Annotated in this window: 37 protein-coding genes (2 of these 37 cut by a window edge); 4 read left to right on the top strand and 33 right to left on the bottom strand. The window is 48.2% G+C overall.

The genetic code is table 11. The annotated features are described in order from the left end of the window. The 27 genes from fliP to AC3WQT_RS07725 form a co-directional block, all read right to left on the bottom strand. Nucleotides 1–5, bottom strand: the 5' portion of a protein-coding gene (gene fliP, locus AC3WQT_RS07855; RefSeq protein WP_492703317.1) for a flagellar type III secretion system pore protein FliP. 811 nt of this gene lie to the left of the window's left edge; the window shows 5 of its 816 coding nt (coding positions 1–5); its start codon is at nt 3–5; its stop codon lies off the left edge, out of view. Between the two features lie 115 nt (nt 6–120). Beyond that, the gene (locus AC3WQT_RS07850) at nt 121–693 is read right to left on the bottom strand and encodes a flagellar biosynthetic protein FliO (protein WP_492703316.1); all 573 of its coding nucleotides are present in this window, start codon (nt 691–693) and stop codon (nt 121–123) included. A gap of 21 nt (nt 694–714) precedes the next feature. Beyond that, a complete protein-coding gene (locus AC3WQT_RS07845; protein ID WP_492703315.1) occupies nt 715–1,098 on the bottom strand; it encodes a FliM/FliN family flagellar motor switch protein in 384 nt (127 codons plus the stop codon). A gap of 92 nt (nt 1,099–1,190) precedes the next feature. Further along, nucleotides 1,191–2,051, bottom strand: a complete 861-nt coding sequence (locus AC3WQT_RS07840; protein ID WP_492703314.1) for a FliM/FliN family flagellar motor switch protein — start codon at nt 2,049–2,051, stop codon at nt 1,191–1,193. Nucleotides 2,052–2,062: 11 nt separating this feature from the next. Further along, nucleotides 2,063–3,244: a flagellar hook protein FlgE gene (locus AC3WQT_RS07835; protein ID WP_492703313.1), complete on the bottom strand. Its 1,182-nt coding sequence runs from the start codon at nt 3,242–3,244 to the stop codon at nt 2,063–2,065. A 63-nt stretch (nt 3,245–3,307) separates the two neighbouring features. After that, nucleotides 3,308–3,715, bottom strand: a complete 408-nt coding sequence (locus AC3WQT_RS07830; protein ID WP_162060133.1) for a flagellar hook assembly protein FlgD — start codon at nt 3,713–3,715, stop codon at nt 3,308–3,310. After that, nucleotides 3,697–4,887: a hypothetical protein gene (locus tag AC3WQT_RS07825; protein ID WP_492703312.1), complete on the bottom strand. Its 1,191-nt coding sequence runs from the start codon at nt 4,885–4,887 to the stop codon at nt 3,697–3,699. Before AC3WQT_RS07825 ends, AC3WQT_RS07830 begins: the two co-directional genes overlap by 19 nt. Then, nucleotides 4,884–5,354, bottom strand: a complete 471-nt coding sequence (locus AC3WQT_RS07820; RefSeq protein WP_492703310.1) for a hypothetical protein — start codon at nt 5,352–5,354, stop codon at nt 4,884–4,886. The genes AC3WQT_RS07825 and AC3WQT_RS07820 overlap by 4 nt, the downstream gene beginning before the upstream one ends. Before the next feature lie 8 nt (nt 5,355–5,362). Beyond that, a complete protein-coding gene (locus AC3WQT_RS07815) occupies nt 5,363–6,715 on the bottom strand; it encodes a FliI/YscN family ATPase (RefSeq protein ID WP_492703309.1) in 1,353 nt (450 codons plus the stop codon). Further along, nucleotides 6,712–7,671 carry a FliH/SctL family protein gene (locus AC3WQT_RS07810; protein WP_492703308.1) on the bottom strand — a complete coding sequence of 320 codons (960 nt, stop codon included), beginning with the start codon at nt 7,669–7,671 and terminating at the stop codon, nt 6,712–6,714. Before AC3WQT_RS07810 ends, AC3WQT_RS07815 begins: the two co-directional genes overlap by 4 nt. 2 nt (nt 7,672–7,673) lie before the next feature. Further along, a complete protein-coding gene (locus AC3WQT_RS07805) occupies nt 7,674–8,312 on the bottom strand; it encodes a hypothetical protein (protein WP_492703307.1) in 639 nt (212 codons plus the stop codon). A gap of 16 nt (nt 8,313–8,328) precedes the next feature. Beyond that, a complete protein-coding gene (fliF, locus tag AC3WQT_RS07800; protein WP_492703306.1) occupies nt 8,329–9,807 on the bottom strand; it encodes a flagellar basal-body MS-ring/collar protein FliF in 1,479 nt (492 codons plus the stop codon). A 100-nt stretch (nt 9,808–9,907) separates the two neighbouring features. Next, nucleotides 9,908–10,210 (bottom strand): flagellar hook-basal body complex protein FliE, encoded by a 303-nt coding sequence (gene fliE, locus AC3WQT_RS07795; protein ID WP_492703305.1) that lies wholly within the window; start codon nt 10,208–10,210, stop codon nt 9,908–9,910. Beyond that, nucleotides 10,210–10,659 carry a flagellar basal body rod protein FlgC gene (gene flgC / locus AC3WQT_RS07790; RefSeq protein ID WP_492703304.1) on the bottom strand — a complete coding sequence of 150 codons (450 nt, stop codon included), beginning with the start codon at nt 10,657–10,659 and terminating at the stop codon, nt 10,210–10,212. Before flgC ends, fliE begins: the two co-directional genes overlap by 1 nt. Before the next feature lie 14 nt (nt 10,660–10,673). Further along, entirely contained in the window at nt 10,674–11,057 is a 384-nt protein-coding gene (locus AC3WQT_RS07785) for a flagellar basal body rod protein FlgB (RefSeq protein ID WP_492703303.1), read from the bottom strand. Nucleotides 11,058–11,076: 19 nt separating this feature from the next. Next, nucleotides 11,077–12,222: a flagellar basal body P-ring protein FlgI gene (locus tag AC3WQT_RS07780; RefSeq protein WP_492703302.1), complete on the bottom strand. Its 1,146-nt coding sequence runs from the start codon at nt 12,220–12,222 to the stop codon at nt 11,077–11,079. A gap of 14 nt (nt 12,223–12,236) precedes the next feature. Further along, nucleotides 12,237–12,830 carry a flagellar basal body L-ring protein FlgH gene (locus AC3WQT_RS07775; RefSeq protein ID WP_492703301.1) on the bottom strand — a complete coding sequence of 198 codons (594 nt, stop codon included), beginning with the start codon at nt 12,828–12,830 and terminating at the stop codon, nt 12,237–12,239. A 17-nt stretch (nt 12,831–12,847) separates the two neighbouring features. Beyond that, the gene (gene flgA / locus AC3WQT_RS07770) at nt 12,848–13,843 is read right to left on the bottom strand and encodes a flagellar basal body P-ring formation chaperone FlgA (protein ID WP_492703300.1); all 996 of its coding nucleotides are present in this window, start codon (nt 13,841–13,843) and stop codon (nt 12,848–12,850) included. After that, entirely contained in the window at nt 13,844–14,638 is a 795-nt protein-coding gene (gene flgG, locus AC3WQT_RS07765; RefSeq protein WP_492703299.1) for a flagellar basal-body rod protein FlgG, read from the bottom strand. It lies immediately after the preceding gene. Nucleotides 14,639–14,688: 50 nt separating this feature from the next. Beyond that, a complete protein-coding gene (locus AC3WQT_RS07760; RefSeq protein ID WP_492703298.1) occupies nt 14,689–15,435 on the bottom strand; it encodes a flagellar hook-basal body protein in 747 nt (248 codons plus the stop codon). Between the two features lie 48 nt (nt 15,436–15,483). After that, a complete protein-coding gene (gene flhA / locus AC3WQT_RS07755) occupies nt 15,484–17,511 on the bottom strand; it encodes a flagellar biosynthesis protein FlhA (RefSeq protein ID WP_492703642.1) in 2,028 nt (675 codons plus the stop codon). 47 nt (nt 17,512–17,558) lie between these two features. Further along, a complete protein-coding gene (locus AC3WQT_RS07750; protein WP_492703297.1) occupies nt 17,559–18,665 on the bottom strand; it encodes an EscU/YscU/HrcU family type III secretion system export apparatus switch protein in 1,107 nt (368 codons plus the stop codon). After that, on the bottom strand, nt 18,665–19,510 hold the full coding sequence (locus AC3WQT_RS07745; protein WP_492703295.1) for a flagellar biosynthetic protein FliR: 846 nt from the start codon (nt 19,508–19,510) through the stop codon (nt 18,665–18,667). Before AC3WQT_RS07745 ends, AC3WQT_RS07750 begins: the two co-directional genes overlap by 1 nt. 3 nt (nt 19,511–19,513) lie before the next feature. Next, nucleotides 19,514–19,780, bottom strand: a complete 267-nt coding sequence (gene fliQ / locus AC3WQT_RS07740; RefSeq protein ID WP_186956848.1) for a flagellar biosynthesis protein FliQ — start codon at nt 19,778–19,780, stop codon at nt 19,514–19,516. 296 nt (nt 19,781–20,076) lie between these two features. Then, nucleotides 20,077–20,925 carry a transposase gene (locus tag AC3WQT_RS07735; RefSeq protein ID WP_492703294.1) on the bottom strand — a complete coding sequence of 283 codons (849 nt, stop codon included), beginning with the start codon at nt 20,923–20,925 and terminating at the stop codon, nt 20,077–20,079. Between the two features lie 274 nt (nt 20,926–21,199). Next, nucleotides 21,200–21,487 carry a hypothetical protein gene (locus AC3WQT_RS07730; RefSeq protein ID WP_492703292.1) on the bottom strand — a complete coding sequence of 96 codons (288 nt, stop codon included), beginning with the start codon at nt 21,485–21,487 and terminating at the stop codon, nt 21,200–21,202. A 10-nt stretch (nt 21,488–21,497) separates the two neighbouring features. Continuing rightward, complete coding sequence (locus AC3WQT_RS07725; RefSeq protein WP_492703291.1) at nt 21,498–45,134, bottom strand: DUF4214 domain-containing protein; 23,637 nt, start codon at nt 45,132–45,134, stop codon at nt 21,498–21,500. A gap of 368 nt (nt 45,135–45,502) precedes the next feature. Here AC3WQT_RS07725 and AC3WQT_RS07720 point away from each other — a divergent pair, with 368 nt between their 5' ends. Continuing rightward, nucleotides 45,503–46,126 carry a hypothetical protein gene (locus AC3WQT_RS07720; RefSeq protein ID WP_492703290.1) on the top strand — a complete coding sequence of 208 codons (624 nt, stop codon included), beginning with the start codon at nt 45,503–45,505 and terminating at the stop codon, nt 46,124–46,126. A gap of 382 nt (nt 46,127–46,508) precedes the next feature. Here AC3WQT_RS07720 and AC3WQT_RS07715 read toward each other — a convergent pair whose 3' ends face one another. The 6 genes from AC3WQT_RS07715 to AC3WQT_RS07690 form a co-directional block, all read right to left on the bottom strand. Continuing rightward, nucleotides 46,509–46,940, bottom strand: coding sequence for a hypothetical protein (locus AC3WQT_RS07715; protein WP_492703288.1), 432 nt, complete (start codon nt 46,938–46,940; stop codon nt 46,509–46,511). A 120-nt stretch (nt 46,941–47,060) separates the two neighbouring features. After that, complete coding sequence (locus AC3WQT_RS07710) at nt 47,061–49,142, bottom strand: TniQ family protein (protein WP_492703287.1); 2,082 nt, start codon at nt 49,140–49,142, stop codon at nt 47,061–47,063. Continuing rightward, on the bottom strand, nt 49,133–50,152 hold the full coding sequence (locus tag AC3WQT_RS07705) for a TniB family NTP-binding protein (protein WP_492703285.1): 1,020 nt from the start codon (nt 50,150–50,152) through the stop codon (nt 49,133–49,135). The genes AC3WQT_RS07710 and AC3WQT_RS07705 overlap by 10 nt, the downstream gene beginning before the upstream one ends. Nucleotides 50,153–50,166: 14 nt before the next feature. After that, nucleotides 50,167–52,176 (bottom strand): TnsB C-terminal domain-containing protein, encoded by a 2,010-nt coding sequence (locus AC3WQT_RS07700; RefSeq protein WP_492703284.1) that lies wholly within the window; start codon nt 52,174–52,176, stop codon nt 50,167–50,169. Continuing rightward, nucleotides 52,173–52,859, bottom strand: coding sequence for a PDDEXK family nuclease (locus AC3WQT_RS07695; protein ID WP_492703282.1), 687 nt, complete (start codon nt 52,857–52,859; stop codon nt 52,173–52,175). The genes AC3WQT_RS07700 and AC3WQT_RS07695 overlap by 4 nt, the downstream gene beginning before the upstream one ends. Nucleotides 52,860–53,159: 300 nt before the next feature. Further along, entirely contained in the window at nt 53,160–53,390 is a 231-nt protein-coding gene (locus AC3WQT_RS07690; protein ID WP_492703280.1) for a helix-turn-helix transcriptional regulator, read from the bottom strand. Nucleotides 53,391–53,455: 65 nt separating this feature from the next. On the opposite strand from AC3WQT_RS07690, the gene AC3WQT_RS07685 reads away from it, so the two are divergent. From AC3WQT_RS07685 to AC3WQT_RS07675, 3 genes are all read left to right on the top strand, one after another. Then, the gene (locus AC3WQT_RS07685) at nt 53,456–54,787 is read left to right on the top strand and encodes a hypothetical protein (protein ID WP_492703279.1); all 1,332 of its coding nucleotides are present in this window, start codon (nt 53,456–53,458) and stop codon (nt 54,785–54,787) included. A gap of 1,046 nt (nt 54,788–55,833) precedes the next feature. Then, nucleotides 55,834–56,541, top strand: a complete 708-nt coding sequence (locus AC3WQT_RS07680; RefSeq protein WP_492703278.1) for a response regulator transcription factor — start codon at nt 55,834–55,836, stop codon at nt 56,539–56,541. Nucleotides 56,542–56,677: 136 nt separating this feature from the next. Then, a protein-coding gene (locus tag AC3WQT_RS07675) for a sensor histidine kinase (RefSeq protein WP_492703276.1) crosses the window boundary here: on the top strand, nt 56,678–57,671 show its start. The gene runs 1,019 nt beyond the window's last position; the window shows 994 of its 2,013 coding nt (coding positions 1–994); its start codon is at nt 56,678–56,680; its stop codon lies beyond the right edge, outside the window.

Genomic DNA, 57,671 nt, shown 5'->3' with positions numbered 1-57,671 from the left:
GTCACAAAGCCTTCTAAAGCGGCATCTCGCGCGTGCGCTGGAGATATAAAGCTGCACCAGAAAAATAATTGCAGGCAGCAGCAAAGTAAAAAGCGGTGGATCGACATTTTATTGCTCATATTATGTCTGTCCGTTTTGTTGAGGCGAAAATTCAGCCTCTGCATTAGCGTCAGGTATGGTTGGCAAATCCATTTTCTTTTTGTCGAGTACAGTTACCTGATTATCTGAACAGGCGATGAGCAATTCGTCACCATTCCAGCTAATCAGATGGATACTGGTTTTTGCCGTTAACATGAGTTGCTTCTTTATTTTCAATTCTGAATTGGTGCTTTTCTTATCCAGCCCTGGAAGTCGCCCACCTAAATTAAATGTACCCGATTTAAATTTAATGACGACATAGGCGAAGGCGAGAATCAAGGCAAGCACAGTGATCAGCCAGGCAGATAAAATATCATCTGTTTTACCTTTGCCATTATCACGGATCACAGGGATATTCGCCGACAACTGCATTGGTGAAGCAGAGTTTGCCAATATAGCTGGCGAAGCTGATGCGATCGACGCAGCAGCTGCAATTTGCACAGCAGGCGTGCTCCCCCCCGCTGCTGTCTGCGACTTCGCGTTTACACACAACATCAAGAGGCTAAGGACGCATAGGCCGCCAACTTGACGAGAAAATTTCAAAAAGGAGTTCACGATCATTGCCTGGTACTGAGGTCAGGCTTTCAAGGGAACAGGTAATTCAGAAATCTGAATTGCGAATTGCCCGTCAACAGCGACCAGATTTCCCTTGGCAACGGTATACCCTTCCAGAACCAGGTCAATTGCCTGCTCTACATCAGTACCTAGCGTGACGATCTGATGCTGCTTCAAGGCTAATAATTCACCCACGGTCATTTCAACCTCACCGACATAGACCTGCAACCTTGCCTTCACTGTATGTAATGGATTGATTGTCGTCATTACTGGCGCAGACTTATTTGTGGCAGCCTGGTCTTGTGCCTCAAGCTCCGGCAATTTGATCATTTGAATTTCAACTGCATCTTGTGCGGCCGTTGGCGTTCCGGAACTGGATGCGGAGGTTTCAGGATGTTGGTTCATATTTCATTCATTTCTTAAATACTGCAAAACAGCAAGAGCAAGCTTGGGAATAATAACAATAGCTTTTTACACAGCCATCGAATTTACCCCTGTCAGGACTTTATCGCAGGGGATGGAGCTAAAACTTCTATCGCTTTTTTATTTGCCCTTGTCCCTAGAAATGCCAGGCAAAGCGCTTCGCCGCTGGCAAATTTGACTTGTAAAGGTTGTTCAAGGCCATGCGGCAATGGAATCACATCGCCCACTTGTATCTGCTGCAAATTACCGAGTTCAATGTCGCAAGGGCTAAGTTCGACACGAATACGTACTTTTTTTTGCTGAACAGCTTGTGCGATCGAATGCAACTTACTGGTCGGCGCGGTACGTGACAACTTGCGCTTGTTTTCGCCCTCTACCAATACATCTTGCCCCAGCAATTGCTCAACACAGGCTTGATTCAGCACCAGCACCAGCTTCACGCCGCACCATTGCATTTCCAGTTGCACAGCACCTGACCATGCCTTGAACAGATTTTCTGGCGGCGCACCGGCTGACATATCGACTTGTGCGGGCGACAGCAAGTTACTCAATTTGCCCAGATATTCTTCCCAGGCTTGGCTTGCCACACTCTTGCCAATAACGCCCTTAGGCTTGGAAGAGATAGCTGCTGACCCGCTTGCAGAGAACATGGCATCTTGCAGATGTTCAAGATGTCTTGGAGGGATTTGCATCCAGAATATTTGTGCACCCGCCCCGGATACCTGACGCCAACCAGCCAGCATCGCTTGATTTTTTGGTGATTCTGAAGCGAGCTTGGCCTGGACTGAATGGTTTTCGCCATTCGCCAGCCAGTCCTTGCTCCAGTCAGCATTGACCGCATCAATTTTTTTGCAAATCAAATCCAGCTGCCCGGCAGCCCACCAACGCATCTTGTACAGTTCGCCAGGCGTTAAGATCTGAGATTTAGCATTCACTTCAGACACTACTATTTACCCTTCATTGCAAACAGTTCTTGCAACATTTCATTCGCAGTCGTAATAATTTGCGATGAGGCTTGATAGCCGCGTTGCATGATCACGAGGTCACTGAACTCTTGTGAAAGATCAACGTTGGAAATTTCAACAACGCCTGATTTGACGCTGCCAAAGCCGTTTTCGCCAGCGCTGCCAGAATGCCAAGCAGTAGGATCCGTCGAATCGAACTGATTGCCACCTACTGCCTGGACAGCATCCACAGTATCAAAACGGCTCAATGCAAGGCGATTGCCCTTGCTGGTCTGGCCATTTGAATAAGTCATGACCAACACACCATTTGCATCAAAACTTGCACCTGTCAAATTGCCTGCAGAGAAGCCATCTTGCGTATTGAATGCCAGTGCTGTCAGATTAGGGCTGGTTGCAAAGGAGGTTACATCGGTACTGAAGTCCAGCGTTAATGGCATGCTGGTCATCCCTGCCGGTGTGTAGTTGATCGTGACTTTTGAATTGGCAAGAACGGTTTTTCCATTCAAGAATACGATAGCACCAGTGCCCACTGAAACGCCATTTTCAGAAACGTCAACAGACCAGTTATCTGTACTTGTTTTTGTCAGCTTGATCGTCAGATTATGTTCGCCACCAGCGTTATCGATGACCTTGACAGAACCGACACTGACCGTGGTGCTGTTGATGTCAACATTACCTTTAAAAGTAACGGATGTGCTTGCCTTGGAATTGGAAGAACGTGTGCCGTTGACAGTAATTTCTGCCAGTGCGCCGTTGGCATCACGCCCCATGACTTTGCTGCCGTCAAGACGGTTGACCAGTACGCCACTGGAATTAAATTCAAACTGACCAGCACGTGTGAAGTGCAGCTTGCCGTTGGCATCTTTCAGAGTGAACATGCCTTCACCATCCACTGCCAGGTCTAGAGTGTTACCAGTTTGCCTGAGCTCTCCTTGCTTGAAGTTCAGCGTAGTTCCACCAGTCACAAGGCCGTGGCCACTAGAGCCGAAAGTACCTTTTGAAGTGCCGCTCTGATCACCATTGGCATAGAACATATCGCCAAACTGTATGCTGGAGCTTTTAAATCCAGGCGTGTTGATGTTGGCCGTATTATTTGCAATCACTTTCAGACCGCGGGAGTAACCTTGCAAACCACTCATACCAATGTAGATAGAATCAAGCATAATTTTTCCTTCTTTAATTTCGAAATATTTTAAGCGCGCCAAACGTATTCAGAGCACAAGCAATCAGCGTACGTTAATGATTTGGTCCAGGCCAATATTGTCTATCTTCAATCCACCCGTGGTAGTCAAGGTCAACATCGGTGAATCACCGCTGAGTGACAATCCAGCGACAACGCCCGTCAAAGTCCCGGTTTGTGTTGCAATATCCACAGTGCGCCCAATCAAACCCACCGATTGCAAAGACGCCTGGTTATTGATCAGGTGTTCAATATTCGTATTCAATTGCTGGGTCTGCTGCAACGTGGTGAACTGCGCCATTTGCGCCATGAACTGTTGATTGTCCATGGGTTTCATTGGGTCTTGATAGTTAAGCTGAGTCAGCAAAATCTTCAAGAAATCCTGAATACCCAGATTATTCGCTTGCAGGTTATTGGTAGCAGATGATGCACTACCTACTGAACTGATGGCCATTGCATCTCCTTTGCTTGTAACTTTGCTTGTAAATAAGAATTTAAAAAATAATGCGCATCTACAACAGTTGGTCCATTTGCAACGTCACCAGCCTTGGTATTGGTGAGAGCCAATGTTGATGGTTTGCCACCGTCTTTCAGCAACTGCGCAATCACATTCTTGGGTAATTGTTCACCATTCCATATCAGAGCTAACAATTGCACATTCTGTTTGGCAACCCAGTCATGCAATTGCTTTGCGAGTTGTGCTTTATCAACGTTGGCGTTGCTGTCTATACCCAACCACAGGCGCAAACCTTCTTCACTCCATTCTGCATGGAAACGGATAGTCTGATGCTCTTCAGGGAGAGATTCTGCTTTATCCGCCACTTCAGCGCTTGAAGGCGCCTCTTTGATCTCGCTCTTTTCCAGTACAGCCGTATCGGTTAACTCTATAGACAAACTAGCGGCCAATTTGCTTACTGCCTGACTTGCCTGTCTGTCCATCTCAGTTGTTTGATTCAGTGATTCTGCAGAAACGATTCTCGCTTCAATGCCTGTCATGCCTTGTAACACCATTTTAATGGTTTGCACAGCATGTTCGTTCTGAGCAAACTCCTCTACTAATGGCATGACGCTTCCATTGGCAAGAGATGACTGCACCAAGGCACTCGAAGAGGTCAAACTATCCGCAGCAAATGCTCTCATGCCCGCTGCAGATGTCTGCTGCTTTAGCTGGAAGCTTTCATTTTTCAACTCAGCCGCCATTGAGTCAGCAGAACTTCGCTGAACTGAACTTGTAGCCGTCAAAATCTCGCTTGCTTTTACATCCCGAGTGCCAAGATCTCTTTCTTGAGCTACTTTCGTAGGTACCGCTTGCTTGTCGGTTCGATTTGACCGGGAATCCGCTGGCGTATCATTTTCTGTTTCACGGTCAGCAGTTTTCTCAGCATTGCCATGACGATGCGCTTGACTTAGCTCACGCGCATTAGATGTGCCCTCAGCTACGGGCGTGTCGTGACCACCTCTGGCAGTCAGGCCTTGCCTCAGCCACTCTTGCATTTGCGACTGTTCCATCGCCTTTAACCAGGCTTGCTGCTTCGCCATATCCGGCGCGCCACTATTGTCCGTGCGCAGGCGCAGGTTTTTGGCGGGCAAATCCTGATTCAAGCTCAAAGATGTCGTCACGCTCATACGTTTGCCTCTCTTTTCTTTGCTCTCCACATACCTCTGGCATTCCAATCCCGGTCGATTTCTGCATTTTGCTGATGCAATTGCTCAAGGATATATTCGTCTAAACATTCTTGGCGATGCGAATCAAATAATTCCATTTTTTGTTGCAAGTTAATGCATTCCTGCCGGATTAAACTGCATTTATTTTGCAAGCCAATCAGTTCTTCCTGCTTGATCAACATCTCGGCTTTGAGTGTCAATAAAAATTCCAAGGCAGATTGGTGCACCGAAACATTCATATGGCTATGCCATGATGTACGCGCCAATTGTGCCTGCTCTTGTTCACGCAGTTTCAGTTGCTCTATCAATTGTTCGCATTGCTGCATTTCGTGTTGCACACGGGCCAGATCAATCTCGAGTATATCCAGCTTCCATTGCGTCTGTTTCTGGACAGGATCCAACTGATAGGTAAAGCCACGCAAATCCACGCTGGAACTCATACGCGGCCTCTTGCCGCTTGCCTGCCTACAATATTACCCAGATTCTGTATTGCCTGATCGCGCAGGAATCCACCTTCATCCTGCTTCAGCCAATTTAACAACTGGGTTTCAATCTGCAAGGCTTGATCCAATGCCGGGTTGCTGCCTGCTTGATATGCACCTATGTCCACCATTTGACGGTTGCGTTCCAGTACGGCCATTTGTTTAACGGTTTCAATCGCCAGCATTTTTTGTTCCTGGCTGACAATATCCGGCATCACCCGGCTGACACTCTTCAAAATATCAATTGCCGGGTACTGCCCCTTATGTGCCAGTTGCCGCGCCAATACGATATGGCCGTCAAGTATCGAACGCAGGCTGTCTGAGATAGGCTCATTCAGATCATCACCCTCCACCAACACAGTCATCAGTGCTGTAATTGCACCACCGCTATCTGCAGTACCGCAGCGTTCACATAGCTCGGGCAATTCTGCAAAAACAGAAGGGGTATAACCTCGCGCTGTTGGTGGTTCACCCGCTGACAAACCGACTTCACGCCTGGCCATGGCAAAACGGGTGACCGAATCCATAGTCAGTAAAACCTGCAGGCCCTGATCCCGGAAATACTCGGCAATTGCCAAGGCAGCATAAGCTGCGCGGATACGCGCCAAAGCTGGCTGGTCGGAAGTCGCCACCACCACTACCGAGCGCTTCATTCCTTCATCCCCCAGTTGCTTGTCGATGAATTCCCGTACTTCCCTGCCACGCTCACCGATCAAGGCAATAACATTGACGTCCGCCTTGACATGACGGGCAACCATACCCAGCAGTGTGCTTTTACCGACACCGCTGCCGGCGAAAATTCCGACCCTTTGCCCCTTGCCTATCGTCAGCAAGGAGTCAATGCAGCGTATGCCGGTTTCCAGAACTTTTTCTATCCTTGGCCTTTGCATGGGATTGATAGGTGCCGCTTTTAAAGGCTTTTTCAATTGCGTCCGCACTTGTGGCAAGCCATCCAGAGCCTGCCCAAAACCATCGATAACACGACCCAGCAATTCTTGACCGACACCGATCTCTGCATAGGCACCATCGGCTACGACTTCGCAACCTGCCGCCAGCCCTTGTACCGATCCATAGGGCATCAAGGTCAGGTAACCAGCACCTATACCGATCACCTCGGCAATGATGGGCTCAGCAGCTTCATTGCCCTGATATTCACCACGCTTGGGATAGATAGAGCACAGCTCTCCCACTGTCGCATTCAAGCCAGTTACCTCGATCGACAAACCACTAAATTGACGCACTTGCCCTATCCGTTTGATGAAAACGGATTTATTCAATTGCGCGTGGTATTCGTTGAGTCTGATCACGCTGCGCCTGTCGTTGCAGTCTGATCGCTGGCAGTTGCCTCAACTACCCGAGTTTGTGCATGCTCATGCTGCAGCTTGTTTTTGCGCAGGTTTCTGGCTTGCAGCAGACCTTGCTTCAAGACCTCTATCTGGAAATCCAGTCTTGCATCCAGGCTTTGTTCACTGGACCGTATAATCAAGCCACCCAATTTGATATTGGCATCTGACACCCAGCGGAACTGATAAGGGCCGGTTATTTTTCCCACAGCAGATGCAGCACCAACTGTGGGGCCGGAGTTTGTGGCAACCATCAACGCATAGTCATCTGGATGCAGATGGACGGCAAATTCTGTATCTGTTAAATGCTGCTTGACCAGGGAGTTGATCAACTCGCGGATAGCCGTTTCAGAACTCAGGGACTCACCCAAAATTTTGGTGACGGCAGCAAAAGACAATGTCACCAGCTCATCTTCCGCATCCCGCATGTAATTATCGAGTTGCGCTGGCAAGCTGGCAAGAATTTGTTCGAACTGCGCCAGATGCTGATGCAAGTTTTCTTTCAATTCGGCAGCGTCGTTTTGCGCTAATGTCAGACCTTCTTTTTGTCCATTGGCAAATCCTTGTTGTTGGCCTAGCTTGTATGCCTCCTGAAACAACTGCTCGCGCTTGACATCCAGTTCTGCCTGTAATTTTTGCTCGACTTCGCGCACGGCCAGCGCGTGGCCTTCGATTTTACCTGCCAGATATCCCTCTTCGTAGCGGTCAACGAGCGGCAATTTGTTTTGCGTTGCTGGCAAACTAAAATTCAAGGGCGCAGGTTTGCTATCAAGTGGTCGAATATCACTCTCGATTTTATTTTTTACAGCAAAATTCTTCTCTACTGCTTTGCCAGGCCTGTGCAAAGTATGTACATGATTGTGCACCAGCACATCACGCAGAACCTGCATATTCTTTTTAATTGTCGGTTGCCCCTTCATACTCAGTATTCCTTACGCATGAAAGTGGTTTTGCTGCCAAAACCCAGGCGGCGCAACAAATGCGAAAACATGCCACCATTTTCTACTGTGTCAGCTTGTGAGGTAGCAGCACGGGGAGCAGGAACTTGCTGGATAATTTCTGCAATCAAAGCCTGTTGCAATTTTTTTGCACGTGTATCTGGTTCTGACAAATAGGGCTCTTTGATGGCAGCCCTTGCCTCTTGAATTCGGCGCGCCATGCTGGCATCAAAACATGCGAGAAATTCTTTTTCCCAGGTCCAACGGCAAATTTGCAAGAAATAAGCCAGCAACTCAGCCGACTCATCCGCTAGCACCCGGAAAATATCGCGGTAATCAGCACTATCAAGACAGGCTATTTGTTGATCCACACTTAGATCAGCTACATTTGCCGGCCATGTCATCTTCATTGAAGATACACGTACAGTTTTGTCCATGTTATTGAGGTCAGACAGCAGTTCCTGGTCTGCTGGCAAGCCTAATTCGTTCAATTCACTCAGCAATTGATTCAGTATCTGGGTATCTCTACCATCCAGATTGCCCAGTACCCATTGCTTGTCAGCTTCACTCATGGAGTGCAGCAATAAGGCAGAGCGCCGGGTATTTTCAGAAATTTGCATCATATTCTCTATGAAAAACTTAACTGCGCTGCTTAATATCAGCAACAGATTCTGCGGAAGCATTGGCTTCAGACTGGCGCATCCAGTCTTGAATCTGTTTCAAGGCATGTTCGCGTTGCTGACTGTTCATGGCGGTGGCATTGCCTTTATTTCTGGCAGACAATTGCACCAGATACATGATCAATACAATCACAGCGAGTATAGCCAACAAGCTGGTAATGATCTTGAAGGTGTCAAGTTCTGCTGCCAGCTGTCTCGCATCTTTCGGTGCTACATCTGCTTTGGTAGTAGCAGCTTGCTCAGTTGTATTGGCAAATGCATCTGTTAATTTGACATCCTGACCGGGCAAAGCACGCAGGCTTTGCACAACCACAGTGTCACCGCGCTCTGCAACCACACCAACTGCGGCAGCAACCAGGGCCTTCACTTTTTCAGTCTCTGCTTCATCCAGGGACTTGCGTACGACGGCCACCACATTGATTTTTTGTATAGAACCTGGCTGTCCAACCACCTGCTCAACTTTACGGCCAACCTGATACTCAGTTTCTCTTTGTGAACTGGCACCCCGGGCATTCTGTGGTTGCGACACGTCCGCAGGCGCACCTGATTCTTTCACTGTCTCTTTTTCGCGGATAATGATGCCAGTCGGTGTCTGTCCTGCAGTTGCAGGCGCAGCAATCACGTTTTCAGTCGTAACGCGCACCTGATCCATGTTCAGCACCACATCAACACTTGCCATTGCCTGGCCTGCACCAAAGCTATGTTCAAGTACTTCATTGACTTTATGTGCCAATAAAGTCTCGGTATCTTTTTTAAGATCGAGATTTCCTGTACTTAACTCTACTTCGCCTGGAACGGCATTATTGCGCGTCAAAGCAACACCCTGACGATCAACGATCGTGACATCCTGAATTTGTATGCCTGGTACAGCCGCAGCCACCAGTCTTTGTATGCCAGTAATTTGTTCCTGCCTCAGTTTCTTGCCGGGCTTTAAAGCGATAGTAATCGCTGCCTTGGGTTTATTATTGCTGCGTTTGAACAATGCTTCTTCAGGCAAGGCAAGATGGACGCGCACGTCCTTGACTTCATCCAGTGAAGAAATAGTACGGGTAATTTCACCTTGCAAGGCGCGCTGAAAATTAATCTTTTGCGCAAACTCAGTCATGCCAAAATCGCTGGCATTGAACAACTCAAAACCAACAGCACCATTCAGGGGAATTTCTTTTCCCATCAGTTTGAGGCGTGTTGTGTGTACGATTTCTTTGTCAACCAGAATAGCATTGCCGCCCTCACCTATCTTGTATGGGATTTTCAGGCGATCCAGTTCTGCCACCATGGCGGCACTATCCTGTGGCTTCAAGTCAGAAAAAAGCACCTGATAATCCGTGCGCAGCAACCATACCGCGCACCACGCGGTGATGACAAAAATAGCCAACAGCCCGCCTACGAATCCAACCCGGGCAGAACTGCTTAGCGTATTCCAAAAATTTTTAATCACAACCTACTCCAACCACGATTACAAAAGATGCCATGAAAGCATCCTGTCTTTCAATTCAATGCCACTACTTTAGACTCAAGCGACATCAGGCAATATCAATCTATATCTGCATCTTCATGATGTCCTGGTAGGATTCCAGCAAGCGGTTCCTGACCTGCAACATCAATTGAAATGACAAACGGCTTTCTTCCATGCGTATCATGACCTGATGCAGGTTTTGCACATCGCCGGTTGCCAGTGCTTGTAAATCAGCCTGGGAGGTTTGCAACTGCTCATTGACCTGTGCCAAACCCTGGCTCACCATATTGCCAAAACTTTGTGCTGGCGCCGCTGCATTGGCAAGCTGCTCGATTGAGGCGATGGCGCTTGGCGCTATAAATTGTGAAATGCTGGCGACTTGCATCAGTTACTTCCTCCACCGATTTCCAGCGCTTTGAGCGCCAGGTTTCTTGCTGTATTCATCGCCGCGACGTTGGCTTCATAAGCTCGCATGGCACTCATCATGGTGACCATCTCGGTTGCTGAATCAACGGCAGGATAGGCCACAAAACCCTTGGTATCTGCATAGGGGTGACCAGGTTCGTGCACCATGCGCGCTGGTTTATCAACGCCTTCGATAGAAAAGCTTCTACCGGCATTGCCTATCGTGAACAAACCGGTTTCACCAATCATGTCTGAAAAACTAGTGTTTGGCGCGGCACTTCTGGCGATCACGCGCAGTGGCTGGTAACCTGTGCCATCTGCTTCCCGCACTGTATTGGCATTGGCAAGGTTCATGGCAGCCACGTCGACCCTGGCACGCTCAAAAGACATGCCAACTGCACTGATACCGAATGATTGTCGATAATCCATTTATAGATCCTTAATTATTTTTTGCCGTCTGTGACAGCGCTGGACATAATTGCATAGTGACGGTTCAAGGCCTTGATCAAAGCCTGGTATTGCACTGTGTTATGCGCCATGGCGGCCACTTCAGTATCCAGCGATACTTTTGCAGGATTGCCGTTCACATCAAATACCGGCTCTAATTCCAGCTGGCCTATGCTGTGTTTCTGGCTGCCTTTACCCAGGGTTGGTGCGGAAAGCTGTTCCAGTTGTTCCATGTAGCTGGCGAAATTGATTTGCACAGGGACATAGCCTTCTGTATTGACATTCGCAATATTATTGGCAATTGCCTGATGCCTGAGCGTTGCAGCATCCAGCGCCAGACCAACTGTCGCTGTTGTCACTGATTGGAGATTGTGAATCATAAATAATGGGCTTATAAAATTATTGAATAATCAGTTCTGCATGCAAGGCACCAGCGGCCTTGACTGCCCTCAGTATGGAAATGATGTCGCGCGTATTGGTCTTGATGCGTACCAGTGAGCGCACCAAATCAGCGACGGTATTACCCTCGGATAAAAATGCAGACTCTTTCTTTTCATCCACGTCCAGCTTGGTATTCGTCACAATCGCAGTACGTATTGCGCTACTTGCCTGGCCAATCACAAATGGCTGTGAAGCAGTATTCTGGCTGGCTACTGAAATCTTGATATCGCCATGAGAAATCGACACTCGTGAAATCTGCACATCACCGCCTGCCACTACGACACCAGTACGTTCGTTGATGACCACTTTCGCGCGGCGGTCTGGTTCCACCAGAACGTTCTCGATGTCAGCAATAAAATCCACCAATTGGTCTTTTTGATTGTCTGCAACCTGTATCTGTATGCCCGATGCATCGCTGGCCACAGCGATAGGGCCATATTTTGCATTGATTGCCTTGGCCACACGGCTTGCTGTAGTGTAGTCAGGCTCACTCAACATAAACGTGAGCTTTTGGTCTTTGTTGAGCATTTGTGAACTGACACCCACTTCAACGATCGCCCCGTTTGGTACTGAGCCAACCGTAGGATGATTTTTCTGGATGATGTTGCCATTCGCGTCATAGCGATAACCACCAACTGACAATGCACCTTGTGCCAATGCGTACACGCGGCCATTCGGTGCTTTCAGCGGGGTACTCAAGAGGCTGCCACCCACCAGACTGCGGGCATCACCTGCAGAAGTAATGGTGACATCCAGCGTCTCGCCTTCGCGTGCAAAGGCGGGCAGCATGGCACTGACCATCACCACCGCGACGTTGCGGCTTTGTACCTGGTCCACCGGTATCGTCAGGTTGAACTGGGAATACACATTTGCCAGCACTTGTCTGGTTGTGCGGTTGGAAGAAGAGTCACCAGTCCCCGCCAGACCAGTCACGATGCCATACCCGACCAGGGCGTTTTCACGCCAGCCTTGCAGCTTTCCAATATCCTTGACCCTGACTTCTTTCAAGTCACGTACTTCAGTTGCCTTGGTCTGGTTGATTGCCTGTGCATCCTGTGCAAAAACAAAAGCAGCCAACAAGACGGCCTGCAACAAATACATCATATTCCGTAATCCCATTACAAACCCATTCCGTCGAGCAATCGACGCCACCAGCTACGGCGCTGCCTATCCGTGACTTCTCCCTCGCCCACATAGACGATTTTGGCGTCTGACAAACGAGTAGAGATCACGACGTTCTGGTCAGAGATATCCTGAGGGCGTACCCGGCCTTCCAGACTCACTCGTTGCACTTCATCATTCACCATCAGTGCCTGCTCGCCTGACACACCAAGATCACCGTTGGAATACACTTCACGCACCGCCACCGAGAGTGTCGCCAGCAGTTTGCTGCTACGCTGTGTCTTGCCGCCGCCATCAAATTCACCACCGACATTGATACCAAATTGCTTCAGGCTGCTGCCATTCTTGCTCAGCTCGGCAGAAACGCCATCTTTCCTACGTGTGCCGGTATCAGCACTGGTCGATGCCGTCGAATTCTCAAATACCTGTACAGTCAGCACATCACCCAAGCGATAAGCCTTGTTGTCTGAGGTCAGCGCACGGTAAGTTGATTCCTTGTACAAGCTATCGGCAAATGCAGGTGCAGCAGACGTACCCACCCCACAGGCAGCAATAAAGATCATGCTGACCATGCCCATCCACTTTTGCATTCTTGTTTCCAATTTCATTAACGCAACTCCACTTTTCCTGGCTCAATTATTTTCGCCGGGATTTGATCATTTGAATTACCGGGGCGCACCTTGATGATTTGTCCCACATAACCATCCTGCATCGCTTCTACCCGGCTTTCTATACTGACCAATCCATCGCGGGCCAGCATTACAACAAAATCACCACGCGCCACATCAGGCACGGTTTCTATATTCGCGCGACTTAAGATTGCACCTTTACGCAAGCCTGTTTTTGCCCTGACTGGTGCTTTGGCAAAATCGACAGGAGATACCGGCTCATTCACGTCGGTGAAGATGTCTACTTCCCTTAATTCCACATCTGCTTCTGAAACCGCGCCACCCCTGGCAATATCATGTCTGGCTATAAAGGCTTGTCTGCTGCCACTTAACTCAAACAAGACTGGCACACTTTTGACAACTTGATCTGATATCAATACATCTAGCAATACTATTAACTTTCTACGCAAGCTTAATGGCTCAGATAAATGCGATATCCTCACCCTCACTTCACCTGCTGGCGCCACAAGCGCCTGCAATTCACCCGAATCCCTGATCGCAATATTGCTGCTGCCTGCATCGCGAACGTTCAAGCTGATCCACTCCTCAAGTACGGCCCTGGCATGGCTGCGCATCCTTGCCGCATCCACGATCTGGGTCTGCAACATGATATTGACCACGTCAGCACCTGCCCAATGAATATTCCTGCTGCGTGCGCCTGTATGCTGTCTTACCCACTTCTCCAGCGACTTGCGCTGCACGACCAGATTGCCCGCTGTCAACGACATGGTCCCTATGGGCATGGCAAGCAACGATACTTCTTCTCTTTGCGTGACGGCATCTACATTCACCACATCTGCCAACACCAGCCTGGCCGACTTTACCTGCACAACACTGCGCAATTCCAACTGCACTGGCTTTGCGACAGCAGCGCCAGCCATCAGACACCATGCAAACAATATCTGCAATGCAAACTTGGCAGTATTAACAAACATTTACTTACGCAGATTGTTTACCAATCCCAGCATTTCGTCTGAAGCTTGCACGATTTTTACATTGGCTTCATAAGCACGCTGGGCGATCATCAGGTTCACCATTTCATCCAGCATCTTGACGTTGGAGGCTTCTACATATCCCTGCATGATGCTGCCAACACCGTTTTCACCCGCCACACCGGCAACGGCTTCACCAGACGACTCACTGGTCTTGTACAGATTTTCACCCAAAGTGGTCAATTGGCCGGGGCTGGCAAACCGCACTAGCTCAAGCTGGCCGACATCATTCATACCAGTTTGCCCTGCGAAGCTGACTTGTACTCTGCCGTCTGTACTGATCTGCAAATTTTTTGCGCCGTCAGGGATAGTAATGCCTGGTTTCAATGGCTGGCCGCTTTGCAAGGCAAGCTGGCCATCCTTGTTGACTTTCAGGCTGCCGCCACGACTATAGGCAATAGAATTGTCTGGCATCATGACAGAGATGAAACCATCACCCTGAATGGCGATATCAAATGCCGAATCAGACTTCTTTAACTCACCTGCATCAAACAATTTACTCATGCTGGCAATGGCAACACCCGCACCAAACTTGCCGCTTTGTGCCAAAGCACCCAGGCTATCTGCACCGCCGAATTGCGACGTCAGTCTGGTATCAGGCACCATCATGTCAGAGAAGCTGACGCGTCCCTTTTTAAAGCCGTTGGTATTGGCATTGGCAAGGTTATTGGCAATCGTATCAACATTCGTCTGTTGCGCCTGCATGCCAGTAGCGCCTATGTATAGTGCGTCAAACATTCTTTATCCTTGCTTGAAAATCATTCATTTCGTTTGCAAAACCATGTCGATCAACTGACATCGCCAAGTTTTCTGACGGCAGAACCCAGCATCTCATCATAGCCCTGGGCAATTCTTTGCATGGACTCAAAATGGCGCATGGTTTGCATCACTTGCACCATCTCTTGCATGGAATTGATATTGGCGTTTTCCAATTGTCCCTGGTGTATTTGTGCCACATTACTTTGCGAGCCCCAGACACCTTCTCTTGCCGCCAGCATGCCATCGCCCACCTTGATCAAATCACTTGCATGTTCAAATTCCATCAACTTGAACTGTCCTGCAGAGGTTGCAGGCAAATTGCCCGCCGCGGCATTGACATCTTCAATAAACAGGCCGCTAGCATCCACCACAGGTTTGGATGTGCGGACAACAATCTCGCCATTTTTTCCCATTACAGGATAACCCTGCTGATTGACAATACGGCCCTGCGCATCAATACGGAAATTACCTTGCCGTGTATAGGCAGGCCCTTGCGGTGTGGATACTTCAAAATACCCATTGCCGCTAATCGCAAAATCCAGATTCTGCCCGGTGACCTTGAAGGTACCCTGGCGCTGATCCGTCACCACTTCCAGCGCGCTCGCCTGTTGATCCACATTCATGCCAGTTTGCACCAGATCACCAAAGGTGTGCTCGATGATGACTTCCCGTTTGTAAGCAGGCGTCAGCGCATTGACCATGTTCATGCTGATACGCTCCATGCGTGCTGCATCGTTTTGCATGCTTTGCAGGGCCACACCCATAATTCCATTCATCGCTATCATCTTTCTTTTTTCTATTGAGCTGTCTCAGAACGACATCCATCACAGTTGTACAACGCCAAAAGATTTCAACTCTATGTTCTGAGGAATCTCTGACATCGACAACACACGCAAATGCGGCACAACACGCTCACTCAACGCACGTATATGACGCCGCAACTCAGGTGAACATAACAAAACTGGCAGCATATTGCTTTTCATCATACGATCAGCCTGCTGCACCAGCTTGCTCATAAACTGTTCTGCCAGTTTGGGTTCCAGCACGAACGACCGGTTGACCGGCCCGCCATCCTGGCGTGCTGACTGCAGATTCTGCATGAACTGGCTTTCAATGACAGGGTCCAGCGTCATCACCTGCAAAGCATTCGCTTCACCCATCAAGCCCTGGCAAATCGCATTACCCAGTCGCTGGCGTACCATTTCTGTCAAAAAATTGGTGTCCTTGCTGCTTCTGCCTGCATCTGCCAGGGTTTCCAGGATTGCCTCGATGTGGCGGATGGAGACTTTTTCTTTCAACAGATTTTGCAATACACGCTGCACATCACTGACGGAAATGATGGTCGGTATCAACTCATCCACCAGGCTGGATTGATTCTCGCGCACACGTGTCAGCAAACGGTCGGTCTCGCTCCTGGTCAGCAAATTAGCTGATTCCCTGCGCAAGACTTCGGTCAGATGTGTAAGGAATACTGTTTCACCATCCACCAGTGTGTATTTGTTGGCACTGGCATTGTCACGCTGACTGGCATCGATCCACAATGCTGGCAAACCATAGGTAGGGTCTTTGGTGACTTCACCCTGTATGGACTTGACGTCGCCAGTCGGATGTATCGCCAGATACTGATTCAGCCTTGCCTCACCCTTGGCCACGATCACGCCATCAATACAAATTTCATAGCGGTCAGCCAGCAACTTCTTGGTATCCTTAAAGCGCACCTTAGGCAATACCAGGCCCAGATCCATCGCATGCTGTTTGCGGAAGACAGCAATCCGGTCCATGAACAAACTACCAGATTGATTAATTAGCGGTATCCAGTTGCTGCCCACATGCACTTCTATCGGTTCGACTGGCAACATACTGTAAGGGTCATCCTTGGCAGCGACATTATCACCTTCTAAAATGTCATCTTCATTACCCTCTTTGCTGCCTTCAGCCTCTCGCGTCGTTTTGCTTCTGTATGAAAAATAAGTCACGCATAACACAAAGCTCAACAAGCCCAGTGTTGGTACTGCCGGTATGCCCGGCAAGACCAGCAAGCCACCCAATGCCACGCACACCAGCAACAGGGTTTTTGGGAAAGACAATATCTGTTGGAACACTTCCTGACTCAGATTCCCGTCAGATGCCGAACGGGTCACGATGATACCCGTGCCCAGCGCAATCACCAGTGCTGGCACCTGTGTTACGATACCGTCACCTATCGTCAGCAAAGTATAAGTCTGCAATGCCTGCGCCCATGGTATGCCGTGCTGCATGATACCGATCAGCAAGCCGCCGATAATATTGATCAGCAAAATGATGATACCGGCGATGGCATCACCCTTGACGAACTTGCTGGCACCATCCATGGCACCATAAAAGCCTGCTTCTTTTTCCAGGTTTTTGCGTTTCTTTTGTGCTTCTTCCTGGGTAATAAAACCCATGTTCAGGTCAGCATCAATACTCATTTGCTGACCTGGCATACTGTCCAGCGTAAAACGAGCGGCAACTTCAGACACCCGCTGGGCACCACTGGTAATCACCACATACTGCACAACGATCAAGATCAAAAATACGATCAGGCCAATGACATAATTACCACCCACCACATACGCACCAATTGCAGCAATCACCTTGCCTGCATCACCATGCGACAAAATCAAACGCGTTGCAGCCACATTCAATGACAGCCTGAACAAAGTCGCAATCAATAACAGGGACGGGAAAGTAGAAAACTCCACCGGACGCGCCATGTAAAACGTCAACAGCAAAATCAAAAACGCAAAACTGAAGTTAGCCAGTATCAAGAAATCCAGGACAGGGCTAGGAATGGGCGCGAACAAGACGACCAAAACCCCCAGCACCAGCATCACCAGTGCCAAATCGCTGTGTCTACCTAAAAGTTGCGTTAACTGCTTCAAACCACTTCCCCTGCTACAAGGGTTTCTTTAACAAGGGCTTCTTTATTTTTTCTCATTGCAAATACCCAAATCATGATCTTGGCCACATCCGCATATAGGTGCGTGGGCACATGCTGATCAAAATCCACTTCACGGAATAACTGACGTGCCAGCGCCTTGTTTTGCACCACCGGTATATGGTGGCGCACGGCCATTTTTCTCATCGCTTGTGCCAAAGAACCTGCACCTTTTGCCAGCAATTGTGGCGACTCCATCTTGCCATGCTCATAGCGCAAGGCAATCGCCAGGTGCGTTGGGTTGGTGATCAGCACATCCGCATTTTTTGTCTTCGCCGCAGCCAGGCTGCGCTTTAACATTTCGCGACGCAGCTCACGCAAGCGCGAACGGATGCGCGGATCACCGTCACGGTTTTTTGCCTCATCTTTCACATCGCGTTTGCTCATACGCATTTTTTTTGCAAACTCGCGATGCACAAACATCAAATCCAGAAATGCCAGTAAAGCCAACACCAGGGTCATCTTGAAACCCAGCGACACCAGATCAACCTGCATATTCTTGATCATTTCCAACGGCGGTAACATGGCAGTATGAAATAACTGCGGCCCAATCTGCTTCAATGCCAGATACGCTACCAGACTCAGCAAGATGAGTTTGAAGCAAGTCCTGAAAAGATCAAACAATGACCGCATTGAAAAAAACTTCTTGATCCCGTTCATCGGATTCAAGCGGTTAAAGTCAGGCGTCACCGGCTCGTTCGACAAAATCATACCTGTCTGCGCAACGTTGCTGATGATGGCAGTCAACATCAGGGCAACAAAAAACGGCAGCAATAAATACAATCCATCCAAAAGCACGGTGCGCAACATGCGCCAGTAATTAATTGAACCGGCATCTCCCTGCCCCAGTTGCAACAACAGGTTCAAGTCCAGCTTGAATAAATCCCGTATGCCCTCCAGGCCACGCCAGTAGAAAAAAACCACGACCACAAAAAACACCGCGACAGAAACCACATCAGGGCTTTTTGCTACCTGCCCTTTTTCTTTCGCTTTTTGCAGCTTGTAGGGGGTAGCTTTTTCAGAGCGGTCAAAATCCTGTTCAGACATCAGGTAAACCTTCCTGCTGATGGCACAAGCGCACGGGCATCCGCCACCGCAAACACCGCCCCCCAGCTCTGAAAAATAGTGCCCTGTATGCGCGTGATGGTGCTCCCCATCAACACAAACCCAAAAGACAAGGCAGCCAGACCAACGACAATCTTGATAGGCACGCCCATCACAAACATATTCATCTGCGGCAAATTACGTGCAACCACACCCAACGCCAACTCCACCAGCAATACACAAAATACGATAGGCGCAGCCAGTGCAAAACCCAGGCTGAACAAGCCACCCACCTGCTTTAATACCGGTACCGACACTGCCTCTATCGACCAAGCCTTGCCCAACGGGAAGCGCTCTATGCTGTAGGCCACCGCTCTCAACAAAGTGTGATGCCCATTAATCAAAAAAAAGTACACCACCGCGACCTGGTTAAAGGCCATCGTCAAGATAGGCAATTGCGTCCTGGTCAGCGGATCAAACACCTGGGCCATGCCAAAACCGATTTGTATATCCAGCACCCGCCCGGCAATAGAAATTGCAGCGAAGCTGATAAAAATACCCACCGCCAGCGTTGCCCCCAAAGCCAGCTCACGCGCTGCTGCCAGAATAATAAACCCGGCACCAGTCTCTACAGGTGCAGCATCAAGCAAACCGGCTGGTGCAATACCCAAAGCTAACGCCAGACTAAGGCTAAAAATCAGGATCGTGCGGTAAGTTGCTGGCAGGGTGGACGCATACAAAATAGGCGTCAGCAACAACAAAGCAGCAATGCGAACAGAAAGCAAAAACGCCTTCAGCATCACGGTGCTGCCGATAAAGTCAGCAAGAAAATTTCCCAAATCTGCCATGACTCAAAACATCTGAGGGATATTCGTCCACAGCTTGGTCGCAAATTGCGTTAACTTGCGCAACATCCATGGTCCAGCCACGACCAGAGTGATCGTCGCTGTCAACAATTTTGGAATAAAAGTGAGCGACATCTCTTGTATTTGTGTCACCACTTGGAATATACTTATGAGCAAGCCAACAAGCATGGTCAGACCAAGCACCGGCAGGCACACTAGCAAGCCTGTCCAAAACAGCTCAGCCATGAGCGATAAAGCGAAGTCTGAATGCATATCAAATGACTTTACATCAGCGGCACTTGAAGGAAATTGCTTCCTTCTCTACAGCCTTACATCCGCTAATCTACAACGTCCCAATAAATAATCCAATCTATTGTACATTAGGTAGTTACATTTCTTCACAACTTTGCTTGCGTTTCCATAAAAAAACACAAAGAATTTTCTTAAATGCAAGGAATTTTCATGGAAATAAATTCGATTTCATTAATTTATCAAATTAGTTGCAAACAAACAACATCTTGTACGCTTCTAAAGAATCCTATTAAGAAAACGTGAATCACCCACCAAGGCTAAGGCCGGGTTTTTGCTTCAAATGCACGCACTGCCCTACTGACAGTGACGTAGTGAACAGAGAAAAACACTGCGATTTCAGCCATGGAATAAGCGCCCGACCGATACGCCTGGGCCATTGCTTCATTGCGGTCAGTAAATTTTTCCTGGTAATCATGCAAAGGCAAGGAAATTGCGCGGCGATGCGCGATAGACACATCTCTGAGATCTTCTGGACGTAATTGATGTCGGTATTTTTCGACGAACTCATCATCACCCAGCAACAATTGATGTCGGGTTGCCAGCAAGGGTGACGCTAGACCCACACCGTCGAGTACGAATTTTGCGTAAGCGATTCTGGCCTGATCACGTTTAACGCCAAACTGCCCAAGCAACCAGTCGGTATCCAGCCATGGTGGTGCATGTTGGTCACGCACGCAGAAATCATAGCTACTCCAGTGCCATTGTTCTGGCAAATGCACCATCCCTGCGCGCACTGGATTAAGAACAATGTAGCGCGTTAATTCCAATAGATGAGATTCTTTTTGCACCAGGACAGCTTTGTACCTGCCCTGGAACAAATGCCCGACTTGCTTGTGGCGGCGATTAAAACGTTGTGTGTACAAGCCATTGAGCTGGCGCATGCCACGGGACAAATTGCCATCCATGGTTTCTACCAGAAGATGATAATGATTGGTCATTTCGCAGTAAGCATGCACCACCCAGTTGAAGCGGTCACTTACCTCTGCAAGTACCGTCACCCACTCCTGCCTGTCCACTTCATCCAGATAGATGTCCTCACGCCTGTCTCCACGGGAAGTGACGTGATACAAAGCTCCTGCAAACTCTAATCTTAGTGGTCTGACCATGCTTTCAGCATAGCATATTTTCAAGGGAATGTATGAATGTAAGACCTGACCCTTTTTTTGCTGGCGGAGATGCTGGCAGCTTTTGCACGGCCTCGGGGTGAGACCGTGCAGGCTGACTGAGTTTGTCTGGCTGGGCGTCGTGTCTCAAACATCTACAGGCACGGCGGTCAGGTCAGAAATGTCGTAATGTGTGACCCCGGCTTTTCGGCTTTTCGGCTTTTCGGCTTTTCGGCTTTTCGGCTTTTCGGCTTTTCGGCTTTTCGGCTTTTCCGTTTTAGCGTATACGTGAGCGTAGCCATGCAGTTTCCTTTGAATCCCTCCATGCATGCCATCCTAATGGCAAATCAGATAATTCAGATATGGCCGGATCATTTTCAACTACACTTTCTAAACTTACAAGCACAACATCACTCTCCAAAGGCTGCGATTCAGGTCCATGAAATTGCCATGCACCATCATCCTCGTCATGAGAAACATAAGCAATCCATGTTTCCCCACTAAATATTTTCTTATTTGCAATCACCGCCAAATTGGGGGGGTCACTAAACATCCATGAATTCATTTTCAATCACCTAATTATTTGATTTTGCTCTATTTTGCTCTCTCGAGAGCACTTGGGCATTGCTATAACTATTTGTACCTTTCACATTCTCAGGATTTAATGGATTACGAGGGGTAATATGGTCAACTTGCGCTTCATAAAATTTTGGAGTTACACCAGACATACTTTTACTTGGTAAAACCAATAGTCTCCCATCAAGATCCGATCGAAGCAACCCATCATTATTGAGCTGATTTTGTTCATATATATTAACTTTTTGGGCGCGAGTAAAGTCCTTACCAGGGCCAACCTTCGGTGAATCAGTCAAACCAGAATAATCAACTGATCCTCTCCATTGAGGTAATTGCGGCCCGTCATTTGGCCCCATTACATTTCCAAATATCGGGGCTACAGTTGTCCTTTGAGGTCGTTCACTCAACAACGAATAAGGTCCGTCAGCAAAACTAGCTAGCTCTTCTGGTGGAATCAACCTAAAAGGAATAGGTAAAACAGCGCCATTAGTAGTAGCAAAATTTGGTTTAAAGGAAACATTATAATTCCCATAGCGATTTACACCTGCACCAATTGCAAATCCACCCAATAATCCACCAGCGGTTTCAAACACGTCTCCGTAGCGACGCTCATGTAGCGCAATACCGGAATCCATGACCATGGACGCAACGCCCGTTACCGGATTAGATTGAAAGAAAATGTCTGACCTTGACGCACCTTTAGAATAAGCCCGAGCGATATTACTTGTCATTTCAGGAAGGAAAACAGGCGCATTTTTACTACGAAATAGTTCGTTGTATCCAACCGCAAAACCGCCATAAACTAAATCACGCACCTGTAATATTGGTTGCCGGGTCACCGAATCAAGTGCACCGAATACACCACGAGCGGCTCTCTCAACATAAGAGACATCTTCTTCTGCCGCTTTAGCTTGTCGAGACTGCTTTTTCAAATGCTCCACAATGTCGTAGCCCAATTTCTCGTCTTCAGTCATTCGACTGCCTACAACGTGTACAGATGGCGTCCAAAGTCTTCTTGCTCGTTCAAGTTGTTCTGTAAAAGATCCTCCACTTACAGCAAGCGAACCATTCATCGCTGCGTCTAAACCTGATTCAGACATCTGATTAGAATCACGCGTCAAGTAAGTAGAAAGACTATTTCCATCCAGGGCATAAGATTCGTTATTTATCGATCCCCATCCTTGGAAACGAGGGAATCCTAATTTTGACGTATAACTGCTTGGATTAAGTAAGCTATCGAATGGACCACGTCTTCTGAAAATATTGTCATTGTCTGATTCAGATGTATTTTCCTTACTACTTACGTTTCCAGTAGCCAGGCTCTCACCCAGGGCATTGCCAAAGGCATCTACCAACACCTGACCAGCATACATCCTCCCGCCACGCACCAGGGTCGCTGTCATTCCCGTTGCAAATCCTGTCAGGGTCTGCTGGGCAATCATCTGTCCTTGCTCACCCAAGCCTGCAAATGCGCCTTTAAGCTCACCACCCACGTAGGTACCGGCAGCTCCACCTGCACCTGCTCCCGCGACACTCTTCCAGTTGAAGTCGCGCTGCAGATTCAGGGCAATTGCCACGCCTTGTGTGATGACATTTTGTGCCATGCCTTTCACGGCAGCCTGAACATAAATATCGTTAGAAACTATCGGGAAATTGAATCCACTGGCAATACCAGCACTCACTGCACTAAGCGCTACACCTTTCCAATTGACTTCTTTTTGCTCACCCGCTGCAACAGCAGCATATTGCCCTGCTGTCGAGGATGCAGCTGCAATTGCGGCTTTAAGGTAAGGGGACGTAGCACCTTTTGTTAATACAGTCAGAATGATGGCAACAGCAATTGTCACAATGATGCCTACTGGCCCACATCCACCATCCTGCCCTTGCGGCATAGGCATGTTCGGTGTGGTATCACCAATGATCTCACCAGGGTTATATGGCTTGAAGGTGTCCGTCCTGTTGCCACCGGATACTTCCCTGGCTGGTATCAGGAGTTTAGTCCCACTTTGCGGCTCAGTGGTCGCCAGGCCATTGGCGTCAGCAATGAGATACCACAGGGTAGCGTCGCCCCAGACTGTCTTGGCAATGCTTTGCAGGGTGTCGCCCTGCTGTGACACGTAGATACTTGGACCATTGCCTGACAAAGCACTTTGTTTGACGTAGCTTTGGTTGATGGTGTCGCTGACGTAGTCTTTGCTGCTGGTGCCGATGAGTTCACCGTTGACCAAAAGGCTATAGGTGTTGTCATTTTTTTGCTCTTTACGCAAGATGTTGCCTGCAGTATCTACAAACAGACTGCGCTTGTTGCTGGTATCGGTGCTATCGGTCACTGACGTCAAGTGACCGTTGACGTCATATTTGTTCAGCGTCTTGGCTTCGCCGCCCCCTCGGTTGCCTACAACTGCACTGGCCTGATACTGGTCAAACTGGGCCTCGGCATCGTAGTGGTAGCCAACAACGGTTTCGGTATCCTTGGTGTAGAGGGTGAGTCTGCCTGCGCTGTCATAGATGAACCGGGTACCGCTCAGTTCTGCTCCCGCAATGGCAGTATGCACTTGCTGGATATCGACTTGGTCTATCTTGTCTGTCTTGTATTGATAGATAGTGAACTCAGCACTGACACCGGCATCCTGGAAGGACTTCTTGAGGTCGCCATTGCCACGGATCTGGTTGATAAGGTCATTGCTGACACCACTGCGTACCAACTGGCTGTTGGCGTTGTAGTAGCGTTTGTCTATTTCAACACCATCGCGGCTGATGGTGTTTAACCTGCCTATGGCGTCATAGGTGTAGGTTTCGGTGACATTGCCTGCGGTAGTGCCTGTCATGGTGACGGGGATGCCCAGGACGTTGGCAGAGGTACTCGTGATTTTTTTTCCGTAGCTGGTGTCACTGAGACGGCGGCCTTCGTTGTCATAGGTGAACTGGTGACCTTGCTCGGCACTGATGCCGATGATGCCTTCGGCCTTGACGCCGTCAACAATGACTTGGCGGTTCATGGCGTCATAGGTGTTCCATGTTGTCTTGATTTGCTCCTTGCTTTTGATCTGGTTGCCGCCTACGGTGTTGACGAGTTCGCCATTGGCATTTGTGCTGGCTGCGGTATCGGTGACGTAGTAGCTCGATACCATGGTGCGGTTGCCGTTGTTGTCATAGGCGTAGGTGAGCGAGTAGCGGTCCGTCTGGACGACGGCCAGACGGCCCAGTTTGTCGTAGGACAGGTGATTGTCCTGTAATACGCTGACATGGGTGTTGTTGACCTGGGTAACGTTTTCTGAGAGGCGGTTACCGGCAACGTCGTATTGGTAGTAGGTGTAGGTACTGGTACCGGCATCCTGGATGGTCAGTACCTGGCCTAGCTGGTTGTAGGTGGTTTTGATGTCTTTTTTGTAGATGACACCGTCACCATGTTCGCCTACGACCTGGTTGTAGTAGTTGTAGTCGTACTGGGTGGTATGTCCGCCCAGGTCTGTCTTGCTGGCCAGACGGCCTGTGGCGATGTCGTAGACCCAGTTCTTTTGGCCATTGATAGCGTCTGTTTCGTTGACTTTGTGGTTCAGTGCATCGAAACGGCTGGTGGTCTGGGTGCCATTGCTGCCGATCGTATGCGATTCATTGTCGGCTTTGATGACGTTGCCACGCAGGTCGTACCAGGTGCGCAGGATGCCGCCTGCGGCGTCTGTAGTCTGGATGCGGCGGTCCAGCTCATCGTATTTGTAGCTGATGGTGAGTTGCTTGGTGGTTTCATACTCTTCACCGCCGTTTGCTGTCAGATCGGTGGAATGGTAAACATTGACCGCGCCAACCTGTGTTTGCGAACTGACACGGCCCATGGCATCGTATTTAAACGTGGTCTGGTAACCGGTAGCATCGGTATAGGTTGTCCTGTCGCCAAAGGCGTTGAAGTCCTGGCGGGCGACGTGGCCATCCGCACGGTGTTCTTCAAGTACGTGACCACTGGCATCAAGGACATTGAAGCTGATGTTGCCATTGGCATCCATTGCACCGATTTTTTGGCCGAGGCTGTTGTAGGCATCGGTGATTTTTACACCATCGACTCGTGTCGTTTCTATGAGGCGGTTGTCGCTGTCATAGTGGTAGCGGGTCAGCAGTTTGGGGTCGCGTACGTCTGTTGCACTGAGTACATTGCCCCAACGGTCATTGGTCTGGATGATGCTGTTGTAACCTGCAGGTGCAACTGGTGTGCTGTTGCTGCCGTTATTGATGTTGAGGGTAGGAATCCAGCTGATATCAGCCGCCTTTGGTATCTGACTTATTCTGCCTATGTCACCCATGGCTTGCAACGCGGCCAGATCGGCTGCGATCGCCAGACCGGCGGCGACCGAGGCGGCTGTTTTGAGTTGATCAAGATTGCCCTGGTCAACCTGACCAGCATTAGTCAGTTTGGTTTGTTCAAGTACCGCCAAATGATTGAGTGCTGACGAAAGCTTTTCATTAAAGGTTTTTTGATTGAGCCTGAACTGTAATTGTGTCGTCGCATCAGCACTGGCGCTGGCTGGGCTGTTTTGTGTGTCATACATAATGCCGAGTATGACTTCTGCACGGGATTTTGAACCCAGTTGTTGCAACCAGTAATTTCTGCCTGCTGCGTCAGGTTGTTGACCAAAGGCATTAGTATATATTTTGTTGATGAAGTCGGTATCATTGAGACTATAGGCTTCCAGTGTCTGGGCTGCGTCGCCGCTAATCATGTTTTGGACAAACATTACGCGGTCTGCCAATGGTGCATCAATGGCGGGAACACGTTCTGCCCAATGATCAAATCCATCCAGATCAGCTTCGCGGCCAAACATCATGATGAACAGGCTAGCTACTTGCGTGCGTGCGTAAACAGCGGGCTTCGTATTGAGGGCTGCATTGATACCTGCTGTAGCATTGTCCGCAGTGACATTGGCAAACAGTGTACGGGCGACACCAACGGAGTCACCATTCATGGTCAGTGCATAGGTCAGGCCAACAGCTGTCTTATTCGCCAGCAATCTTAATCTGTCTGCACTTGCCTGATCAGCGGTACCGTTACTCATGGTTTCACTGAGGATTTCATATGCAACTTGTCCACGAGTTTTGGTGGACAGATCATTGATGTGAGTGGCGATATTTTTGCTATCAGTGCTGCCTAAATTGCTATACATTAAATTGACGAAGCCAGCGTTGCTTAAACCAGCGGGCAAATCACCTGGCTTGGCGCCGTCGAGCATGAGCTGGGCAATGCTGCTGAGGTTTGTACTGCCCACGCTTGCACTCCAGTAACTGAGGCCTGAGGTTTCTGGTGCGCGGTTAAACATTAATGCGTATAAGCGTGCAACACTCTTTTGTGCTTCCGTCGCAGAAATTGTTGGTGCAGTTGATACGCCATAAACTGCACTTGCATTTTGGTGCGCGGTGTCAGACGCTATTTTTGCCTGCTCAAATGTACGTTGTGCCTCTATCAGAACCTGACCATCACCATATTTGGCAGGAATAAGAACGGAATTAATAAATGCCTGTTGAACGCTCTGGAAATTCGAAATGAAAGTAGCGACTTTTTGATCAAAAAGCCTGCGACTTGCAAACGCAACAGAGATGACACTGGTTTCATTTGCCAGGCCACTGATGAGGCTATTAAATACATTGCCTATTGCCGCCTCACCACTTTGTCTAGCGGTATCCAGACGTGAAGCCCAATACGACTCACCGTTCAGCGGATCTGGCGCTGTACGCCCTAATGCTCCGTAATAAATACTCTGGATGAGGCTATAACTACCGACCGAATTCAGATTGAGTTCAGTATAAATTTTGCCTGCAATACTATCTACTGTCTCTTTGCCAGTTGCAATGCCATCTATCCAGCCACCCATCTTGACGGTAAAAGTGGGGGCAATATTCTGATTATTCGTCAGCAGCATAATGACTTGCAGTATGGATGCAAGATTTGTCGCTGTTGCCGTAGTGGTTGGAATAGAGATGTTTGCGCCAGCGGTTCCTGCAGCATCTTTTAATGCCAAATATCGTTGCAATGCAAGCGAAGCATCGGAGGCAGTTTTTGTTACCGCAGCATTGGCAACAGCCAATGCATTGCTAGCGTTGCTTACTGCATGCGACACTGCCAAATTTACTTTACCAATAAATTTATCACGCGTCGCAAGGAACTGCGCATCAGGATTCTCGTTATTTAAAACACTGAATATCAGGGCGTTAAAAATAGCACCTTGAGTCTGTGCTGGTTCAGCTTTTAATTTGTTAGCCCAATAGGTAACTCCTGCTGTATCGTTATCGAAGCGACTGAGGCTATTCGTGTAGATACCAGCCATCAAGACATTTGGATCTTTTTTATCCAGCCCTTCATTTACATAAGTATTGGTGTCGTGGTACATGCTGGTGGCAATATCAACGATCTGCATACCTTCCTTCATGCGGGTCACCCAATAGGCAACGCCAGCAGAATCAGGATCAGTACGGTTGAACAGCAAAACGTATAGTTGCAATACTTGCTTCAGATGCTCAGGATTGGCCTGGGAAATTGCGTCCAGTGCTTCACTGGTTTTTTTCGCAAACTTGGGTGCATCTTCTGCCAAACCTTTCTTGACCGTGTAATCAGAAAGTGCACCGACCAGTGTATTCATTACATCGCCTGATGGCGACGAATTACCACCAGCAGGTTGCAGGCCATTGACTTGATTTTGGAAATAGTCAACCCAGCCGTGGGCAGCGTTAACAGCAATAACGGCATTGTCAAAAGCAGTCTGGAATGGCGTTAAATTCCCAGCAGCCAAGTCATAGCTGGATTTTGCGTCATTGAAATCACTTATCGCCTGGGCATCTGTCGGTGTGCTCCTGAGTCGATTTTCGGCCTCGGCCATGTACCCTTTTCTCTCACCCAGGGTTTTATTCGCCAGCGCTAATGCAGCAGTCGCATTATCAAAATCTGATTGCGCACGCGCTATGATAACTGCACCCGCGTCTTTACTTTGTGTGCTTACCCTTTGCAGATTTGCGTATCCTACATACGGCCCCTGATAAGCCTCATTTAATAACCCATTATAGAAAGTATAGATCTGTTCAGCCTTGTCTGGTCTGCCCAATGGGTCTGGATAAATACTGTTGTCATCAGGTGCATTTTGCAGGGTATCAGCCCACCAAATTGCTCCAGGATCACTACTGGAGAGATTCAGCGAAGAGCTATAAATACGGCTGAAGAAACTTGACGGAGAGAGGTAATTTACCCTGCGTGAAGGGTCGAAGTACATAGCGTGTATGACTTGTTTGACGGTCATCCTGCCACTGTCCAGAGTCGCCTGCCAATACTGCACACCTGCCAAATCTGGATTAGACTCACCAAAAATTATGTTGTACAACTGGTAAATAGTTAATCTGTTTGGAGATGTTAATGGTGCAGTAATTTTCGCAAAGGCAGCAGAAGCATTTGCAGCCGTAATTGTATTGTCGTCGACCGTTCTCTGTGCAGCATCGCGATCATTCGTTTTCTGGGTCAAATCAGCGGCAGCTGCCGCGTAATTATCGGCAGCGGTTTTCTTAGCCGTTTCCAGAGCATCGCGTCGGTCTTTCAGACGCTGCACATTGTCCTGTGCGTCTTGCAGAGCTTTTGCTGCACCTTGTTGATTTACTTTTGCCAAGCCTTCTTGAATCTCGGCTTCAAGTTTTGCTTGCTGTGCTCTTGCCAGTGCTGCCTGATTTGCAATTGCATTGTCGGCTTGTACAGCCGCATTGGCAAATGCAACAGCACTGTCGGCGGATTGTACTAAAGCTGTCGCCAGGCTGAGATCTTTGTCTACGATTTTTTTCTGTTCAACCCATGTGTTCAGGTTATTTTGAGCTGTAGTCAGATCATTGTCGACTTTTGTGAAATCAGTCAAGGTCGACTGCAATTGTGCTTTCGCATAGGCTAACGCAGCTGCACTGGCCTCATAGGCAATCATGGATGCGGCTAACTTGGTCGCATCTGCACCCTGTTGGGCTTTGGCAAGTTTGTCACTTGCAGCAGCTACATTTGCTTTGGCCTGTTGCAATGCCAGGCTGGCACTCATGGACTTCAGGTCTGACTCAACGGCAGACAATGCAACTGTAGCTTCAGTAACGTCACCACCACCAAGCGCCACAAAATTCATGCCAGTGGCCGACTTAAGAGTAAACACTTGTCTTGCATAGCTACTGAAGTTCGCTGAACCGGATGGATTGACCAGATCGTTGATCATGCGTCCCAGCACTTCGCCTTTGCTGGCGGCACCAGGCTGCCCAGCTGCGTTCAGTTCCTGCACCCATTGATTGCTTTCCGTGATCGACGCAGCATCACCACCGAGGGTGTTTACATAGATTTGCTTGACAAGGTCAATGTTGTTTACCGTAGCAAACTTGTCAGTCCAGATCGCATTGGCGATTGTGCTGAAACTAATGTTGCTATCAAGATTGCTTTGCTGCAGCCAGTATTTATAACCCTTGGGATCTGGAGCGCGATTGAACAGCATGACGTATAAGCGTGTCAGGTTCAGTTGTTTGTTTTGCGCAGCATCGAGTTTGGCAAATACTGCATTGATCGCAGTCAGTGTGTCTGTCGCTGTGACCAGGGCATTGATCGTGGCAGCATCCTCGACACTTTTTAAGCTAAAGGAATTGGCATACAACATGCCAACATTGACACGGTTATTGAATAACTGTTGTGCCTGCCGCGATTCGAAATCGACGTTAGTATTGTCAACAACTTTATCGATGAGACTCAGAATGACTGTCGCTTTTTGCGCGAGGGTCGTCGTTTTGTTCAATTCACGCAAGAAATCCGATTTTGCTGCTGAATCTTTCCAGTTCAAGACTGTATCAAAGAGGGTATTGGCAATAACATCATTTGATTTTCCAGCCAACGGACTCTGGCTCAGAATGACAGTAGCCTCGTCATTGATGGTGCGCGATTTGGTCTTCAACTCACCAGCATAATAATCGAGGCCAGCAAATTCAGGGCTGCGATTCAGCAGCAAGACATACAAGCGAGTCATTTGAAGGCGAGCTTGTGCGTCGGTAACCAGATTGCCGACGCTACCAACTGCCAATGCTACAGTCGTATCGGTTGCGCTCACTTTCAGCAGGATTTGAGTCGCTACATTAATGTCATGACCTTTTAATTCGGCGCCATACGTTAAGGCAACCGATACCCTGTTGTTGAACAGCTTGCTTGATTCAATAATTGCAGCAACGTCACCCGTGTAGGCAACGGTGCCACGGATAATGTCAGCAACAACACTGCCGTGAGCATTAGTGGTACCACTATTCCACTGTGCCACCCAATAGGTTTTGCCAGCAGCATCAATATTCCTGCCAAGCGCACCGGTATAGATGCGATCCAAGATAGCATCCACTGACAGATTGACCAAGTCTGACCGATTCAGCATGGCTTGAGCTATCTGATCCAGGGTCTTTCCATGGGAAGCATCGACCGCGGCATTGAGCTCAGTATCTGTAGGCGCACGGTTTAGCAATGCAACATACAATTGCGCAATTTTTATACGTTCATCACCATAACCAACGGTCATATTACCGCTGCTATGAGAAACCCCTACATTATTTTGCGAGTAGTCAACTTCATACTCGTAAATTCCCTCCGCCAGGGCACGGTTAATTCCTTGAGCATTGCCTGTGTCTGCTACGTATTTTCCATCCTGAGGATTGAAAATATAGAAATTGCCAAAATTGGTGAGCTTGCCTTCCGACCAGTTGACATCTCCTTTGACACGGTAACGCAATTTCGGCGTTGTGTTGAGATCTATTGGCGCAACTATCTGGAGGATAGCGTTATTGGAATTACTTTGGGTTGGCCCCAGCTTGTTGACTGTAATCCAATGGCCAGTAGCGTCCTTTTTGCTAATGACAATTTCAGTAATATTGTCTTGTGCAGCAAGAGCCCAGGCTGGATCATTATTCCAGAAGACTTCCAATACACCCTTTGCCTGCATGGCTTCATAGACTTTATCAATGCGGCCTAAGGTCGGTGATCCGCCCTGTGGATCCAATTTTGTCTTGAATTGGATACTGACTTTGACATCACCATATCCCCATGTGGACATATCCGGCATCGTGATCTGCACGTTGTTGTAGCCAGTAAATGCACTGTTACTGACGTCACTTGTCTGCCCTTTAGGCTCATTAGGGTCATGTCTGCCATTGCTAACATTAGTGCTATTGTTATCGATGGTGCCAATCACCTTGTAACTGAGCGCTGAGCTTTGTGCAGTCACTTCCAGTTTGTTGCTGTTACCGACATTGGGGAGCTGTCGTTCGATGACGTGACCCAGATGATCATAGCGCGTGACAGATGAGGTGAACTGACCATCTGTCTGAATACGTGCGGCAACCGCACTGGCATCGGCAAAACCGTTGAGGTCCACAGCACTGGTTACTTGTACTGTATTGCGCCCCTCCTGATCAACCAGCATGACTTTGGTGATACCACCACTGGTGGTACGCCACAAATGACCTTCATTGTCGTATTCATTGAGCAAGGTGGTTTTGCCATTGACAGTCTGTCTTTGCAGCTCGCCAAAGGCATTGTATTCATAACGGGTTTCCGTAGTATCACTGCTGCCGGCAACACCAAGCTCTACCGTACGCACCAGTTTACCAGTGGCGTCATATTCCATGCTGACCATAGCTGAGCTGTCAGAATTGCCGACGACCTGACCATTGATGTCCGTCACTTTGCGTTGTTGTCCGACGAGGTTGCCATTGGCGTCATAAGACTGGTGACTGCGATTGTTTGCCGCATCAACACTATCGGTCACTTTGCCAAATGCATTGTATTGGGCATAGCTTTCACGTACATCTGCGCTAGCCGCACTTGGCGCAATGATGGTCGCTGTCTGCCACACAATTTGCTGGCTGGCATTGGTGAGGACCAGATTCCCGTCATCGCGCAAGCGCAGCACCATACCACTACCGCTGGTGGAGGACTGCCACAATGGCGCACCTGCATGATAAATCACCAGATTGCCATCGGTCTGCACTGCCAGTCCTGTATTGCCGGATGGTGCATGTGTGCCACTTTGCCAGATGAGACCAGGCGCACTGGCATTACCTTGCTGCCTGTCGTACATCACCAAATTACCGTCCGACTGCATAACCAACTGGAAGCGGCCATTGGCTGAGTACAGTGCCTGGCCTTCAAGCAGGTTCTGACCGGCGTCCATACTACCCATATAGGTCATCAATGGATTGCCGGATTGACTTCCCTGTGTCATTGGGGTTTGGCTTGTCACTACCGCATTGCCATAGGCATCACGCTTGTAGACAGTATAAACGCCGGTATTGCTGGTACCACTGCCACTTGAAGTTGTCGACGCTACCCGACCGAGCATGTCATAGGTAATGTAGCTGGTACGTGTAATCAGGCCAATATTGCTGATGCCAGAGCTTGCGCGGCCACTGTCAATTTCTTGTTCTGTCGTTGAGACGAGATTGCCAAGTTTATCGTAGCCGTACTGCGTTTTGACTGAACCATGTGCATTAACATCTGTACGGTTAACGCTGCTGAGCTGGGCGAATTCAACATTGAGCTTGGTTTCGCTGATCTTGCGGTTGATCAGATCGTATTCATAGTGAACGCCGCGGTCACTTGCTCCGCCGATGAGAGAAACATCTGCCACCGGCAAACCAGCATCACTACCCGTCCAGCTCGCTGCAAGGCTGCCATAAGCCGCCGCAAACTCGACATGCGAAATAACATTGCCGTAGGCATCGAACTGTTGACGGGTGAGATAATTTTCTGCATCCAATATGGCGACTTGCTGGCCACGCTGGTTATAGGCATAACGGGTGGTGGCAACATCAACACCTGCCTGCAAGAGGCTGCCATTGGCGTCATACACATTACGCCCCACCGCTGCGCTGCTGAGTTCGCCAAATGCATTATAGGTATTGGTCGTGACTTTGGCCTGGTATTCATAATGCGTGCCGTCTGAACCATAAAATACTGACTCAGTTACTACGGCTGCCTGTCCAAGCTGGTTGTATTGGGTTTTGATCTGGCGATCTTTAGCACTGGCGAGTGGCACTATTTGCGCCAGGGTCGGTGCTGTTTCGCTGCTGGTATCGCGCTTGTCGTTGGCGTAGCGAATCAGAGACTCCACTTCACCAAAGGTATTGCGTTTGTATTCAGTCAAATAGCCATTGGCATCAATATCGAACCTGACGCGTCCCAATTGATCATAGACTTTGTAGCTACGCTTGCCAGCCACATCAATATTGCTGACTGCATTGCCCAGTGTGTCATAAGTGACGCGGGTGGTCAGTTGTTTGCCGATGACGGTAACGCCAGTGCTGCTGTCAGTCACATCGACCGGCGGATAGGTTACGCCGATCTGGCGACCCAGCGCATCATAGGTGTATTCGGTTCTTCTTTGCTGATCGCTGTTGCTGGCTTCAATACGGGCTTTGAGATTGCCTACAGCGTCATAAACAAAGCGTGTTTCCAGCGCAAGCATGGCACTGCTGGAGGACTTGGCACCGTTTTTAAGATCAATTGTGGCAACTTCAACTGCGGGAGCTTTTTCTGTTTCCAGGCGGCCTACTGCATCGTAGGTGTAAGTCCAGGTAGCTCCTTTTTTATTGGTGAAACTGCCCTTCTGACCAAGGCTGTTGTAGGTGTACTTTTCAGTAAAGCCCATTGCATCCGTGGTCTTGAGCAAATGACCGGCATGGTCATACTCATATGAGCTGGTCCGGTCTTTTGCAGAAGAATTGACTGCTGCCTGGATACTTGCCAAGTTGCTGTTCGCAACTACAATTGGCTGGTCGTATTGCGTTGTTGATTTAAGGTGTGTGCCTTCATAGGTATTTTTTGTGACATAGCCTTGTGCATCGACGCTATACGCCAAGCGATTGGCGGCATCATAGACAAAGCGTGTCGTGCGGTCTTGCTGGGCATTGACTTGTACCTGGTTCAGATAGGTTTGGGTCGTTGCGCCAACTGCCAGGTTTGCTGTGCTGATGCGGTTTGCATAGGAGGTCGTGCTGGTGACGTTACCATTGCCATCATAGGCGTTGGACGTAACGCTGCCATCTGCTGCGATGCTGACCGTCAGGCGGTTCATGCCGTCATAGGCAAACAACTGTGTGCGGTCATTGGCAGGATTGATGCCATCGCCACTGGTTTTCTTGACGACATTATTGCTGACGTCATACACATAGCTGACGACGCCACCGAGAGCATCTACGGTGCTGATGACGCGGCCATCTTTGTCGTAGGTATTGGTGCTGAATCGGTCTTGCGCGGTTTCTGCCGGGATCAGTGCTTCCATCGCGGCGCGTGTCGGTTGTGCACTCAGACCAGTAAGATTGACAGCAGTAGCATAGCGACGCGCGGATTTGATGCGACCGTTTTCGTCATAGACGGTGCGTTGCATGCCACCTGCTGCATCCAGAACCAGTATCTGACGGTCTTCGCTGTCGTAAGCAAAACGGGTGACGTTGTTGAGCGCATCGGTCGTGCTGATGACGTTGTTATTGGCGTCGTACTGATAGCTGCGTGTCAGTGTTGTACCAGTATATTCTTCTATGCGGCGACCAAGTTTGTCGAAGACATAGCGTTGTACCAGGTCTTGTGTTTCACCTTTTTGGGTGACTTTGAGGGTCTTGCCGCGTTTGTCGTAACTGAACTCTGTGACTAGTTTCAAACCATCAGGATCAACGGTTTGTTTGATCAACTGGCCTTTGAGGTCGTATTCGAGTTTTGTCTTGACGTTGTTCGGGTCAGTGATTTCGACTTGCTGGCCTTTGGCGTCGTAGGCATAGGTCGTGACCAATGGGGCGCTGCCTGCGATGGTCAGGGTTTTGCTGATCAGGCGATTGGCGTCGTCATAGACGTAGGTGGTTTTATTGCCGTTGGCGTCTGTGCTTTCTTTGAGCAATCCAGTTTTGTCGTATTCAAACTGTTCAATCGTAGGCGAGGAACCAGTAGGATCTATCGATTTGCTGACGAGATCGCCATTTTTGTTGTAGAGACGTATTGTGATAATACCATTGCTGTCTATCGTCGTAGTTAACTGTCCATAAGCATTGACCTGACTTGAGGTAACAATTCCTTCTGCACTAGATTCCATTGTTAGTGGAGTAGCGCGCCTATTATTATAGGTATATGTAGTTGCATTTCCTTTTGCGTCAGTCAAAGTTAATACTTGATCAAATGCGTTGTAGCTAGTCTTGTTGCTATGTGTGCTTGTCTGATCGAGCACTTCTACCGTACGGCCCAAACGGTCAAACTTTTGGGTGGTAGCGTTGCCATTGGCATCAACAGAACGAATGGTACGACCGAAAGCATCATAGTCAGTGTGGATGGTTTGCTTGATGCCATTCGCATCTTGTATTGTTTCAGTAACTTGGCCAAGTTTATTATAGGTAGTTTTATTAATCACATTCTCAGTATCACTGATGGCAATTGTGGCGCTGGTACGTTCACCAAGCTGGTCATAGGTATAAGTAGTTACAGTACCACCAGCATCAGTTGACGTCGTGAGACGTCCATCCAGGTCATATGTCAGGTGTTGAGCACTATCCAATTTACTGTCAGTGATGCTTGCCAAGCTTTGTGTCAACGAGGATGTAACAAGACCGCCAGTTAAACTGGCCACACCAACTAACCGTGTGCCATAACGTATCGTGTCTGTTAGCTGACCTAAGTGGTTGTAACGGTTTTCTGTTACTTCTCCCAGGGCATTGATCGTGTGGGTTAGGTGACCTGCTTGATCATAATAATATAGAGTGCGATGGCCATTTTGATCCGTGCTGCTGGTACGGCGATTACCAACATCATAGGTGTAAGTAACACCATAGGTAGCCCATGTACTATCTGAAATTTCAGGGCCAGCCATGTCAACCGCCCCGATATTAGATAAAGCCCCTATAACACGCCCAAACTGATCATATTTCTGATTTTGAAATCTACTATGTATCGTTCCCTGACTAGTAACCTGCTGGACCAACCAACCGGTCTTATCATCATAATAGGAAACATTGATCGATCCATTAGTACCAACATTGGTCTTTTCTCGACCAAGAGCATCGTAAGATCGTTGTGTCACTAAGCCATCTGTCATTGGTTTGACGGCATCCCAAGTTGCACCAGAATTGATGATATTTGCTGTATTACTGAAGCGCAGAGTCTGCGTCAGTCTTCCATTAAGATCGTAGCTATATTCAGTAGCATAGCCTTCTGCATTCACAGTCCCAATCAACTGGTTCTCAGCATCATAGAAGTTATAGCTGAGCGCATCCGCTGCCGGATTTTGGGTGATGAGTCCGCTCAACTGACTGTTGACCTGCGCATTCTTGTTCTGCGTTGCATACGCAATCGTCGTAGTCTGACGCCCTGCGGTGTCATAGCGGTATTCAACAATCCCACCTTCTGCATCCACCGTACCAATTAATTTCTGGTCCTGGTCATAGTAGCGGTAGCTGCTGCGGTCTTTGATTGGGTCTGCTGTTACCTGTATCTCTTCTGCCGTCGCATTGACGCCTACGCTGGACGGATTGAGGGTATTGGCGCGCTGGATACTTGCAACCAGATTGCCTGCAGCGTTGTATTGCAGCTCAGTGACTTCGCCCAGCGGGCTGATGGTTTTGGCTACTCTTCCCAGTTTGTCGTACAGGGTGCGAGCTATCATGTCGCTGGCACTGGCTGTCACAGGAATGACGCTGATGTTGGCGGGTGTAGAGGCATTGCCAGTTTGTACTACCTGGCCTTTGAGTTGCTGGAACTGGGTATCTGTCAGTGCATTGGCACGGGCGATAGTTTGTACGCGCTGACCTGCTACGTTGTAGATGTATTGGGTGACTTCGCCTTGTCCATTGACGTCGGCTTGTAAGTTGCCTGCGGCATCGTAGATGTGCAGTTGTTCTACGCCGCTTGGATCTTTGGCGTAGACGAGTCTGCCCAGGGCATCATAGCCGTAGCTGGTGGTGAGTTCTCCACCGAGGGTGCTGCTGAGCAGGTGGCCCTGATTGTCGTAGACCTGGGTGTCGATGCGGCCGCTGGCATTGTGCTGGACGATTTTGTGGTTGGCGTCGTCATACTCGGTGTAGCTGGTCTTTTGTAAGGCGTCTGTGGTGCCAGTGAGGCGGTTCAGGCCGTCGTAGGTGTAGCTGGTTTGGTTATTGAGGGCGTCGACTGTCATCAGGAGATTGCCTGTGACGTCATAGGTATAGCGGGTAATGCTTTGGCTGCCGTCAGCTACGCCTGTGCCGTCTGCATTGATCTTGGCGTAGGTGGTGGTAGTGCTGAGCTGGCCACGGGTGTTGTAACTGTAGTCGCTGCGGGTGGTGTTGCTTTGGACCTGGGAGGTGCTCCAGCTTTGCAGTTGGCCCAGTGTGAGTGTGCCGCTCGTTCCTAGCCCAGCTACGGGGTAGCTGGCGTTGGTGAAGTGGATCTCGGCTATCTTTTGGCCTGCGCTGTCATAGCGTAGTTCGCTGACTGTGCCAGTAGCACTGATCTGGAAGCGTAACTGGCCGGGCAGGCCGTAGACGAAGCGGGTGCTTTGTGGGCCTGTGGACTGATTGGCGCTTGCTGCGGGGATCAGGGTGCTGAGGATCAGGTCGCCATTGGCGTCGTAGGTGTTGTCGGTGCGATTACCGGCTACATCGGTTTTGCTGAGCAGGTGGCCAGCTGTGTCGTAGGTGTAGCTGGTGACATTGCCCAGAGCATCGGTGAGGCTGGTGATGTTGCCGTAGTTGTCGTAGCCGTAGCGTAGTGTTTGTGTCTGGCCATTGGCTGCGGGTGCGGTGATGCTGTCGAAGCGTTTGTCTGTGGTGAGGGTGTAGACGGTGACGTTGCCAAAGGTGTCGGTGACTTTGGTTTGACGATTGACGGTGTCGTAGTCGAATCTGGTGACGTTGTTGTAGGCGTCGGTGATGCTGGCAACGCGGGATTCGCCATCTACGGTAACGTAGGTAAATTTCTGGTAGCTGCCGTCTGTCTGGGTGATGCTGTCGATGAGATTACCAGCTCCTACATAGGTGTAGCTGGTGGCGTAGACTTTGCCATCGGTGATGCTGGCATCTTCTGGACTGAGGTCGAGCAGGACCTGGCTCAGGCGGTTTTGGGTATCGTAACTATAACGGGTGTTGCTGGTGACTTTGCCGTCAGCGGCGACAATGCGTTCCTGGGACAGGTTGTTGCCGGTATAGATGAACTCTACCGATTCGCCATTGGCGTTGGTGATCTTGGACAGCAGTTCGCCGTTGTAGGTATAGCTGGTGACGTTGCCGCTGGTGTCGCTGGCTGTGGCTAGCTTCCAGGTGTAGCCATTTCCACCTTGGTAGGTTTCTGTCTGGTGGCTGACGGTGTCTGTCCACGTCCAGGTCGTGCCATCGCTGACCAGGGTGTCGAACTGGCCGCTGCCTTGGGCTGCAACATAAAGCTGTCGAGCAGCATCAAAGACATATTGAACGGCACTGCCATCCTGACCAGCGCGGTAGACGGTGCTACCTGCAGTGTTAACGCTACCAATTAATCCAGAAACATGGCGGTAACCGTTGATCCACCAGGCATCACCATTGCCGTCACTCAGCTTGCCCTGGCCGTTGTAGGTGCGCAGTAAAGAAACATCTCTGCCAAGACCTGCCATCGTTGCATCGCTGTCCCTTACAAGCACATTACCAGTGGCGAGATCAACTGCGGTGAGTTCACCAGTCTTGCTGCTACCCACATTTACCAGAGCCAGGTTTTGCTTGCTACTCGAGTAAGCACTACTATCAAAACTGGTACTTGTGCCATTAGCGGCTGTCGTAGTTACCGTTTTGAGTACGCCATTAGTGTCGTAGCTATAGGTAGTCGTATCACCTTGCTTGTTTGTGTAGGTGGTCTTTTGACCAAGAGCATTATAAGTATAACTTTCTGTTTTTCCTTGAATGTCGGTAGCACTCAATAAGTGACCAGAACTATCGTAGACTGCTTTAGATTGTTGACCGGAGCTGTTGTAGCTATATCTTTCGACCGTACCTTGAGCATCAGCTACACTTTGTATGCGTCCTTCGCTGTAAGTCTTGATATTACCTGAACTGTCGGCCTCTGTTAACAGGAGACCATTTGTATCATAGGTATAGTTGCGGGTAAAACCGTCAATATCTTTCGTACTAACCAAGCGGCCATCTTTGTCATACGTTTTAATATCAGTTTTGCCTTGTGCATCGGTATTAGTCTCCATCCGTGCAAGCAGGATACCTGAGTCGTCATACGTCGATTTGGAAGTAAAACTGCCAAGCTTAATAGTAACGCTAGCCTTACCGCCCAAATTATTATAGGTGTAACTTTCCGTCTGCCCTTGAGCATCGGTTCTACTCAATATGCGCCCGTTCTTGTCGAATGTTGTGCTGCCTGTATTTCCAACACTGACTGTCGTACTTTGTACACCGCCTAAGTTATCGTAGGTATAACTAGTGGTTATGTCTTTGGTGACATCAACACTGAGATATTCATTGATGTCATTTTTTATCGCTGTCGCATCACCATAAAAAGAATTCGTTGAACCTAAATAGATTGGATTCTCATACTGAATCGTTTGCTTAAGCCGCGTACCTTCATAAATGTTTTGCGTTAAAGAGTTTCGGTTTGGGTTGGCAATATCTTGTGCAAGGATATAAATTGGACGATTAGCTTCGTCATAGACACGGCGCTCGATACTTCTTCGGTAACTCAAAAAACGTATGATGACATCTCCCTTGGCACCGACAGGAATATCATTTGGATTTATCTTATCGAGAAAATTAGTTACTACTGTCAGATTGCCTACCTTATCGTAGTTATATCCGATTCCGCTGCCATCTGTACTAATTTTAAAATCAACACGCCCGGCGGCATCATAGGAGTACGACTCGATAAGATCGAGAGCACTGGTAGTAACCAGGCTTAAACTAAAATCTACAGGTGGTGGAAGCGTGATCTTGGTCGCCAATTGCGTGTTACGCACAACATGGCCCGCACCATCGTAGGCGTGAGTAATAACTTCACCCAAAGCACTTACCTCGACAGTCATGCGACCGTCTTTGTCATAATAGCGATAAGACACTTGGTCATTAGCGCTCGTAGGCGGAATAGAAGCCAGTAAAGTTACACTGTCAGCAGCACTATGCATGTTCGCTACATCAATAGCAGTCGCATAGCAACGTACTTGTGTGATGCGACCATTGGCGTCATATGTGGTACTGGTTACATTACCTGCAGTATCTATGCTCAATATTTGACGGTTCTGGCTGTCGTAGGCATAGTGAGTAACATGTCTCTGGACATCAGTAACACTGATAACATTGTTGTTGGCGTCATATTGATACTGGCGGCTAATCGTAGTGCCACCATCTTGAGATTCAGTTATGCGACGGCCAAGGGCGTCATAGGTGTAGCTTTGTATTGACGCGATGACGTTAGTGCTACTCTTTTGAGTGATCTTGAGGGTTTTGCCAGTTTCGTCATAATTAAATTCTGTGACTAAATTCAAGCCATCTGGATCAACCACACTTTGTAGCAACTGACCTTTGTGGTCATACACCAGCTTCGTAATTCTATTCTCTGGATCAGTCATTTCAATCTGACGACCTAATGCATCATACTTGTAGCTGGTTACCAACGGCTGGCCATTGGCCACGTCCAAGGTTTTACTCAGCAAACGATTAGCATCGTCATAAGTATAGGTCGTTCTATTACCGTTTTCATCAGTACTTAGAATTAGACGATCAGCCTTGTCATAAGTCTTATTTGCAGCCATTCCCACGACATTGTCGTATAGAGAACGTCGATATGAGGAACTTTTTGTAATTTCATTGCCATCTTTATCAAACGTATAGCTCACATATGAGCCATCCGCTTCATTTTGAGTTGACTTTTCACCGGTACGTAAAAAGCCGCTCGCTGTAGAAATTCCTTCAGCAGACCTCATGTTAACGGATATGCCTCCAGGTCCCCACGCATATGAAGACTGAGTCGTGGCTCCCTTTGCATCAACTTGTGTCAAAACCCTGCTGAACGCATCATAGGTTGTTTGGGTAGCATTTCCACTTGCTACATTCTTCACTTCTACAACCTGACCCAACTTATCAAATTGCTGTTGCGTGACATTACCTATGGCATCCACAGTCCGCCAGGCGCGGCCGAACGCATCATAGTCTGTATGTACGGTCTGATGCAGGTTTGCCGCATCACGTATGGTGTCTGTGACTAAACCACGTTTGTCGTAATGCAGTTCAGTATCAATGTGCCTGACATCAGTGATCTTGATCTGTTGACCAAACTGATCATAGGTATAACGGGTAAGCTGATTATTTGGATCAGTGACTGTGAGCAAACGACCATCCAAATCATAAGTGTTACTGGTCCTGATATCGTCCACAGGATTGACTATCACCTGGATTTTTTGATTGAACTCTGCAGTCTGTAGACCGCCATTCAACGTATTCAAACTTGTCAGACGGCTTGCATATTGAATAGTATCTGTCAGTTGCCCAAGATGGTTATAACGCTGTTCTGTCACCTCCCCCATTGCATTGACGGTAAAAGTCAGATGCCCTGCCTGATCGTAATAATACAGGGTACGATGACCATTTTGGTCAATGCTGCTAGTGCGGCGATTGGCTCCATCATAGGTATATGCAACGCCGTAGTCTTTCCACACCTGGGCGATCGCTGCAGAACCTGATGCGCTACGCAACACCTCGCTGCCATTTCCCGCCAGTGTACCAATAACCCTGCCATATTGATCATAGGCCGTATTTGCTGCACGCCTAAAACCTCTATTGTCGTCTTGCACTGCATACGACAATAGACCGATATTTACATCATATGCGTATTGCATATTTTTTGTGGCATTAGGAGTGGAAGAATTGCCAACATTAAACTTGCTCGCACTCAGACGTCCCAATTTGTCAAAACTTTGTTGCAGTGTTTGCCTGCCAGCATCATTTTGAGGACGGATGTTTCCCCAGGTTTGTGCAGCATTTACTGATGTCAACTTTACTGAGTAACTCGTTTTTTGGACCACATGACCGCCTGCGTCATACACGAAGTCAGTAGCATAACCTTCGGCATTAACCGTACCGATCAACTGGTTCTCAGCATCATAGAAGTTATAGCTGAGCGCATCCGCTGCCGGATTTTGGGTGATGAGTCCGCTCAACTGACTGTTGACCTGCGCATTCTTGTTCTGCGTTGCATACGCAATCGTCGTAGTCTGACGCCCTGCGGTGTCATAGCGGTATTCAACAATCCCACCTTCTGCATCCACCGTACCAATTAATTTCTGGTCCTGGTCATAGTAGCGGTAGCTGCTGCGGTCTTTGATTGGGTCTGCTGTTACCTGTATCTCTTCTGCCGTCGCATTGACGCCTACGCTGGACGGATTGAGGGTATTGGCGCGCTGGATACTTGCAACCAGATTGCCTGCAGCGTTGTATTGCAGCTCAGTGACTTCGCCCAGCGGGCTGATGGTTTTGGCTACTCTTCCCAGTTTGTCGTACAGGGTGCGAGCTATCATGTCGCTGGCACTGGCTGTCACAGGAATGACGCTGATGTTGGCGGGTGTAGAGGCATTGCCAGTTTGTACTACCTGGCCTTTGAGTTGCTGGAACTGGGTATCTGTCAGTGCATTGGCACGGGCGATAGTTTGTACGCGCTGACCTGCTACGTTGTAGATGTATTGGGTGACTTCGCCTTGTCCATTGACGTCGGCTTGTAAGTTGCCTGCGGCATCGTAGATGTGCAGTTGTTCTACGCCGCTTGGATCTTTGGCGTAGACGAGTCTGCCCAGGGCATCATAGCCGTAGCTGGTGGTGAGTTCTCCACCGAGGGTGCTGCTGAGCAGGTGGCCCTGATTGTCGTAGACCTGGGTGTCGATGCGGCCGCTGGCATTGTGCTGGACGATTTTGTGGTTGGCGTCGTCATACTCGGTGTAGCTGGTCTTTTGTAAGGCGTCTGTGGTGCCAGTGAGGCGGTTCAGGCCGTCGTAGGTGTAGCTGGTTTGGTTATTGAGGGCGTCGACTGTCATCAGGAGATTGCCTGTGACGTCATAGGTATAGCGGGTAATGCTTTGGCTGCCGTCAGCTACGCCTGTGCCGTCTGCATTGATCTTGGCGTAGGTGGTGGTAGTGCTGAGCTGGCCACGGGTGTTGTAACTGTAGTCGCTGCGGGTGGTGTTGCTTTGGACCTGGGAGGTGCTCCAGCTTTGCAGTTGGCCCAGTGTGAGTGTGCCGCTCGTTCCTAGCCCAGCTACGGGGTAGCTGGCGTTGGTGAAGTGGATCTCGGCTATCTTTTGGCCTGCGCTGTCATAGCGTAGTTCGCTGACTGTGCCAGTAGCACTGATCTGGAAGCGTAACTGGCCGGGCAGGCCGTAGACGAAGCGGGTGCTTTGTGGGCCTGTGGACTGATTGGCGCTTGCTGCGGGGATCAGGGTGCTGAGGATCAGGTCGCCATTGGCGTCGTAGGTGTTGTCGGTGCGATTACCGGCTACATCGGTTTTGCTGAGCAGGTGGCCAGCTGTGTCGTAGGTGTAGCTGGTGACATTGCCCAGAGCATCGGTGAGGCTGGTGATGTTGCCGTAGTTGTCGTAGCCGTAGCGTAGTGTTTGTGTCTGGCCATTGGCTGCGGGTGCGGTGATGCTGTCGAAGCGTTTGTCTGTGGTGAGGGTGTAGACGGTGACGTTGCCAAAGGTGTCGGTGACTTTGGTTTGACGATTGACGGTGTCGTAGTCGAATCTGGTGACGTTGTTGTAGGCGTCGGTGATGCTGGCAACGCGGGATTCGCCATCTACGGTAACGTAGGTAAATTTCTGGTAGCTGCCGTCTGTCTGGGTGATGCTGTCGATGAGATTACCAGCTCCTACATAGGTGTAGCTGGTGGCGTAGACTTTGCCATCGGTGATGCTGGCATCTTCTGGACTGAGGTCGAGCAGGACCTGGCTCAGGCGGTTTTGGGTATCGTAACTATAACGGGTGTTGCTGGTGACTTTGCCGTCAGCGGCGACAATGCGTTCCTGGGACAGGTTGTTGCCGGTATAGATGAACTCTACCGATTCGCCATTGGCGTTGGTGATCTTGGACAGCAGTTCGCCGTTGTAGGTATAGCTGGTGACGTTGCCGCTGGTGTCGCTGGCTGTGGCTAGCTTCCAGGTGTAACCATTTCCACCTTGGTAGGTTTCTGTCTGGTGGCTGGCTATGTCTGTCCAGGTCCAGGTCGTGCCATCGCTGCTGAGGGTGTCGAACTGACCGCTGCCTTGGGCTGCAACATAAAGCTGCCTGGTAGCGTCATAGACAAATTTGCTGACACTGCCGTCTTGGCCTACACGTTCAACTTCACTGCCTGCGGTGTTCAATGTACCGGTGAGATTGGTGATGCGGCGATAGCCGTTGATCCACCAGGCGTCACCGTTGTCGTCGGACATTTTGCCTTGGCTGTTATAGGTACGTAATAGAGAAACATCGTCACCACGACCTGCCAGAAGGGCGTCATTGTCTTGTATCACGACGTTGCCAGTTGCTACGTTGACGTAGGTTTTTTCACCTGTCTTGTTCGATCCCGACTGCCCCAAATTACCACGCTCACCCAAAGGAGCCAATGAAGCCTGATTCAATCCAACGCCATTTCCACCTACGATAGCAACCATGTGATTTCCTAATGTGTTTTATTCAATTGTTTGTTTAACAGGAGCAACTAACTCAACTGTCATTTTTCAAGGCAATAGTCCAAACATTTGAGGAATTGTTTAGGTGAAATCGAAAATAATTTGCATATTCATTGATTATTTTTATATTTCTTCATTTTTATTATAAAAATAAATCCATTTAATAAATATACTGAATAAATGGTGGTCATCCTATTTTTAAAAACACTTGCTCTAACACTACCTAAATGCCAAAAGTTCGTAAAATAACTCTGTAGAAGCCCATTTAAATGTGCTGACATCTCTATTTGTTGGCTAGAATAACGCCCGTGTTTGCGCGTTTGCAGCAATAATTATTGGGAATAATATCGATGGATACTGCTACTACTCCAGGCTTTGATGACATCCTGCAGGAGGCTTTGCGTGTCAGTCAGGCGAATGACGGGCCAGCTGCGATCAATTTGTTTCAGCAGGCATTGACGCTTAATCCTGGGTCCGCGACAACTTATTGTCTGCTTGGGGCTGAGTACATTACACTTGGTCAGGTCACTGAGAGTGAGGCGGCCTATGCGAATGCATTGGTGCTGGCACCGCAATTCCATGTAGCTCGGTTTCAACTTGGGTTATTGCAGTTCACGTCGGCAAGGGTAGCCGTCGCATTACTGACCTGGCAGCCTTTGCTCGCTTTGCAGGATGATAGTGCACTGAAGTTGTTTGTGATGGGCTTTGCGCATATGGCTCAGGATGATTTTGAGGTCGCTGTAAATTACTTTGAGCGCGGCATTGTGTGCAATGTTGATATCCCGCCTTTGAATTCCGATATACAGCGAGTGATCTCTGAAATCAAAGGCTTGAAGGAAAAATCTGGATTGAACGGACCAGCTTCAGTTGAAACAAATTCCAAGTCTGCAGAAACGTCAGAAAACACACAAGAAGCGGAGGCTGATGTGCATTTCTTGCTTTCGAATTATCAGCAGCAAGGGCCAGCGCATTGAGTAGCCTGGACACGATTAAGTCGATCCCCCTGAACATGGCACCACTTGGATGAATAATTACGTCGATGTGTCTTAAAGTCAAAAGCCACCGTAAGGTGGCTTTTGACTCTATTACCAAGATGGCATCACCGGCTTAGTTTCCTCAAAAAGGAGCGGGAGTGGGATCACGTTGGGCTACTCAGCTAGAATAACTTCCTATTCAAAAATGAGCAATAATTTTTTGAATACATTTCCAGCAACATATGGGCGCCCATTAATCGACGCGACTGAAGCCGGGCAATTGACACTCAATTTACCAACTGTACGCAAAATTCAAGCCACAACGATCCCTCTTGCGCCACGTCCCCTGTGTCTAGGATTTTGGTCTGGGAATACCAAAATGCTATTCACCCAGCCCAGCGTCGTCATTTTCACTAACGAGCACCTTGTCCGGCACTGGCCACTGCAAAATGGATGCTACGCGCCTAATAACCCAATACAACTCTTGCTCAGAAGCCCATTTTGCATGCAGCATCCGGTCTAAATATTGAGAAAGAATGTCAGCCTCATTCATATGCGAACGTTTTCCGGCTTTAGAATTGAGTGACAAGGTGCACATCTTATCGACGATATCTTCACAATAAATCCATCGGTTATACAACTCAGGCGGGGAGTTGCCAGATGCATAGTATTTTCCTTGATATTCAGTGAGCAAGAGTTTGGCTTGTGCGCCGCCAATAGCTCCCGTATTCCTTACTCTTGGAAAGTCATCCGGCACCATCAGTGTCTGATTTTCGTTAACATCGAGAAATCGGTTCGGTAAAGGTTGTTCCATGACTGTACTCCTATCATCAATTTGGTTTATGTTTCAGCAGATATTTGTGGATCTTAAGACCGCGATAATTCTGACGCTCACGCACGCTCAACTAAAATAGAGGTGCGCGAAGTGCAAATTTCATTTCTTCAGCAGCAGTGCCACATCTCTTCGCCGGAATAATTTGATTCCCTGTCCACTGCCCATTCTCACTGCAGAAATTAATCCGCGCGCTTCTAAATTTGGAAGCAGATTTTTCCCACGATCGAACTGGATTGCTGCCTCCTTGGCCGTCATGTAATTTCGCTTTAGTTTGAGAATTGCTTGATATTCGCTGTTACGAATACACTCCCTGTTTCCAACATCAATAATCGTTGTGATACCGGTCGTAACCCACCTGGCAATAAATTCCTCACGACTTTCCTGGAATCGATTGAGAAGAGGCTTTATCTCCTTCAGAGATCGGTCAACCATTCGGTCCCGAAATGCTTCAAAGGATGTTCTGGATACCGCGACTGCATCAATAGGCGCAGGGACACGCTCCAATTTTCCGTCGCGAACCAGTCTTCCTACAAGGATTACGGACAAGTCCAATCGCTGTGCGACCTCCGATATTGTGAGGTAATCAGCCAAATCTTCTTGAAGGTCATCAGTTGCCTGCGAAAGGTTAAGGTCAACTTTAAGACCGCATCGCTTTATTCGCAGTTGCGTCAGATCCAAATTTGCCAAGTCTTTTCTGGCTACAAGATAAATAGATAAACCGTCTATTCCAGGTCCGCCGACGGGCCGAATCCCATGAGAGGCTAAATAGTGCATAAATTGTGTACGGCTGGCACCGACACTTTTTGCCAGAGTACTGACAAATATGTACTGCTCGTTAAATTCAGCCAGTTGCTCCTTGGAGATAAAAATCCGCCTGCCTTGATAGAGAACCTTGTGAGGTATCAACCACCGCTTCCTCAACATGCTACGGACAATCTTGGGATAAATGTCCAATTGACTTGCAGCTTCTTCCACGGTCCATAGATGCGTGAGCTGAGCGCTCACATAATCTTTTCCTTTTGCGACCATGCGACGTAAACTGCATAATCCCTTTTCCATGTCATACCCAGCATTAATGATTGGACGATCCAGAATATCCAACACTAACTGCGGAATCTTTTCTGTAAGTGGTCGTTGCCTGATCGCACAATTTTGCTCAGTAGACCTAACCCACAATTTCCGCAATAGCGCGTCAAGCGATGCTTTCGTAAAATCCAAATAATTTGGAACGTATTTGGTTTTTTCAACCTCTAGCAATTGAACTCGCAGCAAGCCAGTCACATAGCTTGGCTTTGATAGACCAAGCGCTGCCGCGCTTTCTACGCCATTGAATGTCCCTTTGATTGGCCTGATTGCCACAGGAGGAATGACTATTGTTGCCACTTCACGCAGGACATCCAAAGCTAAGGCACGCATGTATCCTGGATTTTTCAACAAAGAAGCCATTGCTATTCTTGGATGTTCTCTATCGACACGATGAGTTACATAATTTGTCAAATAAGCCAAAACCATAGCTTGGCCTTGGATGGACAAGCTATTAATTTCTTCTTCGGTCGGTACATGCTCCTGAGCCGAAAAGAACATTGTTAGTGTCAAGAATTTTTCTGCAAGATCGGTAACTCGTGCCTGGTCTCCACTACCGATGACACTCATAACCGCCCTTGCCACGGCTATGTCGCCATTTTTAAGTGGCGTGTTGCGCAAATCGAACAAGCACTTGCAGAGATGCGGTGCTGGTCGGTTCCAGTCCAAACCTTCTAAGCACTTTGGGCAGGTCGTTATCAAGAGACATCCGTGCAAATCGCAAGTGGATATCAACTTAATAGACCATATTCGTTTTAAATATGGAAAGATCATGATGCAGCACGGACAGACCGCATTTCCTTCTTCTCTAAACACTTCCGCCGGTAATTCTAGATTTGAATTAAGGGAGAGCATGACTGCAGAACTGGAGCGCCTCAACTGACAAAGGCTTAATTCAGAAGGTAATTCAATTCCTAATAGATCTACTTGCTCCCGGAATTTTTTTTGATCCCGGAACATCCCTACACTCTGAATGTATCTATTGCATCGCCCTTTAAGCATGGTGTAAGTATCTGTCCATCCATTTAAATGCGCAGCTCGCATCAAAATACTGCTCTGGCTTTCATCAGCGAATGGTATTGGTCTTGCTAGTAGCATGATTTACCTCCATCCCGATGTGAAATGGAAGTCAGCGCATTGCGCAGTTCGCTTGAGGACATCTCGAAAGGGTTGTCTTTTATCTTTTTGACAGAAGAAGTCAATCCACGGCTATGCGCCTCAGCAAAATCACTCAACAGCACTGTTTTTCGATTCGCCAGGAGAGCAATGGCAGTAGCTTCCTTGAGCAGTTGCATGACAAATGCAGGATTACCGCTAGTGGAAGCCCACATCTGCACGACCTGCAGATGATTTTTAAAATCAACGAATCCATCCAGCTCCAAGTTTTCTACGAATTTCTTGGATATACCACTTAAAAAGGGGCGCAATGGTCCTGGGCGTGCCTGAGTACCACAATGAAGTTCGCCTAGCCGGAACCTCCGCGTAAATCGCCGGGTCATCTGCGTGTCACCTAAGATTAGCGACTCACACTCGGGCACACCGACTAAACACACCATAACTTTAGTCTCATTGATTAAAGTCTTTAGCCAGTTACATACTCTTATTGAACGCTTGTCTCCAGCATTACCTTCAGCAAGAAGATGATGAAATTCATCTAGCAAGATGATTTTGGTTCGACATGTCTTAAGCAATGTACATAAACGCTTGGTCAACGTGATGGCGTTGCTTTGTTTCATCGATGTCTCACCAAGACTCTCCAGCAAATTTAGTGCAAGAGATTTGATGGTAGAAGGTGACGGCACCGAAGCGTAAAAAGCTGGAATTGTCTTGATCCTTGCGTGCTCCTCTATGATTTCGGCTGGAGGATATTTCGTGAGAATGGCTTTGCAGATAGTGGTCTTTCCTGTGCCACCAGTGCCAACCAAAATGGCCCCTAACGGCTCCGAACTATTAGCAGACCAAGCTATACAGCCTTTCAATCCCGTCATCGCTTGTTTCAACATATCGTGAACAATGACCACTTTATCCATTGCAGCTACTCGTTCGTAAACAGCATGACGCAAAACGTCATCTTCGGAAAAATCGTTACCAGAATTATTGATCTTCATAACTAGACTCCAATTTAGAATTCGAAAACTTCGTAACCGTCATCGTCAGACGATTGCTGTGGTTTGCCACCTGGCGCTGCGTCTGTCAAAGGCGCAGCTATATCTGTCACCGGAGCATCGTCTGCAGCGTTGGGGGAAGGCTTGATTGTGTTTTTAGGATGTACGACATCGTGCGCTACAACATCCTCGTAAGAAAGAAGCCGCTTGATCTTAGTTTTGGCAGTTTTTTTCCGGCCTTCACCCTGAGTAAGCAAGGCTAGTTTTTTTGCACTTGAAGAATTTGGAAGATTGTGGATGCTTTGCCATAGCCTCCAGCGCGCAATTTCGTAAGCATGTGGTCCCAGTTCCTCACGGTCCTTTGCTTCCATGGCATCCAAAGCAGCTGTACACGCGTCATGCTCATATTTTGTCAGCCTATCCATGTATTCCAAATCGATACCATCTGCACGAAATATAGTTTTTGGATCAGATTCCAAATGGACATAGACGTAACTCAGATCCAGCTCATTGACTAGGACGATCACGGATCGTTGATTTCTCTGCTCTAAGGTACGCAACGCATCAGATTTGTATATCAGGTTATCTACTATTACCCTTCCATTTGATATCTTTCGTTTGAAAACGACACGCGCAATTACATCAATCTCCTCGGAATTGAACGACAGCACGGGCATCATGGATAGTTGATCGCGCCAAAGCTTTTCTGGGAGTCTGCGTGTAGCGGAGTGTTTTGCGCGGTGGTAGACTGTTGTTAGCCATTGCTCGAACAATTCACGCAACTTGGCCAATGTCACCTGGGCCAGCGCTACAGAGTCGTACTCTCCCCGATCATGCAATGATGAGAAGGTAGTCCCAGACAGCACGTGGACAAGCTGCATGTTGACAGTCCTGAAGAATCGCTCGATGTGCGCCTTGTCATCAGGGCAGTAAGCTTTTGCTGATTCGATATGCATCCCTAAACGCATACAAAGGCTACGCAGTGCCTGGGAAGTTAAATCAGGACCATTGTCAGGAAGTATTCTTTCTGCAACACCGCCAGGCCCCTCGCGTGGATCACGACAGCACATGTCTTTAATTGCTGCCAATGCGGTTGTGGCGCAAAATGGCAGCAGACTGATATGCCACCCTACAACAGCCCTGGTGGCAACATCAAAGAGACAGACTAAATAGGGACGTCCGAGAACTTCTCCTGTTTCGCCATCTATTAAAATGACGTCCATCCTGTGGCCATCCATCATGACTATTTCCATCAGCCTGGATGCCTGTAATTTTGAACCGGCAGCACGGAATTGCGCATCCGCATACCGCTGGCCATGCCGCATCCTCGCAATGATATAGGGATCTAATTCTTTAGCCCTTCGATAAAGTGTTCTTTCACTCGGAAAACATTTGTCTTGCGCTGGAATAGTTTGATCGTCATTGATTCTGCCAATGACGTTTGCATGCACCTGCTTTAAACTCGGCCTGTTAACGACCAAGTAATCTTGTATGAGCGAGTTCCTGATCGCAATTTCCACATCCAAGGGAATTTTCTTTGTTCGGCATCCCTTACGCTGGTGTAATGGTGCGAGTGCCATCGTTTCGCCGTCGGCATTCACGTACCGTTTCACCCAACGCGCCAGGGTTGCACGGGAAGGAGGTGTTTCATCATTAAGCTGCTTTGCTACGACTGGTATTGTTGAAACCAGCCTCACCTTAGAAAGCGGCCTAGACTTTACTCCCAGGGCTTCTTTCACATATTGAAAACGCCGCAGAAGTTCTTTACGGCTGGCGTCATTTAAACTCGTCAGCCTCAATTGGAGCGGGTCATGGACTTTTGCATTGTCCTCTTGGGAGAGAAAGCCAACTTTTTTACAGTCGACCAACTCCCAAAAAGCATAGACTGGCATGAGATATGGACGGCCACCCTCGCACGACGAATAACGCACCATGGTCGCATCAGCAAATGAAATTTCATAAGCTTGATTCTTGAGCGCGAATCGAGTGCCGGCTGTTAATGCATGTGGTACCAGGCCGCTCTTCATGGCAGCCTCACTAAAGTTGTGGATGTGATCGGGAGTCGCATATTGCACAGCAACTTTCCGTGGAAGATCGCCCCCTCAAGTTGGTATGCAGGGATAGCGCGCTTCAACATCTCTTCCCGTAGAACTTTAACTGTGAGATAACTGGCATTGAGTTGCCCGAACAACTCAGTTGGCCATTCGGAGACATAATCCGGCAGGATCAATCTGCCACCGCGGTTATATGTCATGATCAGATTCAATTTTTCTTGACCACTGAGCATCTTCTTCTCAGTCGTCACATCAAATTCCACACCAATGGAACACAATGTTCTCTCAAGGAAATTAAATTTTTCCATGTTACGGTCATCGTTTACGAAAACAGAGGCTTTTACCTCACATACAAGGAACTGGTCTGGCTTTTTAAGAATTAGAAAATCTGGGTAGAGGCAACTTTTTCGGAAAGGTATTTCCAATGCCTGGCCACGGTATTTGACTATCTGTGGGTCTGCTTCCATGTGATAACAGAAAGCTCGCTCCAAGCGTGATTCCACCGGAATAAAGCATTCGTTTTTACGGCTGAAGAAAAGTGAGGATCTGGAACCGTACTTTCCTTGTTTGATTTTACGTATGCCATGGATGATGCCATCCAGGCCGGGAACAGCGTCGAACGCTGCCGCAATTTGCTGCTGAAGATAGTTTTTCACAATACTTACTCCGTCTCATTTGGGCGACAAAATCCCTTACCAAATGTGTCAGTAAAAAGATTTTTCGCTGTTTTAACGTGCAAACCAATGCACCAGGCTGCACCTGTCCCGCATGCATAAAAATGCCTGCTGCAATGGCTTGACAATCAATGGGAGGGGAATAGAATGAAGGCTCAAGTGCTTTACATCACTAAGCGTTCTGCGGCGGCCCGAGTCTGATCACTCGGGCCGTTTTGCATTTCTATTCCGTGCTACATGGAATATGGTTACATGATGTTCTCCTTTCGTAATTAAAATGGGCTAGTGATCTTTTTTCGACTCCGTCCTTACCATCGTTCCTGATTGCTCTGAATTACCAGATCTGTTCAATTTAGAATCGATCCACTGTTCTACATCCTCCTCGCGCCATCGGCGCAAATGCCCTATACGCAAGCTCTTGGGCAGATCACCGTTTTTATCCAGTGAATCCAACGTCCGCAGGGAAATTCCCAATTGCTGGGCGAGTTGTTTCGATCCGATAAGTGTTGGCATAACGATTCCTAATGGAAATTACATTTATTTGCGTTTACTCTCATGGTTAATGCACAATAAATCAAGTGCAAACGAAAACAGCAAAAATGAAATTTTCAAATAGCAGTGTTTCTTATCTGATAGAGGGGCTCAAGATATTGCACCAGGTTGCATTGATCTCAGGTCATTTCCATCAGCCTGAGCTCTGGCAATTCCCGGATTTCAACAAGTGGGCACCATCTCTCACAGTTGGCGGCGTCGAAACATTTGATTGGATTGAAAAGAAAACTGAACAACACCAAAAAAAATTGAGACGAATGCGTGCTCGCACCGTCAAAATAACTACTCATCTTGATACATATATCGAGTTAATTACTCCTTTGTACAAAGCCCTGAAAATTCCGTACGACAAAACCAGCATAGTGTTTGAAAATTTTGATCTGCAAGCAATTCCTGCTTTTCTTCACTTGCAAGAGAAATTCACAGCAACATTTTCTGACGTCGCTGCAGATGGGAAAGAAAGCTACCAGACTCTAATTCGCCGCTTCAATGATCTGGTACCAGCAGCTAAGAGAAATCCGATCAATCCAGAAAATGTGCCCGCTGTTATCCGCCGAGGACTAGCCTTATATCGCGAGTCGGCTGTCACTCGTACCAATTTCAATAAATTGATTTGGGGAATAGCCCTGATAGGGAGTGGCTCTCTCGCTTTACGAGAAACCCACAAGTGCAGCTTTTGTCCACGACGCACGCTTCCTCGCAACAAGTTTTGTGCGGAACACAGCCAGGCTGATACCAGCGTTCTGGGGCGAACGCGATCCAGACAAGCTGCGAACTACAGGTCCGGAAAAGAGGCATGTGCAATCGCAAAAAAATTAGGGCTGATTGACGGGGTGGAAGCGCAGGCTTATGGCTACCAGATAGGCATTGCTGAGAAGCGAATCAAAGAACCAAGAATACTTCGCCGTACAAGTCAAGTCGCAGAGATTATGCTTCCTGCTTATTTTACGTGGAACGTTACTGCGCACTGGTCAATACGATATGCACTTACGAAATCGCCACGAGTTCAAAAACTACTGAATGAGCCACGATTGTTTGATCTCACTTATATCGATATGGTGGACACTATTCGAGAAAAGCTAAATCTTTTTGAGTCCGATGAAGGAGTGCTTACTTATACTGTGCTTGGTTTTGAGAAATGGCTGGAATGTGAAGCGCAGGCACAACCCGGCGTTAGGGGTACCGGTAACCTTGCTGCAAAGCGAATGGATACAGCGCTCGACCTGGCAAGGCAAGGGAAAAAACGAAAAGAAATAGCAACTGCACTCGGGGTCAGGCAGTCGACCGTTACACTATGGATAAAAAAAGATATGCGACTAGCCGCTGCTTTTCACGCTGCAAAAGCTGGAAAATTTTGATATGTTGGAATTGATGTTGATAATTTTGACAAAATACCAACATCAATTCCTCAATACCTGGAACTGAAAGCATCCAGGAAAGAATTCCAACACGAAGCAGTTATATAGCACCTACAAGACTTCAAGCTACAGCGATTGGACTCAACTGTACATTTTCCAATTCCTAATCAGCCAATCACGCACATGCTCCTGACTATGAAGATTTGGAGGAACTTTTCCATGAATCAGTCGCTCAGCTTTTTTTGCTACCTCAGCAAAGCCTTGCCCACATTCGTTAGCAAATTTGTTGACAAAATATAGTACTTCATACCACTCATGACGGTTTAAAAGGGCGCTGTCTGGGAGGTTTCGCTTGGTCGGGTCATCATTTGATGTCGGACCTGATGGGTATTTGAATTGGAGGTCCCCCTTGCGTAACGGACCGTTTCTATGATCTATGTTCATTTTAAGACTTTCGTAGTAATTTGAGGTTTAAAACGACCCACTTATTGCAGATCGCTTTCTTTCATTAACGTCGCGCTGATCGACAATGTGCCGCTACATATTCGGGCTTCCCTCTACGGAAACGCACATACGCGCACACACTGACAGATTTTGGATATATACATTGCATATCCCGATCCCTTTCAGTTGCACCCCAATCAAAAACTTAAGCCTTGCTAGCCAACGAAATAAAAAATATAATCCGCGACCTGTATGTAGCAAACTCAAGAGGAACACCAGAGGTAGTTTGGCGTTCCTTTTCTTGCACCTCATGAACGGCCAAGCTCATGAGGTGAGTTTTAATTCTAAATTTTTTACCCAGCTCCCTGCCTAGCTGTTAGCGCAAGACAAACCCTGTTGCAGTCTGATTATTTTGTACGAAATTGGATGCGAAGTGCTGAATCTGCACGTTCGGGTTTACATATCCCATCTGTCTAAGTATTTGAGGATCCTAAGCACATTTGGAAATCCTAATTGCTACTCAATAAAGATCAAGAAATCCGAATCAAGTAGTCGTTGATTCCTTGTAATATCTGTGCAATCCTCTTTATAGGGAGAACGTCATGCAAAAAATTGCAATCATTGAAGACGACGAATCAACAAACAATCGCTTAAAAGCTCTCGTTCTATCAATTCCAGATGTGAATGTAAGCCAAGCTTTCACGCGTGAAGAGGGTATTGATCTAATCACCAATAATCAATTTGATTTAGTGATTGTTGATGTTGATCTTGGCCCTGGGCCAAAGGATAAATATGGTGGTTTCGAAATTGTTTCCCTGCTAAGCAATTGCCGAACTGTGACTTTGGTCGTTTCTGGAATGCCACAAACAAATCTTCATGAGCTAGCAATCTCACTTCGAGCATATGATTTTATTGGCAAACCTATAAATGAATTGGCATTCATCAATAAGGTAGAACACGCCCTTGCCTCTCACGCGCGCGATCTGAATGAAAACAAAGATGATGACAACGTTACACTTCCTCCAGGTTTAACAAGAGACCCAACAATGCATGCGTGTTTTTGCTGGAAAGGAAAAAAGGTTCGCTTGACCCTCACGCAACTTCGATTGGTCGAATGCCTAGTTGCCACACCCGGCATCCCTGTATCAAAAACAAAACTGGCGGCGCAACTAGGTACCAGCAATTCGGAGGGTGCATTGGCCACTCACCTTAGTGAAGTGCGTCAGCGCTTTTTAGCCGCAGATCCGAATTTCAAGTCAACTATAGAAAGCGAACCAGGTGCAGGATATTTCTGGAAAGTTGAAGAGTAAGAGTCGGATTTGGAGACGGGCTCTTCGTCGGCATGACTTTACTTTGATCTTTGTAATAAGCGGCCTTTTAATTCCGGGATTCATCGTATATGCGATTTACGACTTCCTGGGCACCGTAAAATCCAAGGAAACACAGGTGCAAACCGCAGCGCTCACAAGCGAATTAGCGCAATTTGCTCTAGCGCTTCGCGACGATGACGGATACTCGCTTATCGACAATGCTGAACAGTTGTCCAGAACATCCCGTCAATTGAAGGCCATACCTCTCGAGAAATCATTCTTTGGTTACTTTTTAAATCGAGGCAATGCAAAGGCGTTCGAAACCAGAAATCTATCTTGGGAAGCTCCGAAGGCTTGTTCGGTCAATTTTTCGCCTCTTCCTGTTGCAGGCAAAGATCAGACTGCGGCAGATGTGCGGGCATGTTTAGCATATATACCTAACGATATCGCTGGAAGGTTTATCTATTTTTCATTGCGTTTTCCTAGCCGTGGCATAACACGACATGAGCAAGGTGACAATTTCACTAAAGCGGATCACGTCAGCCTCACATTAAAGGGAGCACGGCGATCAACACATGTCCAGCTTGTGTTTGAAGCCCCTACACTTGCGCGAGACCGGTATCCTTCGCAGCCACGTCGCTTCCTCGGATTGCATGAGGTAACGGCATATTCTAACGACAATCCTCGCCATCTTGTTCGAGAAATAAGCGGGCAAGCATATGAGCAGCAAATTGAAAACAATACCGGTTGGACTGACCGCTATGTAACTTTGTTAGTGCGAATTGATGGTTCAATATTGCTTGAACAAGCTGCGCCTGTTGCTCCAGTTCAGGATAGACAATTTGGAGATGTGACGGCTGCAATTGGGGTTTACATCAGACAGCCTGAAGAGAAAAAATCTGCGCTGTTTTTTGATATACCTTTCGGAACCACTGGACACGGTCAAATATCTCTGGAAAATTTGTATACTCAGCATATCACTTCAAAAGCTCCACTAGACATCCGCCTAGATTCAATAAGTGGAAGGTCGATTTGGAGTTCGGAATCGCTATTAGTAGACACAAAAAAAAGCACAGGATCTTTTCAAGCGGTCTCAGACGGATGGGCCAAATTTATGGTTAATTTGTTCG

Source organism: Undibacterium sp. FW305-107 (assembly GCF_058788535.1).
Note: the sequence above shows the minus strand (reverse complement) of the source record. Positions and strands in the feature narration are given on the sequence as shown.

Excerpts from the sequence above, each read along its gene's own strand:
- AC3WQT_RS07710 (WP_492703287.1), bottom strand. The coding sequence starts at position 49,142 with ATGCTACTAGCAAGACCAATACCATTCGCTGATGAAAGCCAGAGCAGT.
- flhA (WP_492703642.1), bottom strand. The coding sequence starts at position 17,511 with ATGCTGGTGCTGGGGGTTTTGGTCGTCTTGTTCGCGCCCATTCCTAGC.
- AC3WQT_RS07745 (WP_492703295.1), bottom strand. The coding sequence starts at position 19,510 with ATGGCAGATTTGGGAAATTTTCTTGCTGACTTTATCGGCAGCACCGTG.
- AC3WQT_RS07700 (WP_492703284.1), bottom strand. The coding sequence starts at position 52,176 with ATGAAGAGCGGCCTGGTACCACATGCATTAACAGCCGGCACTCGATTC.
- AC3WQT_RS07725 (WP_492703291.1), bottom strand. The coding sequence starts at position 45,134 with ATGGTTGCTATCGTAGGTGGAAATGGCGTTGGATTGAATCAGGCTTCA.
- AC3WQT_RS07705 (WP_492703285.1), bottom strand. The coding sequence starts at position 50,152 with ATGAAGATCAATAATTCTGGTAACGATTTTTCCGAAGATGACGTTTTG.
- AC3WQT_RS07720 (WP_492703290.1), top strand. The coding sequence starts at position 45,503 with ATGGATACTGCTACTACTCCAGGCTTTGATGACATCCTGCAGGAGGCT.
- AC3WQT_RS07715 (WP_492703288.1), bottom strand. The coding sequence starts at position 46,940 with ATGGAACAACCTTTACCGAACCGATTTCTCGATGTTAACGAAAATCAG.
- flgG (WP_492703299.1), bottom strand. The coding sequence starts at position 14,638 with ATGTTTGACGCACTATACATAGGCGCTACTGGCATGCAGGCGCAACAG.
- AC3WQT_RS07680 (WP_492703278.1), top strand. The coding sequence starts at position 55,834 with ATGCAAAAAATTGCAATCATTGAAGACGACGAATCAACAAACAATCGC.
- AC3WQT_RS07775 (WP_492703301.1), bottom strand. The coding sequence starts at position 12,830 with ATGCAAAAGTGGATGGGCATGGTCAGCATGATCTTTATTGCTGCCTGT.
- AC3WQT_RS07830 (WP_162060133.1), bottom strand. The coding sequence starts at position 3,715 with ATGGCCATCAGTTCAGTAGGTAGTGCATCATCTGCTACCAATAACCTG.
- AC3WQT_RS07825 (WP_492703312.1), bottom strand. The coding sequence starts at position 4,887 with ATGAGCGTGACGACATCTTTGAGCTTGAATCAGGATTTGCCCGCCAAA.
- AC3WQT_RS07690 (WP_492703280.1), bottom strand. The coding sequence starts at position 53,390 with ATGCCAACACTTATCGGATCGAAACAACTCGCCCAGCAATTGGGAATT.
- AC3WQT_RS07810 (WP_492703308.1), bottom strand. The coding sequence starts at position 7,671 with ATGAAGGGGCAACCGACAATTAAAAAGAATATGCAGGTTCTGCGTGAT.
- AC3WQT_RS07750 (WP_492703297.1), bottom strand. The coding sequence starts at position 18,665 with ATGTCTGAACAGGATTTTGACCGCTCTGAAAAAGCTACCCCCTACAAG.
- fliQ (WP_186956848.1), bottom strand. The coding sequence starts at position 19,780 with ATGCATTCAGACTTCGCTTTATCGCTCATGGCTGAGCTGTTTTGGACA.
- AC3WQT_RS07805 (WP_492703307.1), bottom strand. The coding sequence starts at position 8,312 with ATGATGCAAATTTCTGAAAATACCCGGCGCTCTGCCTTATTGCTGCAC.
- AC3WQT_RS07785 (WP_492703303.1), bottom strand. The coding sequence starts at position 11,057 with ATGATTCACAATCTCCAATCAGTGACAACAGCGACAGTTGGTCTGGCG.
- fliE (WP_492703305.1), bottom strand. The coding sequence starts at position 10,210 with ATGCAAGTCGCCAGCATTTCACAATTTATAGCGCCAAGCGCCATCGCC.
- AC3WQT_RS07780 (WP_492703302.1), bottom strand. The coding sequence starts at position 12,222 with ATGATGTATTTGTTGCAGGCCGTCTTGTTGGCTGCTTTTGTTTTTGCA.
- AC3WQT_RS07845 (WP_492703315.1), bottom strand. The coding sequence starts at position 1,098 with ATGAACCAACATCCTGAAACCTCCGCATCCAGTTCCGGAACGCCAACG.
- AC3WQT_RS07760 (WP_492703298.1), bottom strand. The coding sequence starts at position 15,435 with ATGAATGGAATTATGGGTGTGGCCCTGCAAAGCATGCAAAACGATGCA.
- AC3WQT_RS07835 (WP_492703313.1), bottom strand. The coding sequence starts at position 3,244 with ATGCTTGATTCTATCTACATTGGTATGAGTGGTTTGCAAGGTTACTCC.
- AC3WQT_RS07730 (WP_492703292.1), bottom strand. The coding sequence starts at position 21,487 with ATGAATTCATGGATGTTTAGTGACCCCCCCAATTTGGCGGTGATTGCA.
- AC3WQT_RS07735 (WP_492703294.1), bottom strand. The coding sequence starts at position 20,925 with ATGGTCAGACCACTAAGATTAGAGTTTGCAGGAGCTTTGTATCACGTC.
- flgA (WP_492703300.1), bottom strand. The coding sequence starts at position 13,843 with ATGTTTGTTAATACTGCCAAGTTTGCATTGCAGATATTGTTTGCATGG.
- flgC (WP_492703304.1), bottom strand. The coding sequence starts at position 10,659 with ATGGATTATCGACAATCATTCGGTATCAGTGCAGTTGGCATGTCTTTT.